This is a genomic window from Sphingobacteriaceae bacterium GW460-11-11-14-LB5 (genome assembly GCA_002151545.1).
Classification (GTDB): Bacteria; Bacteroidota; Bacteroidia; order Sphingobacteriales; family Sphingobacteriaceae; genus Pedobacter.
Genome location: CP021237.1, coordinates 1,095,758 through 1,153,428 on the forward strand (window position 1 = coordinate 1,095,758; position 57,671 = coordinate 1,153,428).

52 protein-coding genes (1 of these 52 cut by a window edge) are annotated in these 57,671 nt (G+C 40.0%); 26 read left to right on the forward strand and 26 right to left on the reverse strand.

Going from position 1 to position 57,671, the window contains the following annotated elements; all coding sequences use genetic code 11:
• Positions 1 to 88 precede the first annotated feature (88 nt).
• A complete protein-coding gene (locus CA265_04580; GenBank protein ARS38989.1) occupies positions 89 to 991 on the reverse strand; it encodes an EamA family transporter in 903 nt (300 codons plus the stop codon).
• The gene (locus CA265_04585; protein ARS38990.1) at positions 991 to 1,536 is read right to left on the reverse strand and encodes a GNAT family N-acetyltransferase; all 546 of its coding nucleotides are present in this window, start codon (positions 1,534 to 1,536) and stop codon (positions 991 to 993) included. The genes CA265_04580 and CA265_04585 overlap by 1 nt, the downstream gene beginning before the upstream one ends.
• A gap of 72 nt (positions 1,537 to 1,608) precedes the next feature.
• On the opposite strand from CA265_04585, the gene CA265_04590 reads away from it, so the two are divergent.
• The 8 genes from CA265_04590 (at position 1,609) to CA265_04625 (ending at position 9,677) form a co-directional block, all read left to right on the forward strand.
• Positions 1,609 to 2,475 (forward strand): LysR family transcriptional regulator, encoded by an 867-nt coding sequence (locus CA265_04590; GenBank protein ARS38991.1) that lies wholly within the window; start codon positions 1,609 to 1,611, stop codon positions 2,473 to 2,475.
• A gap of 282 nt (positions 2,476 to 2,757) precedes the next feature.
• On the forward strand, positions 2,758 to 3,138 hold the full coding sequence (locus CA265_04595; protein ID ARS38992.1) for a hypothetical protein: 381 nt from the start codon (positions 2,758 to 2,760) through the stop codon (positions 3,136 to 3,138).
• A 19-nt stretch (positions 3,139 to 3,157) separates the two neighbouring features.
• Entirely contained in the window at positions 3,158 to 4,015 is an 858-nt protein-coding gene (locus CA265_04600) for a hypothetical protein (GenBank protein ID ARS38993.1), read from the forward strand.
• Between the two features lie 26 nt (positions 4,016 to 4,041).
• Positions 4,042 to 5,028 carry a hydrolase TatD gene (locus CA265_04605; protein ID ARS38994.1) on the forward strand — a complete coding sequence of 329 codons (987 nt, stop codon included), beginning with the start codon at positions 4,042 to 4,044 and terminating at the stop codon, positions 5,026 to 5,028.
• Between the two features lie 34 nt (positions 5,029 to 5,062).
• Positions 5,063 to 5,917, forward strand: coding sequence for a polyprenyltransferase (locus CA265_04610; protein ID ARS38995.1), 855 nt, complete (start codon positions 5,063 to 5,065; stop codon positions 5,915 to 5,917).
• Positions 5,918 to 5,944: 27 nt separating this feature from the next.
• On the forward strand, positions 5,945 to 7,108 hold the full coding sequence (gene aroB, locus CA265_04615) for a 3-dehydroquinate synthase (protein ARS38996.1): 1,164 nt from the start codon (positions 5,945 to 5,947) through the stop codon (positions 7,106 to 7,108).
• 3 nt (positions 7,109 to 7,111) lie between these two features.
• Positions 7,112 to 8,317, forward strand: a complete 1,206-nt coding sequence (locus CA265_04620) for a xylose isomerase (protein ARS38997.1) — start codon at positions 7,112 to 7,114, stop codon at positions 8,315 to 8,317.
• A 10-nt stretch (positions 8,318 to 8,327) separates the two neighbouring features.
• Positions 8,328 to 9,677, forward strand: a complete 1,350-nt coding sequence (locus CA265_04625) for an alkaline phosphatase family protein (protein ARS38998.1) — start codon at positions 8,328 to 8,330, stop codon at positions 9,675 to 9,677.
• 121 nt (positions 9,678 to 9,798) lie between these two features.
• Here the strand turns inward: CA265_04625 and CA265_04630 are convergent, their stop codons facing one another.
• The 6 genes from CA265_04630 to CA265_04655 all read right to left on the reverse strand — a co-directional run bounded on the left by CA265_04630 (position 9,799) and on the right by CA265_04655 (position 18,059).
• A complete protein-coding gene (locus CA265_04630) occupies positions 9,799 to 10,197 on the reverse strand; it encodes a hypothetical protein (GenBank protein ARS38999.1) in 399 nt (132 codons plus the stop codon).
• 129 nt (positions 10,198 to 10,326) lie between these two features.
• Positions 10,327 to 13,458: a CusA/CzcA family heavy metal efflux RND transporter gene (locus CA265_04635; GenBank protein ID ARS39000.1), complete on the reverse strand. Its 3,132-nt coding sequence runs from the start codon at positions 13,456 to 13,458 to the stop codon at positions 10,327 to 10,329.
• Between the two features lie 26 nt (positions 13,459 to 13,484).
• Positions 13,485 to 14,573, reverse strand: a complete 1,089-nt coding sequence (locus CA265_04640; GenBank protein ARS39001.1) for an efflux transporter periplasmic adaptor subunit — start codon at positions 14,571 to 14,573, stop codon at positions 13,485 to 13,487.
• 5 nt (positions 14,574 to 14,578) lie between these two features.
• Positions 14,579 to 15,850, reverse strand: coding sequence for a cation transporter (locus CA265_04645; GenBank protein ID ARS39002.1), 1,272 nt, complete (start codon positions 15,848 to 15,850; stop codon positions 14,579 to 14,581).
• Positions 15,851 to 16,029: 179 nt separating this feature from the next.
• A complete protein-coding gene (locus CA265_04650) occupies positions 16,030 to 17,382 on the reverse strand; it encodes a two-component sensor histidine kinase (protein ID ARS39003.1) in 1,353 nt (450 codons plus the stop codon).
• A complete protein-coding gene (locus CA265_04655; protein ID ARS39004.1) occupies positions 17,382 to 18,059 on the reverse strand; it encodes a DNA-binding response regulator in 678 nt (225 codons plus the stop codon). The genes CA265_04650 and CA265_04655 overlap by 1 nt, the downstream gene beginning before the upstream one ends.
• A gap of 218 nt (positions 18,060 to 18,277) precedes the next feature.
• On the opposite strand from CA265_04655, the gene CA265_04660 reads away from it, so the two are divergent.
• Positions 18,278 to 18,907, forward strand: coding sequence for a 3-methyladenine DNA glycosylase (locus CA265_04660; protein ID ARS39005.1), 630 nt, complete (start codon positions 18,278 to 18,280; stop codon positions 18,905 to 18,907).
• A 158-nt stretch (positions 18,908 to 19,065) separates the two neighbouring features.
• Here the strand turns inward: CA265_04660 and CA265_04665 are convergent, their stop codons facing one another.
• From CA265_04665 to CA265_04675, 3 genes are all read right to left on the reverse strand, one after another.
• Positions 19,066 to 19,848, reverse strand: a complete 783-nt coding sequence (locus tag CA265_04665; GenBank protein ID ARS39006.1) for a short-chain dehydrogenase — start codon at positions 19,846 to 19,848, stop codon at positions 19,066 to 19,068.
• 262 nt (positions 19,849 to 20,110) lie between these two features.
• Positions 20,111 to 21,748 (reverse strand): altronate hydrolase, encoded by a 1,638-nt coding sequence (locus tag CA265_04670; GenBank protein ID ARS39007.1) that lies wholly within the window; start codon positions 21,746 to 21,748, stop codon positions 20,111 to 20,113.
• Positions 21,749 to 21,830: 82 nt separating this feature from the next.
• Positions 21,831 to 23,141 (reverse strand): L-fucose:H+ symporter permease, encoded by a 1,311-nt coding sequence (locus CA265_04675; GenBank protein ID ARS39008.1) that lies wholly within the window; start codon positions 23,139 to 23,141, stop codon positions 21,831 to 21,833.
• 327 nt (positions 23,142 to 23,468) lie between these two features.
• On the opposite strand from CA265_04675, the gene CA265_04680 reads away from it, so the two are divergent.
• On the forward strand, positions 23,469 to 24,338 hold the full coding sequence (locus CA265_04680; protein ID ARS39009.1) for an AraC family transcriptional regulator: 870 nt from the start codon (positions 23,469 to 23,471) through the stop codon (positions 24,336 to 24,338).
• Between the two features lie 371 nt (positions 24,339 to 24,709).
• Here CA265_04680 and CA265_04685 read toward each other — a convergent pair whose 3' ends face one another.
• Together CA265_04685 and CA265_04690 are read right to left on the reverse strand one after the other, a co-directional pair.
• Entirely contained in the window at positions 24,710 to 24,901 is a 192-nt protein-coding gene (locus CA265_04685; protein ID ARS39010.1) for a hypothetical protein, read from the reverse strand.
• A gap of 190 nt (positions 24,902 to 25,091) precedes the next feature.
• Positions 25,092 to 26,051, reverse strand: coding sequence for an AraC family transcriptional regulator (locus tag CA265_04690; protein ID ARS42888.1), 960 nt, complete (start codon positions 26,049 to 26,051; stop codon positions 25,092 to 25,094).
• Positions 26,052 to 26,185: 134 nt separating this feature from the next.
• Between CA265_04690 and CA265_04695 the strand changes: the two genes are divergently transcribed.
• The 9 genes from CA265_04695 (at position 26,186) to CA265_04735 (ending at position 31,610) form a co-directional block, all read left to right on the forward strand.
• Positions 26,186 to 26,680 carry a hypothetical protein gene (locus CA265_04695; protein ID ARS39011.1) on the forward strand — a complete coding sequence of 165 codons (495 nt, stop codon included), beginning with the start codon at positions 26,186 to 26,188 and terminating at the stop codon, positions 26,678 to 26,680.
• 3 nt (positions 26,681 to 26,683) lie between these two features.
• Positions 26,684 to 27,190: a hypothetical protein gene (locus CA265_04700; protein ARS39012.1), complete on the forward strand. Its 507-nt coding sequence runs from the start codon at positions 26,684 to 26,686 to the stop codon at positions 27,188 to 27,190.
• A gap of 15 nt (positions 27,191 to 27,205) precedes the next feature.
• Positions 27,206 to 27,625, forward strand: a complete 420-nt coding sequence (locus tag CA265_04705) for a hypothetical protein (protein ID ARS39013.1) — start codon at positions 27,206 to 27,208, stop codon at positions 27,623 to 27,625.
• A gap of 7 nt (positions 27,626 to 27,632) precedes the next feature.
• Positions 27,633 to 28,004: a hypothetical protein gene (locus CA265_04710; protein ID ARS42889.1), complete on the forward strand. Its 372-nt coding sequence runs from the start codon at positions 27,633 to 27,635 to the stop codon at positions 28,002 to 28,004.
• 26 nt (positions 28,005 to 28,030) lie between these two features.
• Complete coding sequence (locus CA265_04715; GenBank protein ID ARS39014.1) at positions 28,031 to 28,450, forward strand: VOC family protein; 420 nt, start codon at positions 28,031 to 28,033, stop codon at positions 28,448 to 28,450.
• Between the two features lie 259 nt (positions 28,451 to 28,709).
• Positions 28,710 to 29,087 (forward strand): DoxX family protein, encoded by a 378-nt coding sequence (locus tag CA265_04720; GenBank protein ID ARS39015.1) that lies wholly within the window; start codon positions 28,710 to 28,712, stop codon positions 29,085 to 29,087.
• Positions 29,088 to 29,186: 99 nt separating this feature from the next.
• On the forward strand, positions 29,187 to 29,618 hold the full coding sequence (locus CA265_04725; protein ARS39016.1) for an SIGNAL peptide protein: 432 nt from the start codon (positions 29,187 to 29,189) through the stop codon (positions 29,616 to 29,618).
• Between the two features lie 7 nt (positions 29,619 to 29,625).
• Positions 29,626 to 30,645 (forward strand): oxidoreductase, encoded by a 1,020-nt coding sequence (locus CA265_04730; GenBank protein ARS39017.1) that lies wholly within the window; start codon positions 29,626 to 29,628, stop codon positions 30,643 to 30,645.
• Between the two features lie 149 nt (positions 30,646 to 30,794).
• A complete protein-coding gene (locus CA265_04735) occupies positions 30,795 to 31,610 on the forward strand; it encodes a hypothetical protein (GenBank protein ARS39018.1) in 816 nt (271 codons plus the stop codon).
• A gap of 1,253 nt (positions 31,611 to 32,863) precedes the next feature.
• Here the strand turns inward: CA265_04735 and CA265_04740 are convergent.
• The 3 genes from CA265_04740 to CA265_04750 all read right to left on the reverse strand — a co-directional run bounded on the left by CA265_04740 (position 32,864) and on the right by CA265_04750 (position 35,543).
• Positions 32,864 to 33,727, reverse strand: a complete 864-nt coding sequence (locus CA265_04740; protein ID ARS39019.1) for a carboxymethylenebutenolidase — start codon at positions 33,725 to 33,727, stop codon at positions 32,864 to 32,866.
• A gap of 62 nt (positions 33,728 to 33,789) precedes the next feature.
• Positions 33,790 to 34,791 carry a hypothetical protein gene (locus tag CA265_04745; GenBank protein ARS39020.1) on the reverse strand — a complete coding sequence of 334 codons (1,002 nt, stop codon included), beginning with the start codon at positions 34,789 to 34,791 and terminating at the stop codon, positions 33,790 to 33,792.
• Complete coding sequence (locus CA265_04750) at positions 34,791 to 35,543, reverse strand: hypothetical protein (protein ARS39021.1); 753 nt, start codon at positions 35,541 to 35,543, stop codon at positions 34,791 to 34,793. The genes CA265_04745 and CA265_04750 overlap by 1 nt, the downstream gene beginning before the upstream one ends.
• A 106-nt stretch (positions 35,544 to 35,649) precedes the next feature.
• On the opposite strand from CA265_04750, the gene CA265_04755 reads away from it, so the two are divergent.
• Positions 35,650 to 36,243, forward strand: coding sequence for a proline hydroxylase (locus CA265_04755; GenBank protein ID ARS39022.1), 594 nt, complete (start codon positions 35,650 to 35,652; stop codon positions 36,241 to 36,243).
• 337 nt (positions 36,244 to 36,580) lie between these two features.
• On the opposite strand, the gene CA265_04760 is transcribed toward CA265_04755, so the two are convergent.
• From CA265_04760 to CA265_04785, 6 genes are all read right to left on the reverse strand, one after another.
• Complete coding sequence (locus CA265_04760) at positions 36,581 to 37,522, reverse strand: AraC family transcriptional regulator (GenBank protein ARS39023.1); 942 nt, start codon at positions 37,520 to 37,522, stop codon at positions 36,581 to 36,583.
• Positions 37,523 to 37,548: 26 nt separating this feature from the next.
• Positions 37,549 to 38,649, reverse strand: coding sequence for an efflux transporter periplasmic adaptor subunit (locus CA265_04765; protein ID ARS39024.1), 1,101 nt, complete (start codon positions 38,647 to 38,649; stop codon positions 37,549 to 37,551).
• A 13-nt stretch (positions 38,650 to 38,662) separates the two neighbouring features.
• On the reverse strand, positions 38,663 to 41,947 hold the full coding sequence (locus tag CA265_04770) for an acriflavin resistance protein (GenBank protein ID ARS39025.1): 3,285 nt from the start codon (positions 41,945 to 41,947) through the stop codon (positions 38,663 to 38,665).
• A gap of 13 nt (positions 41,948 to 41,960) precedes the next feature.
• A complete protein-coding gene (locus tag CA265_04775) occupies positions 41,961 to 43,352 on the reverse strand; it encodes a transporter (protein ARS39026.1) in 1,392 nt (463 codons plus the stop codon).
• A gap of 323 nt (positions 43,353 to 43,675) precedes the next feature.
• Entirely contained in the window at positions 43,676 to 44,095 is a 420-nt protein-coding gene (locus CA265_04780) for a polyketide cyclase (GenBank protein ID ARS39027.1), read from the reverse strand.
• Between the two features lie 236 nt (positions 44,096 to 44,331).
• The gene (locus tag CA265_04785; GenBank protein ID ARS39028.1) at positions 44,332 to 44,853 is read right to left on the reverse strand and encodes a hypothetical protein; all 522 of its coding nucleotides are present in this window, start codon (positions 44,851 to 44,853) and stop codon (positions 44,332 to 44,334) included.
• Between the two features lie 187 nt (positions 44,854 to 45,040).
• On the opposite strand from CA265_04785, the gene CA265_04790 reads away from it, so the two are divergent.
• A complete protein-coding gene (locus tag CA265_04790) occupies positions 45,041 to 45,268 on the forward strand; it encodes a hypothetical protein (protein ID ARS39029.1) in 228 nt (75 codons plus the stop codon).
• Between the two features lie 105 nt (positions 45,269 to 45,373).
• Here CA265_04790 and CA265_04795 read toward each other — a convergent pair whose 3' ends face one another.
• A complete protein-coding gene (locus CA265_04795; GenBank protein ID ARS39030.1) occupies positions 45,374 to 46,627 on the reverse strand; it encodes a hypothetical protein in 1,254 nt (417 codons plus the stop codon).
• Positions 46,628 to 47,696: 1,069 nt separating this feature from the next.
• The gene (locus CA265_04800; protein ID ARS39031.1) at positions 47,697 to 48,791 is read right to left on the reverse strand and encodes an AI-2E family transporter; all 1,095 of its coding nucleotides are present in this window, start codon (positions 48,789 to 48,791) and stop codon (positions 47,697 to 47,699) included.
• Between the two features lie 182 nt (positions 48,792 to 48,973).
• Here CA265_04800 and CA265_04805 point away from each other — a divergent pair, with 182 nt between their 5' ends.
• On the forward strand, positions 48,974 to 49,792 hold the full coding sequence (locus CA265_04805) for a XynC protein (protein ARS39032.1): 819 nt from the start codon (positions 48,974 to 48,976) through the stop codon (positions 49,790 to 49,792).
• Between the two features lie 7 nt (positions 49,793 to 49,799).
• Here CA265_04805 and CA265_04810 read toward each other — a convergent pair whose 3' ends face one another.
• Positions 49,800 to 50,162, reverse strand: a complete 363-nt coding sequence (locus CA265_04810) for a response regulator (protein ARS39033.1) — start codon at positions 50,160 to 50,162, stop codon at positions 49,800 to 49,802.
• 318 nt (positions 50,163 to 50,480) lie between these two features.
• Between CA265_04810 and CA265_04815 the strand changes: the two genes are divergently transcribed.
• The gene (locus CA265_04815; protein ARS39034.1) at positions 50,481 to 50,735 is read left to right on the forward strand and encodes a hypothetical protein; all 255 of its coding nucleotides are present in this window, start codon (positions 50,481 to 50,483) and stop codon (positions 50,733 to 50,735) included.
• A gap of 402 nt (positions 50,736 to 51,137) precedes the next feature.
• On the opposite strand, the gene CA265_04820 is transcribed toward CA265_04815, so the two are convergent.
• Positions 51,138 to 51,842: a GntR family transcriptional regulator gene (locus tag CA265_04820; protein ARS39035.1), complete on the reverse strand. Its 705-nt coding sequence runs from the start codon at positions 51,840 to 51,842 to the stop codon at positions 51,138 to 51,140.
• A gap of 177 nt (positions 51,843 to 52,019) precedes the next feature.
• Between CA265_04820 and CA265_04825 the strand changes: the two genes are divergently transcribed.
• From CA265_04825 to CA265_04835, 3 genes are all read left to right on the forward strand, one after another.
• Positions 52,020 to 55,355 (forward strand): hypothetical protein, encoded by a 3,336-nt coding sequence (locus tag CA265_04825; GenBank protein ID ARS39036.1) that lies wholly within the window; start codon positions 52,020 to 52,022, stop codon positions 55,353 to 55,355.
• A gap of 10 nt (positions 55,356 to 55,365) precedes the next feature.
• Positions 55,366 to 56,937 (forward strand): hypothetical protein, encoded by a 1,572-nt coding sequence (locus tag CA265_04830; protein ID ARS39037.1) that lies wholly within the window; start codon positions 55,366 to 55,368, stop codon positions 56,935 to 56,937.
• A gap of 83 nt (positions 56,938 to 57,020) precedes the next feature.
• A protein-coding gene (locus tag CA265_04835) for a dihydrodipicolinate synthetase (GenBank protein ID ARS39038.1) crosses the window boundary here: on the forward strand, positions 57,021 to 57,671 show its 5' portion. 297 nt of this gene lie beyond the right edge of the window; only the first 651 of its 948 coding nucleotides appear in the window; its start codon is at positions 57,021 to 57,023; its stop codon lies off the right edge, out of view.

Below are 57,671 nucleotides of genomic sequence, written 5' to 3' on the forward strand. Positions count from 1 at the left end.
ATTTCAACAAGCTATCAATGGAACATTTCTAAAATCGGGTATCATTCCCGCGCATAGGGAATGATACGTATTAGGCTTTAAACTAAGCCTAATACTTTTTTTCCTTCAATACCCTGAGCATTGCCATTTGATTTGGCATTTTCCATTTCAGTTCAGAGATCAGTGTTGCCAAAAATATCATGCCGCCACCAATTAATAGCCTCGATGTAATTTCTTCTCCCAAAATAAAATGTGCAGCGAAGGCTCCGAAAATAGGTTCGAAAAGATAGATGATGGATACCCTTTCTGCACTAATGTACTTTTGAGAAATATTCGATATGGTGTACATATAAGCCGTTGAGAATAGTGCGCAAAAAATAATACCCATCCAAAATGTTTCCTGCTGCGGAATCCAGGTGGTGTTTCCCTGAATAAAGGTTAATAGAAAAGTGAGTATGGCGCAAGTGGCAAACATGGGCACAATGGTCGGAATAATATCACCCGCCATCGATTCTTTTTCAATCTGGATGAGATAAATGGCAAAGCAAAAAGCACCAACAATGGTATACAAATCGCCAGTTCCGATACTGAATTGATCCGTAACCGATATGACAAACAGGCCAATGAGTGCGGTACATGCGGCAATCCATATTTTTAACGCTGCAGCTTTTCGGTAAATAAAAAGTTTAATCACCGGAATCATCACCACTGTTATTCCAGCTACAAATGAACATTGTGAAGCTGAAGTGTGTGTAATGCCCAATGTTTGCAAATAAATGCCCAATACCAGTGGAATAGCCAGGCTGGCGCCTGTTTTAATGGTTGTTAAATCTAATTTCTTTACATGTTTCCAGAAAATAACCGATAATACCATTGTGGCCAGAAAAAAACGATAGCATAAAAATAGGACTGGCTGGTGCTGGCCAATAGCCAGCTTGGTAACTGAAAAGGAAATGCCCCAGAATGCGGTGCCTAATATCAATAAAATTAAAAAGAGGTTTCTTTTTTCCATCAGGATACTTTTAATTCGTTTTCGTTAACCAATATTTTTTTCATCATCAAATCTGTTTGCTCATCATCGCCTAGCCAGAACTTATGTTTATCGAAAGCAATAAAGCCATTTTTTTCGTAGAACTTTAAAGCCCTGTAGTTTTCTTCCCATACACCCAGCCATACATAACTGGCCTGTATTTCGTGGGCAATATCAATGGCTTTCTGGTAAAGCAGCTGGCCAACTTTTTGACCATAAAATGCTTTCAGAAGGTAAATCCGTTCTATTTCAAGTGCATCAAGATCCAGCTTTTCGGTTTGTGCCTGCCCAAGGTTGATTTTTAAATAGCCAATCACTTTTCCATCAAGCAGGGCAAAATAAAATTGAGAATCCGTATTACTCAGTTCCCCTGTCAGTTTTTCTTGCGAAAAGCTGTTTTCGAGATAAAATTCCATGTTTTCGGCACTATTTACCGCTGCAAAAGCCTCATAAAACGTTGTTCTACTGATCTCCTGTAATTTTTCGATATCAGCTATTGTTGCCCTTTCGATTGTGATATGCTCCATGCCACTAAAGTAGGAACTCTTTAAATGTTATAAAATGCTATTTTCTCATTTATTAATGCGTATTTTGCATTAATGGATCTTCAGCGAATCAAGTATTTTTTGGCCTTGTCAGAACAGCTTCATTATTGGAAAACGGCAGAAAAGGTAAATATCACACAGTCAGCCCTTAGCCGCCAAATTCAGTCGCTTGAAAATGAATTGGGTTTACAGCTTTTTGAACGTAATAAACGTAATGTGAAGCTCACTCCGGCGGGTAAATTCTTAAAAGAAAAGTGGGAAGTCGAATTAAATGAAATCGAATATATCCATCAGTTTGCCAAACAGATCCATTTAGGCGAACGCGGAACGATTACCATTGCACATCCTGATTCGATATCGGCTTCCATCATGCCCGATATTTTAGCGAAGATTACAGAGGCCTTTCCACAGCTCCAAATTAAATTGGTACAGGTTTTATATGAAAATCAACTCGATTTTCTGAAAAATTATAAGATCGACCTCGCCATTACCCGCGATATAACCAGCGAGCAGGGTATTAAATCGAAAAAAATATATTCCGATCACCTGGCTTTAGTGGTTCCCTTAGAACATGCTTTTAAAAGATTCGAAGATTTATCTAAGGAGAGCCTTAGGGCGCAAAAATTTATCCTGCCCACTAAAGATGAGGGCAGTAGTTACAGCGAGATTATTCAGGCACTTTTCAAATCTTACGATTTTGTGCCGGATGTATTTCTGCATTCCGAATTTGGATCAACCATTATTGCACTGGTGCGCAAAGGACTGGGAATAGCGATTTTGCCCGATTCTTATATGCACCACCAAAGTCCGGGGCTGCGCTTTATCCCGCTGCCCTTTAAAACCGATATATTGATCAATTGGCGGGCCGATGACCATAATCCTGTGCTGGCGAATATTCTAAAACTTGTTTTTGGAGATTAGAATGATGGTTTGACGCATTTAAATGCCGGTAAAATATGTGATGGCAGATACCGTTGAGCATTATCATTTTGGGATGATGATGCAGACTACCTTTCTTTTTATCCAATATTAAAAGAAGAGAAAAGGAATGAGGCAAACACCGTTTTTAATCAAAAAAAACTTTTATAGCAGTATATAATTTACATTTTTTAGGCAAAAAAAGCATTCAGTTTAAATAACTTTGTTTTTGAATGAAAAGAATCGGGAAATCGATTTACCTTGTTTTAAACCAAATAATTTAAAATGCTTTTAATTATTCTCAACATTATTTTTTGCATCTCGTTTATAGGATTTGCCTATGTAAATTTAAATGATAACGATGCTTTTCTTTGGGTATCTATCTATTTAAGCGCCGCAATATGCTGTGGATTGGCTGCTGCAGGTAAATTTTACCCTTTTGCTTATCTGTTTTTAACTGCTTTCTATTTAATTTATGCTGCTATCCTTTTTTTTGCAAAAGATGGTGTACGAGATTGGATGATGAAATATAAGCGGCCAAGTCTGGTTGAAAGTATGCAGGCCACTAAACCTTATATCGAGCAAACGAGAGAATTTTTTGGGCTGTTGATTATTGCAGGTGCCTTGTTAATCAATTATTTTGTTTCGGCGGGTATCACCAGCTAAGCGATTATTCAGATACTTTATGAAACGTGATGATACGATGGCTATCCAAGAAGCTTTATCAGCGATTGTAAAAAGCAATGTGAGTGCAGATAGCCAAAACTGGTTAGAAAGTGTAATACAATCGGCTGATCAAAGCAATAAGATCAGTCAGGCATTTGTGATGGTGCCACGCAAAACAGGGAAATCGGTTATTCAGCTTAACGAGGCTCAAAAGGTTTCAATAGCAGCGGCTGGGATCAGCTATATCAGTAACTGGACTATTGACAGGCTTTGCCGCGTTTGGCTGTTAAGCAATTTAAATGCCGCAGATCAGGAGAAATTATATGCAACTGTCGATCGGTTGTTCCTTTCGGCAGAAATGAGTGAGGCCGTGGCTTTATATTCGGCATTGCCATTTTTGGCTCATCCTGAAATTTGGGTTAAACGTTGTGCTGAAGGGATCAGGAGTAATATCGGATCGGTTTTGGAAGCGATTATGGAAAACAACCCATACCCTTCAGAAAATCTGGACGATGCCGCCTGGAACCAATTGGTGCTGAAAGCTTTTTTTACAGAAAAAGATATCAGGCACATTGTTGGTTTAGATGAACGCGCCAACCTGGAACTTGCATTAACTTTGATAGATTATGCAAATGAACGCTGGGCTGCCGGACGAAAGGTGCACCCACAACTTTGGCGTTTGGTTGGTAAATTTATCAATGCAGAAATTTTTGAGCACCTTAAAGTTGGTTTGATGCATTACGACCAGATTGAACAACGGGCCATTGCACTTGCCGTTGCTCAGTCTGATTATCAACCGGCAAAAGATTATATTCATACTTTTCCTGAACTTAAGCTGGCCCTTTCAGAAGGGAACTTAAACTGGGATTCATTTTAACCATTAGACATTCAAAACAGAAATATATGTGTTGCAGTAGTTCAATTGAAAGAGATAAAGCATTGATGGGGGAGCCTGAAGCGTTCGATATCAGTGCGGTAAAGGGGATGAAATTCTTCGACCCACATGTTCACATGACTTCGAGGACAACAGACGATTATCAGGCGATGGCCGATGCAGGTGTTGTTGCCTTGATAGAGCCTGCATTTTGGCTGGGGCAGCCACGTACCGGATTGGATAGCTTTAGAGATTATTATAGCAGCCTGATCGGTTGGGAGCGTTTCCGTTCCTCACAGTTTGGTATCAAACATTATTGTACCATTGGACTAAACTCGAGAGAGGCCAATAACGAAAGCCTGGCAGAACAGGTAATGGAAATATTGCCTTTGTTTGTCTATAAAGAAGGCGTAGTGGGAATAGGAGAAATCGGTTTCGACGATCAGACTGCTGCCGAAGAAAAATATTACAGGCTACAGCTCGAACTGGCTAAAGAAGCAGGTTTACCTATACAGGTGCACACACCACACCGCGATAAGAAAAAAGGCACGCAGCGGAGCATGGATATTGCCTTGGAACATGGCCTCGATCCGTATAGTGTAATTATCGATCACAACAATGAAGAGACCGTAAAAGAGGTATTAGATAGAGGCTTCTGGGCTGCTTTTACCATATATCCGTTTACCAAAATGGGTAATGAGCGTATGGTGGAGATTGTTAAACAGTACGGCCCGGAGCGTATTATGGTGAATTCTGCTGCCGATTGGGGCATCAGCGATCCTTTGGCTGTACCTAAAACTGCGGCTTTAATGAAAATGCGGGGTTTAAGCGATCAGGATATTGAACTGGTTACTTACCGCAATGCCATTACTGCATTTGCACAGAGCGGACAGCTGGATGAAGCCGATTTCAATGCGCAAAAAAATGTAGACCTCACTGAAAAATTCGAAGGTAACACCATTTTGCGCGGCGGACAACAGCCAAGAACAGATAAATCGTCTATCATCATCAGCTAAAGTATTGAAAAAAATAATTGTCTATCTGCGCATGATGCGCCCTGCCAATATTGTTACTTCAGTTGCAGATATTTTAGCGGGAATTGCCATTTCTGGTGTTTTAAGCAGTGGGTTTTCCATTCCATGGTTATCTATTGTGCTTTTAGCCGCATCAACAGCCTGTTTGTATGGAGGAGGAATCGTTTTCAACGATGTTTTTGATGCCGATCTGGATAAAATAGAACGCCCGGAAAGGGCCATCCCGAGTGGTTTGATCAGTTTGCAAAATGCAACCATTTTAGGAAGTCTGTTGCTTTTTGCTGGAATAACCCTGGCTGCGTTAAATAGTTTAACATCGGGATTATTGGCACTTTTAGTAGCCGTTTTCGCTTTGCTTTATAATAAATTTGGCAAACACCATTCTTTTTTCGGACCATTGAATATGGGCCTATGCCGTGGTTTTAACCTGCTGTTGGGTTTGAGTATTGTGCCAGAAATGCTTTGTAGTCATTATTACCTGGCAGTTATTCCGGTTATTTATATTTTTTCCATTACGATGACCAGCCGGGGTGAAGTTCACGGAGGCCATGCTAAAAACTTGTATTTGGCGGCCTTTCTATATGCAATCGTGATCTGCGCTATTGCTTATTTTGCTTTTGTAAACGATAGGTTGTTGTGGTCGCTACTGTTTCTGGTTCCTTTTACCTTTATGATTTTCAGGCCACTTTTAAAAGCAATAAAAGAACCTATCGGTAAAAATATCGGCGGAGCAGTAAAAGCTGGCGTAATTTCACTTATTTTGATGGATGCCGCCTGGGCCGTAACTTTCGATGCCCAGATTTTGGCTTTTATTATTGCAGCTTTATTGCCATTATCCATGTGGCTCTCTAAATTATTCGCCGTTACTTAACCATCAAACACACATTACCAAATTGATATGGAACATTTACATCAATCCTTTACGGTACAATATAATTATAATGTTTTCTTTACTTCATCGCTCTTTTTGCCAGAAAATGAACTGTTGAACAGTTTTTTAGTTAATCTAAATCCGGCAGTTGCAGTAAAAAAGATTTTATTTGTAATAGATGAAGGTGTGGCAAATGCACACCAGGACCTTAATAACCAGATTAAAGCATATTTTTCAAAATACCCTCAAACGCAATTGGTTCAGGATATCTTAGTTATCCCTGGGGGAGAACAGGTGAAAAACGACACGCAATATTTTGATCGGGTATTGGAAGCCATTAATGTTCATGGAATTGACCGGCATTCGTTTGTTGCTGCCATTGGCGGCGGGGCGGTGCTCGATATGGTGGGTTATGCGGCTACGGTTGCACACCGCGGGATTAAACACATCAGGATTCCAAGTACTGTGCTTTCGCAGAACGATTCGGGCGTCGGGGTAAAAAATGGAATTAATTATTTCAATAAAAAGAACTTTTTAGGCACTTTTTCGCCGCCAGTTGCTGTTTTTAACGATGAAGTATTTTTAAGCACTTTATCCGATCGCGATTGGCGTTCAGGTATTGCCGAAGCGATTAAAGTGGCACTGATTAAAGACCGCGAATTTTTTGAATGGCTGGAGGCGAATGCCACTGCACTTGCACAACGCGATATCACCGCCATGAACTACCAGATCTGGAAATGCGCAAAACTCCACCTGGAGCATATCCGCAGTGCCGATCCTTTCGAAAACGGTTCGGCCCGACCATTGGATTTTGGCCATTGGAGTGCGCATAAACTAGAGTATCTGACTAATTTTGAAGTGAGGCATGGCGAGGCTGTTGCCATGGGTATTGCCTTAGATGCCGTATATTCCAATTTATCGGGCAGGATCAGTACGGAAGACGCGCAAAGGGTAATTAGCCTGATCCATCAACTTGGTTTCGAATTAACTCATCCTTTGTTACAGGTTACTGAAGGCAATAGTCCAATTTTACAGGGGCTGGAAGAATTTAGGGAACACCTTGGTGGCGAATTAACCATCACTTTGCTTACAGGCCTGGGTAGTGGAGAGGAAGTGCATGAAATTGATGCCGATATTTTAAAACAAGCTGCCGAAATTTTAAATAACCAAACGGCTATTATTCAACATTAAACGATGAAATTAACTTCCGGACATTTAACCTTCTGTACCAATATTTATGCAGGCGAAAACTGGATGGCACATTTTGCGGTGTTAAAAGATAGTTTTCCGGTATTAAAAGCCCAGTTATCACCAGATGCACCTATGGGCATCGGTTTACGCCTTTCCAATCTCGCCAGTATCGAATTGCTGGAAGAAAATCACCTGGAAACATTTAAACAATGGCTTAAGCAGGAAGGTGGGTATGTATTTACCATGAACGGATTTCCCTATGGTGGTTTTCACCATACCAGGGTTAAAGATAAGGTACATGCGCCCGATTGGACGACCAGAGACCGCGTTGCATATACACTTCGTTTAGCTGAAATCCTTTCCGAATTACTCCCGGAAGACTTAGATGGTGGGATTTCGACTTCACCATTAAGCTATAAACCCTGGTTTAAGGATACTTTAGAGAAGGAAAAAGCTACTACCACCGCAAGCACACATGTTTTAGCAGTTGCACAAGGTTTAGCAAAAATCCATCAGCAAACAGATAAAATGATCCACCTCGATATCGAACCAGAACCAGATGGTTTTTTGGAATCTGGCGAGGAATTTATCAACTGGTTTGAAAACGAGCTTTTACCAATTGGAAAAACATATTTTGCGGAGCGATCGGGCTTAAACGCCAATGAAGCAGAAAATTTAATCAAAATGCATATCCGTTTGTGTTATGATGTTTGTCATTTTGCAATCGGATATGAACCACATACGGCCATCATCAAAGAACTGCAGGAGAAAGGGATTAAGATTGGGAAAATTCAGATTAGTGCGGCATTAAAAGCAAAATTACCTGCCTCTCTTTCAGCAAGAACAGCTGTATTAGATCAGTTAGGCCGTTTTGATGAACCTACTTACCTCCACCAGGTAATTGCACGAAAAAATGACGGTACGCTATTGCGTTATCCTGACCTGTCGGATGCACTGGCAGCGGGTGAAAATCCTGAAGTAGAGGAGTGGAGGGCACATTTCCATGTTCCCATTTTTGTTGAAGATATGGGTTTGATCCAATCTACACAGTCAGACATTACCGAGGTGCTAAACTTGCAAAAAAACAGTCCTTTTACCACGCATTTAGAAGTCGAAACCTACACCTGGGAGGTTTTACCAACAGCTTTAAAAGCACCTTTGAACGATTCAATCATTAGGGAGCTCGCCTGGGTTAAAAATTTATTATAATTTAAGAAATATGCACAAAACCGTTGTTATCGATATCGTAGCCTTATCTACTTCCGTAATTGGAACGCATACACCTTTTCTTCAGCGATATATTTCCGAAAACCATTTAACTACCGTCGAGCCTTTGTTGCCGGCAGTTACCACAGCTGTACAGTCGAGCTATTTAACGGGTAAATATCCTTCAGAAAATGGCATTGTGGGTAATGGATGGTACGATGATACGGATAGTGAAATTAAATTCTGGAAACAGTCTAATAAACTGGTGAATGCCGAAAAAATATGGGATCAGGCTAAAAAAGAAGATCCGGATTTTACCTGTGCCAATATGTTCTGGTGGTACAACATGTATTCGACAGCCGATTTTTCGGTAACACCACGTCCCAATTACCTGGCCGATGGCCGTAAACTACCCGACTGTTATTCTCATCCGGCAGAACTACGCGACCATTTACAAAATAAACTGGGGCAGTTCCCCTTGTTTCAGTTCTGGGGCCCTGGTGCAAATATTAAATCAACCAGATGGATTGCAGATGCGTCGATGGAAACTGAAAAACTCCACAATCCTACGCTTACCTTAATTTATCTGCCCCATTTAGACTATTGCCTGCAAAAGTTTGGCCCCGAGCTCGATAAAATCAGTACTGAACTGAAAGAAATCGACCAGGTAGTAGAAGAATTGGTTCGTTTTTATGAAAGCAGGGGTGCACGCATCATTTTGCTTTCTGAATATGGTATTGCCCCTGTAAATAAGCCAATCCACCTTAACCGTTTGTTCAGGGAAAACGGTTTGATTCAGATCCGTGAAGAAAGAGGGTTGGAGTTACTCGATCTGGGTGCTTCTAAAGCATTCGTAGTGGCCGATCACCAGGTTGCACATGTTTACATTAATGATAAAAGTGTAACGGAGCAGGTGAAGGCTTTATTGAAAAGTGTACCAGAAATTGAATTGATACTGGATCAGGCAGGACAAGAGAAACACCACATTAACCATGAACGTTCAGGTGATCTGGTGCTTACGGCAAAAGAAAACAGCTGGTTTACCTATTATTTTTGGCTTGACGATGCTAAAGCGCCGGATTATGCGCGGGTAGTTGACATTCATAAAAAACCTGGCTACGATCCTGTAGAAATGTTCATGACTTCTAAATTGAGGGCAGGATACAAACTTTTAAGGAAAAAAGCCGGTTTCCGTTATGTGATGGATGTCATTCCGCTCGATGCTACACTGGTTAAAGGGTCGCATGGCAGCATTAATGTAGCTGATCGATTTAAACCTGTTCTGGTTACCCCAAAGGCAATCGATAAAACCTTACATGCACCGGATGTTTATCAGGTGATCTGGGATAGTTTGACTGTTTGAAAAAGAATGATGTTCTGCTGATCTGATCGTTATCGAATCAGCAGGACAATCATATTTAAGAAGCATCTTGTTGAATCCAGGTTCAAATAAATTAATCTTTTTAAGGACCTTACCTAAAAGATTATTCCCTTACAAACCTGTACCCGCAACCTTCGAAACAAGGAGGGTTAAGCTGTAGCGATTTTGCCGAAACCTTGTACTGATAAATCATCGGCATTTTATAGGTGTTGCTGTAAACCTCCATTTTTACACTATCCAAAATCCGGAACGAAAATAAATCCGGAAGTGCATCGCCTTCAAATTTACCGGCATTATCTGCTGATTTGTTTAGAATAAGATATTTGATCTGGCCGCTTACCTTTTTATACCTGCCACTTCCATCCCCGGGATCCTGCATCGTTTCGGTGAGTTTCCACTTACCATAAACTTCACCAGGCCCATCGTTATCTTTATCGTTTTTTTTGCATGATACATACAAAAGGCCTGTTACAGCCAGGAGGAGTAATAATACCTTTTTCATAAAGCTTTAATTTATAGCTTATACGGTACAGCAACCAAAAACGCTACTAAAAACTTTTTTTTCGTTAATTAAGCATTGAAATTCCATCATCCATTTACATCTACTGTCTTACATTTTCGATAGTCAATCTTACATTTTTACATCACTCATCGCTTTATGTACCTTTCTCCCGTACGACCAATAAAATACAATCGGATACACAAAAAGGTTAAACAAGGTATTGGTAATTAACCCACCAATAACTACAATGGCCAGTGGTTTACTGGCTTCGGAACCGATTCCGGTAGAGAGTGCTGCTGGCATTAAACCAATAGCGGCCATTAAGGCCGTCATTAATACCGGCCTAAATCTGCTGGCAATCCCATCACGCATGGCATCGGTAAAAGTCCACGTGGCGTGGTGTTTCAGCTCGGTGATGTTGGTTTTGAAGCGGGTAATCAGGATCACACCGTTCTGCACACAGATACCGAATAATGCTATAAAACCAATGCCTGCTGAAATGTTAAAGTTTACACCTGCGGCCAACAGCGCCAATATGCCACCGATCATGGCAAAAGGAACGTTATTGAGTACCAATAGCGCATCCCTAAAATTGCCGAAAAGCACAAACAGGATAAAAAATATCAGCAACAAACTTACCGGAACAGCCTGCGATAAACGTGCAATGGCTCTTTGCTGGTTTTCAAAATCACCGGCCCACTCGAGCTGATAGCCCTGTGGCAATTTGATTTTTGCATTTACTTTTTGTTGTGCTTCGGCAATTACGCTGCCCATATCACGGCCTCTGATGGAGAATTTGATCGCCCCATAACGCTTGTGCTTATCGCGGTAAATCATACTTGGTCCGGTAATTTTACGGATACTCGAGATTTCGCCCAATTGAACATTTGAACCCGATAGCGTTGGTATACGTAATTTACTGATCGAACTTTCGTCATTCCTAAAATCTTCGGGATAACGGATGATGAGATCAAATTTGCGTTCACCTTCATAAATCTGCGTAGCGGTTTTACCACCGATCGCCATTTCGATCACTGCATTAGCATCTGCTGTGCTTACGCCATATAAGGCCATTTTTTTCTGATCGAGATTAATCTGTAATTCTGGCTGCCCCAGATTCCTGAGTATACCTAAATCTTCAATACCCTCTACCGTTTTTAAAATATCTTCTATTTTTTCCTCTTCCTTTTCGATGTACTCGAAATTTTCGCCAAACAGCTTCACTACAATTGATCCTTTTACACCTGAAACAGCTTCTTCTACATTATCAGAAATTGGCTGAGAAAAGTTAAGGCTGATACCAGGAAAGCGCTTTAATTTCTCCTGCATCCGCTCAATCAGCTGTTCTTTAGTCTGTTTCTGTCTCCATTCTTTTCGGGGGTAAATATCCACGTGGAATTCCATGTTGTAAAAGCCCGTTGCATCCGTTCCATCGTTTGGCCGGCCAGTCTGAGACATCACTTGTTTTACCTCTTCGAAACTTAAAAAGATCTTTCTCATCTCGTTCGAAAGTTTTTTGGTTTCGTCCAACGAAATACTCAACGGGCCAGTAGCACGCACATAAATGGAGCCCTCATCTAAACTGGGCAAAAATTCTGTCCCCAGAAATTTAAAACTAAAAGCACCTAAAAACAGCACTACAATAGAAATTCCAAAAACCAGTTTCTTTTTTTTGAAACAGAGATCGTAAAATTTAAGGGTTGCTTTGGTAATCCATTCTAAAAAGATATTGTGTTTCTCTTTTACATCCTTTTTTAGAAGTACGCTGGCCATGGCCGGTACAAGTGTAAAGGTTAAGATTAAAGCGCCCAATAAGGCAAAACTTAAAGTCCAGGCTAGGGGAGAGAACATTTTACCTTCCACTTTTTCAAAGGTGAAAATGGGGAGCAAACCAGTAATGATGATCAGTTTGGCAAATAAAATGCCTTTTCCGTTTTCTAAACAGGCTTTTTTAATAAAACCGAGTTTGCTCATTTTATTAAACTTTTCCATGCCTACTTTTTTGGCTTTTGCATCCAGCACGACGAAAATTCCTTCAACCATTACTACGGCGCCGTCTATAATGATCCCGAAATCAATTGCACCCATAGAAAGCAGGTTGGCTGGCATGCCTTTTAATTTGAGGCAGATAAACGCAAAAAGAAGTGCTAAAGGAATGATAATAGAAACGATTAAGGTGGTGCGCCAATCAGCCATGAAGAGGAATACGATTAGGGTAACAAATAAAATCCCTTCAAGCATATTGCCCATCACGGTGTGTACGGAGTAATTAACCAGATCTTCGCGGTCGTAGAAAGGTTTGATTTTTACATCATCAGGCAAAATACTGGAATTGATCGTATTTATTTTTTCTTTCAGCCTGGCAATTACATCACTTGGATTACCGCCCTTCCTCATTACAATAATGCCTTCAACCACATCGGGATCTTTATCGCGGCCAACTTGCCCTAGCCTTGGCAAAGCCGATTCTGCCACATCGGCAATGGTTTTAACATAAACAGGAGTGCCATTAATATTATCAACCACCACATTTCTGATTTCGTCGATATTGTTGAGCACGCCGATACCGCGCACCACATAAGCCTGACCACTTTGTACAATTACATCGCCGCCCACATTGATGTTGCTTTTAGATACCGCTTCGAAGAGTTCCTTCGCACTTACACCATATTGGATGGCTTTTTGTGGATCAACAGTAATCTGGTAGGTTTTTACCTCGCCTCCAAAACTTACTACATCAGCAATGCCCGAAACAGATAAAAGTTCTCTTTGTATCACCCAATCCTGTAAGGTTTTTAACTCACTTACAGATTTTGTGTCGCTAGATAAGGTATAACGGAATATTTCACCAGTAGGCCCGTAAGGTGGCTGTACTTCGGGTTGGATTCCTTCGGGCAGGTCTGCTTCATCGAGGTGGTTGTTTACCTGTACGCGTGCTTCAGCATAATCTATATCATCTTCGAAACTTACTTTTACAATGGATAAACCAAATAGGGAAGAAGAACGGATGCTGGTCCGTTTTTCGGTAGGATTCATGGCAATTTCCAAAGGTCTGCTTACAAACTTTTCTACCTCTTCGGCACTTCGGCCTGGCCATTGGGTAATGATGGTGATATTGGTATTGGTAACATCAGGAAACGCATCAATGGTGGTGTGTTTGAAGCTTAAATAACCTGCCAGAATTAAGAGAAAAGTGGCAAAAAAGATGAAATATTTATTCTTCAGTGCAAAGCCTATAATGCTTTTTATGAATTTATTCATTTTTGAAATCTAGGAATGAAAAGAAATTATTGAGTTTTTAGACTTTCGAACAAGAAAACCTGTTTAGACGCGATGATGCGATCGCCGGCCTGTACACCTTTGCTGATGTAGGTTTTGTCGGCTGTTTTCCGCCCGATTTCGATCTCCTGGACCCTCACTTTGTGGTCCTGACCTAAGACTAGCACATAATTTTTGTTTTCATCGAAAATAACTGCCCTTGAGTTTAATACCGGAAGATCGATGGCCGAATTTGCTGAAACTTTTACCGTTCCGAGCATACCTGGTTTTAATAAAAATTCATGATTTGGGATCACAACCCTTGCATTCATTACCTTGCTATCCTGATCTACCTGATTATATAATTTCTCTATTTTTCCTTTAAAAACCTTGTCGGGATAGGAGAGGGTAAATAAACTCACTTCATCACCGGCTTTAACACGCGAAATATCCGATTCGTAAATGTTGATCATAGCCCAAACATTGGAGAGATCGGCAATAGTAAAGAGGCTTTTGTTGTTGTCGCTGCGTAACTGCATATTTTGGGTTACGTTTTTTTCAATCACAAAACCATTAATGGGCGATTTAATAGCATATAATCCGGTACTGCTTCCACCATTGAGTTTTAATACGGAGTTAGCCCTTTTGGCTTCTGCTTTTTTAATCTGGTAATCGTTTTTGGCTTCATCGAGCTCTTTTGCCGAGGATAAACCACTTTGAAAAAGCTGCTCGGCCTGTTTTAACGATCGCTCAGTATTTTTAAGTTCGGCGTTTGCGGTAATTACCTCTTTGTCAAATCCGGCCATTTCAGAACTATTTACCGTGGCCAGCGTTTGTCCGTTCACAACCTGATCGCCCAACCTTACACCAACGCGATTTACGATGCCGCTTACCATCGGAAAAAGTTCTGAGCGACGTTCTTCATCTGCTGCAATTTTGGCTGAAAACATCAGTTCTGTTTTGCTGTTGGCCTGTTGCACGGTATCAATCAGCAAGCGGTTAATCAGGGAATCGGTAATGGCAAATTTATCGTTTGGCACGGTCGTTTTATGTTCGTTGCAGGAAAATATTAAACTGCTTGCAGCAATGAGTACAGTGTTTTTATAAAGATTTTGCATGAGATTTATTTAAAAATATTAGAACCGGTTACATAATTGAGCTCAGCACGGGTGCTCATTCTTTCGAATTGGAGTTTATTCAATTGTAGCGTATTTTCTTTGTAGGCATCATAGAGGTCTAAAAATTCGATCAGGCTGATGTTCCTTGCTTTGAAATTTTTAATGAGGGCAGAAATGAGTATATTAAAATCGGTACTAAAGGCAGGATCGATCTCTTGGTACAATTTTTCGTTGCGTAAAGCGGTTTTGTAGCTGTTAAATACTTCATTCTCGAGTAGGGCTTCCTGTTTTTTGATGTTCAAATCGGCTGCAGCTATACCAACTTGGGCTTTTTTAATTTCACCCTGGTTTCTGGAGAAAAGTGGAATGGGAATTTTGATGCCCAAACCTGTATATTTTTCAGGATAATTACCTTTTAAATCATAACTAAGGCCGATTTCTATATCGGGAATGGCCATAGCCTTTTGCAGTTTTAAATTCCGCATGTTGTAAAGGAGCTCGGTTTTGGCTAATTTAAGGTCGGCGCGGTTGGCTCTTGCAGAATCTAATAAGGAACTGTAAGGGATTTTATCGAGCAATCCGCTCTTAAAATCTGCTTGATCTACAATTAAAGAAAGTGAAATATTGGCATCCAAACCACAGAGTAGCTTAAGGTCTTTGTAATGATCTTCCAGGTCGTTCAGTAAGCCCGCCTGTTCGGCTTTAAGATTGATTAACAGTGATTTAATTCTGATGACATCTTTTGCGGCAATATTGCCCATTTTTAACTGGATATTATAAGCTTTTAATAATTGATCGGTAGAGCTGATCTGTTCCTGATACAGTTTAACTGATTGTGCGGAGAAATAGGTTTTATAAAACGTGTTGACCAGTTCGAATTTTAATGTTCGCATCAGATCGAAATATTCATATTCGGCTAGCTTAACCCCGGTTTGAGCCAGTTTGATGTTTTTATTGCGTTTGCCAGCAAGTTTGAATAGCTGCGAAATAGAAGCCGCGTATTGTCCGTAAGCATAAGAGGTTTGCAGGAATTTCTTTGTTTCGTGGTTGTAAAACAGATTTTCGTATTCAAGGGTAGGATTATCAAAGAGTTTGGCGGTAATAATTTCGGCCTTTGCCTGATCGATCTCGTAATTACCGGCCAGGAGATCATAATTGTGTTTTAAAAAAAGGCTTTCTGTTTTACTAAGGGTTAAGCTTAGCGTATCTTTTTGTGCAAAAGTTGCTCCAGGCCTGATCGCCAAAAAGAAAATGAGCAACGTACATATTATTCTCATATGGCAAAGCTATCCTTGCCGAATTAAAGGGAGATTAAACGGAAATTAAAAGGGAATTAAAGTTGGGACGCTAATTGTCCTGCTGAATTTATTTTAGCATCTATTCTGTCGCTAAGACCCTGAAATGAATTCAGGGTGACGATCGAGTTGTAAAATTAGAATGAAGTAATAAATAGCTACTAAAGCTTTGTCAATCTCACCGTAAAAGTGCAACCTCCTTTTTCAAGATTTGTGGTAGTTATTTCACCTTTTAGCAGATCGATAATTTTTTGAGCCATATAAAGTCCCATTCCTTCGCCATGACGACCAAAATCTTTTGCCCGCGTATAAAAGGGTTTGAAAATATTTTCCTGTTCCTCAGTAGCGATACCTGTTCCATTGTCCGTAATGTGAATGAGAAAGTCATTTTCAGCTGCTTCAACAACAACGCTTACCTGTTGATTGTCAGAAAATTTAAAAGCATTTGAAATGATATTATCCAAGACAATTTGTAATAGTACAGCATTGGCCAATATTTCAGGTTTTGGATCAATGGGATTTTGATAGGTAATTTTAAGGTCAAGGTTTTTCTGCGCTTTCCACTCAGATTGTATTTTGAGAAGCAGGTGGTCTAACCTGATTGGAATAAGTTGAGAATTGATCAGTTCCAGATCCATTTTTGCAAGAGCGAGCAATCCGGTAATGATGTGTTCCATTTTCTCGGCATCTTCGAGCATAGAAGCAATTACCTTTTCATAAGCTGTATGGTCTCTTTCTTTGGATAAAGCTAATTCAGCATTCATCATGATCCGCGTTACGGGTGTGCGAAGTTCGTGAGAGGCATTGGCCACAAAGGTTTTCTGTAAAATAAAAGCCTGTTCCAGTTCTTCCATTAAATGATTGAAGCTTTTGGCAATCAGGTTGATTTCATCTTTATTGTGCTTTTCTTCTACCCTGAACTCCATGTTCTGCGAGCCCGCCTGTTTTACTTCCTGCATAAACTTTTGTAGGGGTTTTAGCATATTTTGTGCAATCCACCGGCTCAACAATAGCACGATGAGGAAAATTAGAATGAAGATGAAAATCATGATCTTCAATAACTTATCGAGCCTGTTGTGCGAGCCTTGATCATCTGCTGAAGCCAGGATTACAAAGTCGCCCTGATTATCTTTGTAATAAATGCCAACTACCTGCCGCTGGCCATCAGTATATTTTAAACGGCCTTTTTTGCGAACTTCATCGATAGTAGAATTAGTCCAGTATTGAGCAGAATCGCCAATAAAGGTGGCCCTGTTTTTATTGTCGTAAATGCGAGTAACTTCGCCGTTTAACTTTTGCAGGTATTTATGGCGCACATTGTTCAACGCATCCCGACTAATTTCGTCGGCTTCGAGGTAAAGTTTGGCCGTAACCATGGTACGGTCGGTGAGGCGCTCGAAAAAATCTGCTTCCAAAAATTTCATGAAAGTAAAATACACAGTACAAAGTACAGCAAACAGCAATGAGGTGCTGATCAATGTAAAATATAATGCTATGCGATCCTTTATTTTCATTATTTCAGGATATAACCCATATTGATTTTGGTGTGGATGAGTTTCCGTTCAAAACCCTTTTCGATCTTTTTTCGTAAGAAATTGATATACACATCAATTACATTGGTTCCGGTTTCGAAACTGATGTCCCAAACTTGCTCTGCTATAAATTGCCGCGAGAGTAAACGGTTGGGATTGTGCATAAACAGTTCGAGCAGCACAAATTCTTTGGCGCTAAGTTCAATGGTTTTTCCTCCACGGCTTACTTCTTTGCTGTAAGTATTGAGCACTAGGTCTTCGAAATATAATTTATGATCAGTTTGAGCGGTAACAATAGGTTGTCTGCGTAAAAGTGCAGCAACTCTTGCCAGGAGTTCTTTCAGGTGGAAAGGTTTTACCAGATAATCATCAGCCCCAGCTCCCAGGCCTGTAACCTTATCATCAATAGCACCCAAAGCGGTAAGCATCAAAATCGGTGTTTGCACGGCATTTCCACGGATGTGTTTACAAAGCTGAATGCCGTTAAGCCGCGGCATCATTACATCGATAATGAACAGGTTAAAGCTTTCGCCCAAGAAAAGCTCCAGTGCATCAATACCGTTGGCTACAGTAAACACCTGGTAATCGTTTTCTTCGAGTGCCGATTTTAAGAGTTCAGCAATTTTAGGGTCGTCTTCAGCTATTCCAATCTTTAGCATCCGACAAAAGTAACCATCTCATCTTAAAATGGGATTAAAATGGTTAATTTGTTGATTGTATTATATTTGAATATACAAAATTGATCCGTTCCAATCAACATCCATAAAAATGTTCGAAACTTTTGATCAGACCAACTTCCACCAGCTTTGTAATTTAGTAGGCAGCAGCGATGCATTGAATATACAAAATTGATCCGTTCCAATCAACATCCATAAAAATGTTCGAAACTTTTGATCAGACCAACTTCCACCAGCTTTGTAATTTAGTAGGCAGCAGCGATGCAGATTTACAACCCATCTTGGATAAATATGGATACCCACCTTTCTGGTCGAGACCGAATACTTTCGAATCACTTATACATATTATCCTGGAACAACAGGTTTCTTTGGCATCAGCATTGGCTGCCTTAAATAAGCTGAAAGAAAAGATAGGAGAAGTTGTGCCTGAACGCTTATTTTTGCTTACCGATCAGGAATTAAGAGATTGTTATTTCAGTCGGCAAAAAACGATTTATGTTCGTCATTTGGCCGAAAGCCTGATCAGTGGAACATTGTCTTTAAGCAAAATGGAAACAATGGACGATGTAACTATTAGAAACCAGCTTAAAAGCATTAAAGGTATCGGCGATTGGACGGTAGATATTTACCTGATTTTTACTTTGCACCATACCGATGTTTTTCCGATCGGTGATTTGGCTGCGGTTAACTCATTAAAGAAAGTAAAAGGCTTGGAAGCAGGGCTTAGTAAAGAAGAAATATTGGCAGTAGCTGATCAATTTAAACCTCACCGAACCATTGCTACAATGTTGTTATGGCATGCTTATCTGGAAGAAAGGAAAAAGAAATAGCTTAGTTAAGCGCGTTACGTCATTCCCAACCCGATAGCTATCGGGTTGATTGGGAACCACAGTGTGCTCATGAAGATAATCTTAATGCCAAATACTAGTGCTTTAAGATTACCCGCCTGCGCGGGAATGACGCGTCTTGATGAATTGAGTATAAATATTTACAACAAAGCCCTATCCAGGTGTACGTAACCGCCATCCACATGGATCAGCTGGCCTGTAGTATGACTGGATTTATCTGATAATAAGAATACCGCCATGCTGGCAATCTCATCCACACTGGTCATTCTGTTTTCAAAAGGGATTTTATCGGTAATGTTCTTTAGTTTTTCATCACGGTCTTCAAAAGAGTTAATCCATTTCTCGTATAACGGAGTCCAGGCTTCGGCCACAATAATGGCATTAACACGAATGCTAAATGGCAACAATTCTACTGCCCACTCGCGGGTTAAGGCATTTCTGGCACCGTTAGATGCGGCATAACCAGATGTTCCACCTTGTCCGGTTTCTGCAGTTTTGCTACCGATATTTAAAATCGAACCCTTGCTTTGTTTAAGTGCAGGCAGGGCATGTTTGGCTAAAAGGTAATAATGCACCACATTTTTATGTAGCGATTCCATAAAACCTTCATAAGTGCCATTTTCAAGGCCAACACCATCGTTAACTCCAGCATTGTTCACTAAGCCATCTATTCTGCCATATTTTGCCAATATTGCATCAACAATGGTTTTGCAGCTTTCAGGTGCGGTAAGCTCTGCCGTAAAATAATCTGCTTTTAAGCCTAGATCTGTTATTTCCTGAAGCATTTTCAGGTTATCATTTTCGTTACGGCCAATAATGATGGGGAAAGCATTTTCAATAGCTAAAGCTTTCACAATTGCTGCGCCAATGCCTTTTGCGCCACCGCTCACCAGGATTATTTTGCCGTCTAAATTTAAATTCATATTTGGTTAATGTTTTGTTGTTATAACTGCTGAGCGCAAAGCGTTTAAGTTGAAAGCATTACGAGGTTGTATCATAAATGTAGATTTGTCATCCTGAGCTTGTCGAAGGACCTATTTAAACTCTCTTAAGGTGTTTCGACTACTTGTCCCGATTCTTCGGGAAACTCAACATGACAGCATCTGACCTGAATTGCCTGTATCATGCTAACTCAAATTTAGCTCAGGACATACATCTTTCCTCTTCCCTCGTCCATCTTCCATGTTAAAGGCTTACGCCTCTTTTCCAGGGGATAAAATCATCCTGATTAAGTTGTACCGCTTTAGGGATCTCCTCGCCGCTGGCCACTTTAATACAGTATTCCAATATATCTTCGCCCATTTCGTTAATGGTTTTTTCGCCATTGATTACAGCGCCTGTGTCGATATCGATAATATCACTCATGCGTTTCGCCAGGATCGAATTGGTTGCTACTTTAATGGTGGGGCAAACCGGATTTCCGGTTGGAGTACCCAAACCGGTGGTGAATAAAATTAAGGTTGCGCCGGCAGCCGCTTTACCTGTAGTTGCTTCCACATCATTCCCTGGTGTACAAACCAAACTTAAGCCTGGTTTAGTGGCAGGTTCAGTATAATCTAAAACATCGACAATAGGCGCGGAGCCTGCTTTTCGTGCAGCACCTGCCGACTTAATCGCATCGGTAATTAAACCGTCTTTAATGTTGCCTGGAGAAGGATTCATGTAAAAACCAGAACCCACTTTATGCGCCAGATCATCATATTCCGTCATTAAACGGATAAACTTTTCGGCGGTCGGCTGATCCACAGATCTATCAATCATTTCTTGTTCTACACCACAAAGTTCAGGAAACTCGGCCAATAAGACCTTGGCGCCTAAGGCCACCAATAAATCGGCACAATATCCAACAGATGGATTGGCTGAAATGCCGCTAAAACCATCGCTACCGCCACATTTTACACCCACACACATTTTGCTTAATGGTGCTGCTGCGCGCGCTTGTTTATTAATGAACATCAATCCTTCAAAAGTACTGCGGATAGAATTTTGGATTAATTCTTCTTCGCTTTGTGCTTTTTGCTGCTCGAAAATTAAAAGGGGTTTATCAAAATCAGGATCAAGTGCAAACAAGTCGCGTTTAAAATCTTCTACCTGCAAATGCTGACAACCTAAACTTAAAACCGTAATACCGGCTACATTGGGGTGATGGGCATAAGCCGCCAATAATTTGCTCAGCGTATCCGAATCCTGACGTGTTCCGCCACAGCCACCATTATGTGTGAGGAATTTAATCCCATCTACATTTTTAAAGGTTCGGCTGGCTTTATCTACTTTAGGCTCGAAACTAATGTTATGGATATCTTCTCCATTCTCGTAGGCCTGAACCAGTTTGTGGGTGTAAGATTTATATTTATCATCTACTGCATAACCCAGCTCACTATACAGCGATTCTTTAATGATATCGAGATTTCTGTTTTCGCAAAATACAGTCGGAATAAACAACCAATAGTTTGCGGTACCCACTTCGCCATTTTTACGGTGATAACCATTAAAACTGCGGTTGGCATATTTACTAACATCAGGTGCTTCCCATTTATAATTAACATTGCGATAGGCAAATGGCTCTGCTGCATGTTTGGTATTCTCCACATTCATTCGCATACCCGCTTTTACATCAAACTGTACCTTTCCAACCAAAACGCCATACATCATTACCTCATCGCCTGCTTTCATATCCTGCATAAAAAATTTATGCTTGGCAGGGATTTCATCAACAGTAACGTAGGTATTTCCTTCATGCACTATTTCGGTGTTTTTAGGTAAATCTTGTAACGCAACCAAAACGTTATCTGCATGGTTAATCTTGATGACTAATTTTTTCATCTATTTATAATCTGTTTTTATCGGTTATGAAGCCGTGATGATTTTATATTCGTTTTGAAAAATCATGATGGCTCATTGTATATTATACTTCTAAACTAATTTCTTTTTCAATGTGATTGGGTTTCCATCCTTTCCAGCCGAAGTAGAAAACCACTAAAAAACATACAAAAGGCACTAAATACCCATATTGTATATTGTGTGTTGCATCTGATATTAAACCCAATACCGGCGGTAAAAAAGCACCGCCAACAATTGACATTACAATTAACGACGAACCCAGTTTTGTATCCTTGCCCAGACCTGCTATACCCAATGAGAATATGGTTGGGAACATGATCGACATAAAGAAAGAGACGCCGATTAAAGCATAAACGGTAATCATGCCGCTTGCAAAAATAGATACGAGGGTAAGTACAGCACTGATTAATGCGTAAAGCATTAACAATTTATGGGCAGCTACGTATCTCATGAAGAACGTTCCAGCGAATCTGCCAACCATAAAAGCCAGGCCTGCTGCACCGGCATACCATTTTGCTGCATCCTGACTGATACCAGCCGATGAGGTGACGAAACTGATAAATAAACTCAATACACAAACCTGTGCGCCTACATAAAAGAATTGCCCAATAATGGCCCAGCGTAAATGGCTATGGCCTAATACATGACTAAAACTGCTTTTTTCCTGGGCATTTTCTTCTTCCTTAATATCAGGCAGCTTGGTGAAAATAAACAGGATGGCTACCACAATAATCAGAATGCCTAAAATTAAATAAGGTGCTTTTACCGTCGAGGCCTCTTCAAGCATATAAGCCTGTTTTTCTAAAGGCAACATTTTCGCCAACTGGGCATCGGTATATTTTACTTCTGTAAAAATAAATTTACCACCGAGTACGGGGGCTAAGAATGCCGCTAATCCATTAAATGACTGAGAGAAGTTTAATCGTTGGGTAGCGGTTTCCGGTGGCCCTAACACGGTAACATAAGGATTTGCCGCGGTTTCTAAAAAGGTTAAACCACAGGCGATAATAAAAAGTGCGCCTAAGAAAAATATATACTGTGCGGTATTTGCTGCGGGTATAAATAATAAACAGCCGATGGCGAACAAAACAAGGCCCAGTATAATACCGCTTTTATAGCCGTACTTGCGCATAATATAGCCTGCAGGCAGTGCCAGTAAAAAATAAGCGATAAAAACAGATGAATCGACCAGGGTAGATTCGAAAACGTTTAACTGGAAAGCTTTGCGCAAATGCGGAATTAATACCGGATCGAGGTTATGGACAAAGCCCCAGAAGAAAAACAGGCTGGTGACCAAAATTAATGGGAATAAGTATCCCTTGCCGTTTTTTGGCGTATCGGATACCTGAAAGTTTGTTGATGGTGTGTGGCTCATATGATGTTTGGTTATAAATGGTTAAGCAGGTTCTGCCAAGATAAAAATAGTTAAACTTCTGGCTCCGTGGGCACAATGATCAATTTAAACCAGGTTTTTCCAGCAATGCTAAGCTTGCAAAGGCAACTTTAGGATACAACTGGTCTATATTATAAGGAATAAATAATCCAACTTTCATAAAATGTTTTTAGTGAGTTGTTGCTTTACAAATTAAGCCGTTAAGCGTTAATAAAAATTTAACTTTATTACCTAATTATTAAATGATATTGGCTCAATTTTTTACATTGCAAAATAATTTTGCATATTAGATTGATTTTTTAAGATTTTATGAAACCGCATTTACTTAATGTATCTACTAATTCGGTAGATTCTTTTAGCGCTCGAAGAGATGTTATGCCCGATATAAACAACCGCTGGCATTACCACTCTGCTTTAGAATTGATTTACGTTAAAAAAGGCAGAGGAACGCAGTTTATTGGCGATAGCATTAAAAATTTTAAGGATGGTGATGTTGTTTTATTGGGGAGCAATTTGCCCCATTATTGGCGCTTTGACTCCGAATTTTTTGACGAAAAAGCGGGTGAACCGGTAGATGTTTATGCGATTCATTTTAAAGAGGATTTTTTAGGCAAGGATTTTCTCGAGCTTCCAGAAAATCAGGAAATCAAAAAAGTTTTGCTGCAATCGCGACAAGGCATTCAGCTGCAAGGAATTTCGAAAGAGCGGATTGCCAGTTTAATGCCGCAGATTATTGAGGCTACAGGTACGATGAGGATTATAAAAATACTCGAAGTATTAACTGAAATAGCCAATTGCGAAGAAAAAAATATATTGGTTTCATTAGGATTTAAACCAAACTTTTTGGAGAACGAAAAAGACAGGATCCAGTCTATTTATAACTATACCATCAGCAATTACAAAAATAAAATAGAACTAAAGGAAATTGCTGCGGTAGCTAAAATTAGCCCCAATTCGTTCTGTAAATTCTTTAAAACTAAAAGCAGAAAAACGTATACGCAGTTTCTGAACGAGATCAGGGTAGGGCAGGCCTGTAAATTATTGATCGAAAATGATCTTACGGTAAAAGAAATCTGCTACGACTGTGGGTTTTATAATTTTACCAGTTTTCATAAATATTTTAGAGAAATAACTGGCAAAACGCCATTAAAATACCAGCAGGCTTTTTCTAAGCAATAGTGTTTTTTGATGTTTGGTACAGATTAAAGCATTTATAGCCCCGATTGCATCCATCGTGTGGACACAACTTTGTTAGCCTGTATTGTTTGCACATAGTCCAAAGGCGTTTGTTATACTGTCCCGAAGCTTCGGGATCAGCATTTTTCCTTGCTATTAAGCCCCCTTGTTCTTAAATAAACTATCTTGTTGGTTTTTTTTCCGCTCTCTGCCGCGGGGGCATGGTAGTTTTTCGCAGATTATGTTGTTTTTATTTGTGCTCAAGAATGCTGGCGCATTTTGGAGCGCCAAAGTACCCAAAGCGCTTTGTCAATCCGGCAATGTGGCTTTTCACTACCCCATGCTCATCAAAAAAACAGCGGCACTTCGTTTAATCAGGAATTGTTTTTCTTTTCTTTGGTCTGATTGAGCCCTTCGGGGTTTGTGTTCATACCTTTTAAAAACTGGGAATCATGATTATTGAACACAAAACCACTGCGTTTAAGGTTTGGTAGTGCTATTTGTTCTATTCTGCAACTGTTTTTTTGATTTTTCTGCCACTTGGGATTGACGACGTTCTTCGGCAAACTTGAAGTTTATTAACGTTGGTTGGCAAAATGCATAAAAAATCCAAATCAAAAGATGTGTTCATACAATAGGATAAGCGGGACAGCCATTTACCAAGAACCACAAGCTTTGCGCTTCAAAAAAATAAACAGCCAGTCTGAAATATGGTATCTAATTAAACAACGGGCTGGAAAGTCTCAATTCTTAAATCTACCTGGCCTGAAATTTATCTCTATACTGCGTTGGCGTCATGCCGACTGATTTTCTGAACACTTTTCTAAATGCTTTTGGATCGTTATAGCCGGAATTGTAAATCACCTCTGTCATTTGCTGCGCCGTTTGCTCTAATAACTTTTTAGCGGCTTCGATACGGGTTTGCTGAAGATACTCGATAGGGGTAATGCCGATGACCTGTTTAAAGCGACGCACAATATTTCTTCTACTGGAAGGAATATCTTTAATCATCTCTTCAATAGTGGCCACATCCTGGTAATTATTTTCAATTTTTTCTTGCGCAGAGGCAACGATATCGTCATTGTGGTGACGGATAGGCTGGAAGGTGCTAAAATAAGATTGGTTTACGCGGTCCATATCGATCGCAAAAATCTTGGCCACTTTAACGGCCATGTCTTTTCCGCAATGAAGCTGTAAAAGATGCAGTAATAAATGAAAAGTAGAGGTGGCGCCACCACTAGTAAATAATTTGCCATCTTGTGTTACCGTTTTATCAGCCTTTAAATGAACCAAAGGGAATGCAAGAGAAAAAGCAGAGCAGGCATCAACATGTGTGGTGGCCGCTTTGCCATCCAACAGTCCCGATGCGGCAAGTAAAAATGCCCCGGTACAAAAGGTCGCAATTTCGGCCCCTGCTGCATGTTGTTTATTTAACCATGGGATATAACCCCTGTTGGCCCCAATGCAGTCTTTAATATCATTGGTTGCAAATGATGGCACTAAAATCAATTCAAACTGCCCGGTTTTTTGCAAAGGCACGCAAGGATGTGTACTAAAATTATAATTTTTATCGTCGAGGGTAATTAAACTAATGTTAAATGGCGTTTCAAGGGCATCTTTTCTGTAAAAACCATTAACTGTATCAAATACGTCTAAAATAGCCGCTATGCTTAATAATCTGAAATTTTGGGGCAGTAAAACACCTACTTGTATCATTTGGTTAAAAATTAAGGTATCGTAAATATATAAAAATTGTCTGAAATGCCCCTTAAGATTGACTTTTACGGCAAGGGTGTTCATCTGAATTAAGCCCTAACTTTATTCAAGTTAATTACCTAACCAATAACGATATGAAAACCACACCAACGAGTAGCAGAATGTACGGCTTTATTGTGCTTTACGAAATGCAGACAGATTTTTTATTGAGGGCTTTGGATGGCATAGACCAAAAGGATGCCCAAAAAAGATTAGATACTAAAGCAAACCATATTGCATGGATTACAGGGAGTGTGGTACATGGGCGCTATTTTTTAGCTAAATCATTTGGAATCGATCTCCCCTCTATAACCGACGAACTTTTTGAAAACAATAAAGGCATTATTGATGATGCCACTTATCCATCGTTAGCAGATTTGATAAAAGACTGGACAGCAATTTCGCCAAAGCTGCAGGAAGCTTTAACCCAGGCTACCGATGAGAAACTGGAAGAGAAACTCAGTATCCCCGGAATGGAAATAACATTGTTTGAAATGATCAGTTTTAGCAGCTACCGCGAAGCGAACTGTATCGGACAGATTGCCTTATGGCGGAGGTTATTGGGATACCCTGGAATGAATTACATGTAAGTTATGGAAAAGATAATAAAAGAAGCTAACGAAACTTTGTCGGCATTAGAAAATACGTTATCAAAATTTGATACCGCGCAAATTAATGTGGTACCTTTTGAAGGAAGCTGGACGGCAGGCCAATTGGCCGAACATATGATTTTGTCGAATTCGGGTTTTCTGGAAGTGATAAATGGTCCGGTAACCGAAACAGATAAGCCAGCCGATTTGATGGTAGCGCAGATTAGAAATGATTTTTTGAATTTCAATGTTAAGTTCAATTCACCTGAAGAGATTTATCCTGAAGATAAAACCTATCATCAGTATGCATTATTAGAAAGTTTGAAACAGATCAGGGATGGGATTTCAACTGCTATAGCAGGACTGGATTTAACTAAAACCTGCAGCGCCTTTGAGTTGCCCGGTTATGGTTTTCTAACCCGTTTAGAGGCGGTTTATTTTGTAATTTATCATACACAACGACACGTACACCAATTAAAAAATATTTACAACGAGCTGGATAGCAATTGATTTTTAACTAAATTTATGAGAAACAACAGGCTTAATCTGCTAAATCCCTATATCGGTAAATGGAAAACAGAAGGTTTAACAAAATCGGGTGATGTCATTACCGGAACAGATACCTATGAGTGGGTTGACGGCGGTTTTTTCTTAACACACCAGGTAGATGTGATGTTCGGTGATAAAAAGATCCGCTCATTAGAAATTACACATTATGATGATATGGAAGATGTTTTTAGGTCGCAATCGTTCGATAGTGAAGGTAATATTGCCATATCAACCCTTAAAATTTACGATGATATCATTTTAATATTTGCCGATACGGAAAGATTTAAAGGAAATTTCAAAGCCAATACCATTGAAGGAACATGGGAACAGTTTGATGGTAAAAACTGGGTGCCATGGATGGACATTAAATTAACGAAACTTGCACATGAGGAGTAAGGAGCAGATGCCGAAAGCAGATCAGGTTAATGATTACATGGAAAAACTTGAGCATCCTTTTAAGCAGGAAATCGAGCGGTTACGGCATATCATCCTGAATGCAAATCCTAAACTGCAGGAAAGGATTAAATGGAATTCACCAAGCTTTTATTATATAAAAGATCTGGCTGCTTTTAACCTTCGGGCAAATGGATATGTACAGATCATTTTTATTTTTTACGATGGAAAAATGATCGAAGATTCATCGCTATTGCAGGGCAATTGGAAAGATAGGCGAGAGGCAAGGTTTTACAGCATGATTGATATTGAAGAGAAACAGGTTGCGCTGGAGCAGTTTGTAAATAACTGGATTAAACTAATCGAAACAAATAATAATTAACCATCCCGGGAAAAAACAACAAAACAATGGCTACACTTAACACCTATTTAAATTTTAACGGTAACACCGAAGAAGCATTTAACTTTTATAAATCTGTTTTCGGAGGCGATTTTCTTGTACTGCAACGCTTTAAAGATTCGCCGGGATGCGAAGGCATGGAGGTAGGCGATCAGAACAAAATTATGCATGTCGCTTTGCCGATTGGCGGCAACATACTGATGGGGACCGATATTACCGACCCAATGCCTGCATCTACTTTCGGTACCGGAATCTCACTATCAGTTGATGCGGGAAGCGAAGAAGAGGCACACACCCTTTTTAACAGCCTATCAGCAGGTGGAACAGTAACAATGGCTTTAGAAAAAATGTTCTGGGGCGCGCTTTTTGGTATGGCTACCGATAAATTTGGTATTCAATGGATGGTGAATTACGATTATAATAAATAGTCGGAAGTGAGGGAACGGGGGGGGAGTCCTGAGTCCGGAGTCATGAGTCCTGAGTCATGAGTCTGTAGTTTTGGATTGGTGGCTAATGGTTAATGGCTCATGGTTGATAAACTTTGGCTATTGACCAATGAACTAATGACCAATGAACTAATAACCAATGAACTATTGACTAATGAACTAATAACCAATGCCCAATGACTATTGAACTATAAGTAACTTTTATTATTTTTAAATATAGAAACCCAAAATTAAAACCACTATGAAAATTGCAGTTATTATTGTACGCGTGCTTTTAGCCGCCATGTATCTTTTTGCTTCTGTGAGCTATTTTCTTAATATAATGCCGAAAGCTCCGGAAATGACCGCGGCACAAACGAGTTTTATGACTGGCTTGATGGCCTCCGTGTATCTTTTTCCATTGATTAAAATAACCGAACTGGTGGGAGGTATACTATTGCTTATTGGCCGTACAGCACCTTTAGCTGCGCTGGTAATTTTCCCGGTTACCTTAAATATTTTTCTTTACCATGCATTTTTAGGTCCGAAAGATTTGCCGATGGTTGCAGTGATGCTCCTGTTTAATTTATTCTTGTTTTATGCTTACCGGGCTAAGTATTTACCAATCGTTTCGAAGTAAATTTTATAGTTTTTAACATTCTCATACTTTTTCTCTTTATTTAGTGTTTTGATATAAGGTGTAATTATTATCTTTAAAAACTAACTAGAAATAAAAAATATGAGGAAGTTACCATTTTTAATGTTGCTTTTTGTTGCGGTATCGTTTTCTGCATTTGCGCAGAACAAAGATGCTATTGTGGGCAAATGGCTTAATCCTTCAGGAGAAGGGCAAATAGAAATCTATAAAAAAGGCGATAAGTATTATGGAAAATTAGCCTGGATGAAGGAGCCGAATTTAAATGGTAAACCTAAATTAGATGCGAAAAACCCTGACGAAAAGTTACAGAAGCGCGCTTTATTGAATCTGGAAATACTGAAAGATTTTGTTTACGATGATGGTAAGTGGACGGATGGAACGATTTACGATCCGAAAAGCGGTAAAACCTACAGCTGTAACCTGTCTTTAAAAAGTAACGATGTGTTAAACGTTCGTGGTTATGTTGGTATTTCTCTTTTAGGCCGGTCAGAGACTTTTAGACGAGTAAAATAATTTATAAATGAAGAGAATTTTATGGTGCCTTTTAGTGGCACCTTTTTTTTGCGCTGCGCAATCGTATTCCATTAAACCATTGAATGAAAATACCAAAACCAGTTTACGTGGGTTAAGTGTGGTATCAGACCAGGTTACCTGGGTAAGTGGTAGTAATGGATCGGTAGGAAAAACTACTGATGGTGGTATAACCTGGAAATGGTTAAAACCAAAAGGGTACGAGAAAATCGATTTCAGGGATATCGAAGCTTTCGACGATAAGCAGGCCATTATTGTGGGTATTGCCTCTCCTGCATATGTTTTGAAAACCACAGATGGTGGCGAAACCTGGACAGAAAGCTATAAAAATGTAGATTCGGCCATATTTTTGGATGGGCTAAGTTTCTGGGATAAAAATAAAGGACTCATTTTTGGCGATCCCATAAATGATAAAATGCAGTTGCTTAAAACTGTAGATGCCGGTAAAAGCTGGCAGGATATTTCTGCAAACCTCAAAACTAACTTAAGCAAAGGCGAAGCCAGTTTTGCGGCCAGTGGTACAACCATTAAAACATTACCTGGTGGCAAAACCTGGATTGCATCAGGCGGAACCGTATCTAACATTTACTTTTCGCCCGATTATGGCCAAACCTGGCAAGTATTTAAATGCCCGATTTTACAGGGCGAGGGGAGTACCGGTCCTTTTTCAATAGATTTTTTTAATGAAAAAACAGGTGTAACAGTTGGGGGTAACTACGTAAAAGATAAAGAAAATTCGAATAATATTCTTTTAACAAGCGATGGGGGGAAAACATGGCAAAAGCCAGCTACGCCGGTTTTAGGCTTCCGATCAGGCGTAACCTATATTAATGCTAAAACTTTAATCGCTACGGGTACCTCAGGAACAGATATTTCTACAGATGGTGGTCAGAACTGGAAACACATTTCCGATAAAAGCTTTAATGCGATTCAAAAAGCGAAGAAAGGAAAACAGATTGTGCTGGCTGGAGAAAAAGGTAATATTTACCAACTGGAGATCAGCAAATAAAATTTCAGACCTGTAAGGTAAAGGTTTTATTGATAAAGTAGCTAATCTGAAAGACGATTTAACTAATAAAAAAGATTGAAGCATTTTGGACTGATAAATTTTGTTTCTTTGCTGCCCAACTAATACTTTAATTAACACACACGCCGTCAATGGATTTTTTGCACACGATTTTAGGTGATGATATACAGGCCGGATTACTCATTATTTTAAATTTAATTGTGATCGAAAGTTTGCTTTCGGTTGATAATGCTGCTGTTTTGGCTACTATGGTAATGGATTTGCCAAAATCGCAAAGAGAAAAAGCTTTAAAATATGGTATTATTGGCGCATATGTTTTTAGAGGGATCTGTTTGTTCCTGGCTGCATGGCTAGTTAAAATCTGGTGGTTGAAACCACTTGGCGGTTTATACCTGTTGTACCTGGCTTTCGATTATTGTAGAAAAAAGAACAATAAAGGCAAGGAAGAAGAAGAGGAAGTAGACAAAAGCAAAAGCTGGATTTATAAATCTACTGTTGGCTTAATGGGGAATTTTTGGGCAACTGTTGCTTTAGTAGAGGTAATGGATCTGGCTTTTTCTATCGATAATGTTTTTGCTGCTGTGGCTTTTACCGATCATATCTGGTTAATCTATATTGGTGTTTTTATCGGGATTTTGGCTATGCGTTTTGTAGCACAGGCATTTGTTAAACTGATGGAGAAATTTACCTTTTTAGAAACGATAGCATTCATCGTAATTGCTGTTTTAGGAATTAAACTTACTTCATCCTTAGTAACACATTTCTATAAAGATTCGCCTGTTGCCCGTGTTATTGAAAGTGAAAGAACCGATCTTTTTGTGTCTGTTTTTACAGTGGCAATTTTCATTATACCCGTATTAACATCCTTATTGTTTAACTATCCTAAAAAACATAAAAGCGATATCATCATTTCGGGCGATGCTGAAAAAGTATTGGATAAATTTTAATCGGATATGTTGAAGGGGGATTTATTTTGGCACTTTTTTACCACCTGAGACACCTAAGGGCAGCTAAGAAATATCATGCCGAAATAGAGCAATTGTTATTGCATATCGGACGATGACTTGCCTCGGCTTTTCCAGGAAGCAATTTTGTAGCGCAAGGTTAGTTGTTTTTTTTTTGGAAAGCAGTTACAGCACTTTTCGGTGTTGGCAGTCCCGCTTTTTATTTCAAGTCCTCGCTCGTGCCTCGCTGTGGGCTTTACATTGCAATCGGGTTTAAAGGGCCGCGTTAGTGGTACGATTAGGGTATTATTCTACCTGCCACTGTTAAATAAACCCGACAGAGCGGATAGCCCGCAACGCAGTGAGGACTATAAGCGATGGCGGGGCTACAGCACCTATGAAACACCGAACGTACGTTTCCAAAATAGAGCAATTGTTATTGCATATCGGACGATGACTTGCCTCGGCTTTTTGGAAGCAATCTTATTAAGTCTTTATGCAAGGTTAGTTTTTTTGGTGAAAGCAGTTACAGCACTTTTCGGTGTTGGCAGTCCCGCTTTTTATTCCAAGTCCTCGCTCGTGCCTCGCTGTGGGCTTTACATTGCAATCGGGTTTAAGGGGCGGCATTAGTGGTACGATTAGGGTATTATTCTACCTGCCTCTGTTAATAAACCCGACAGAGCGGAATAGCCCGCAACGCAGTGAGGACTATAAGCGATGGCGGGGCTACAGCATCTATGAAACACTGAACGTACGTTTCCAAAATAGAGCAATTGTTATTGCATATCGGACGATGACTTGCCTCGGCTTTTTGGAAGCAATCTTATTAAGTCTTTATGCAAGGTTAGTTTTTTTGGTGAAAGCAGTTACAGCACTTTTCGGTGTTGGCAGTCCCGCTTTTTATTCCAAGTCCTCGCTCGTGCCTCGCTGTGGGCTTTACATTGCAATCGGGTTTAAGGGGCGGCATTAGTGGTACGATTAGGGTATTATTCTACCTGCCTCTGTTAATAAACCCGACAGAGCGGAATAGCCCGCAACGCAGTGAGGACTATAAGCGATGGCGGGGCTACAGCATCTATGAAACACTGAACGTACGTTTCCAAAATAGAGCAATTGTTATTGCATAGCGGAAGATGACTTGCCTCCACGCTTTTTGGCGAAGCCTTTTAAATTTGGTTTAATTGCATCTTTAACAGATTTCTCCATTCCGCTGCACTCCACTCGAAATGACGGACGGACATGGCGAATTTAATTTATTACCTCGTTAACACGGCCAGTTTTTGTTTAAACAGATCAATTGTTCTGCTCCAGGCCAGTTTTGCAGCTGCTTCATTGTATCTGGTGGGTGAGGTATTGTTGTTAAAAGCATGGTTTACCCCATCGTAGATGTAAACTTTATAATCAATTTTATTCTCTTTTAAAGCCTGCTCATAAGCTGGAATTCCGGCATTGATGCGTTCATCCAAACCTCCGTAATGTAACATTAAACTGGCTTTAATCTTCGGAACATCTGCTACATTGGCCTGTGCGCCATAATAAGCAACAGCGGCCTGCAGTTTAGGGTCGTTAACCGCTAATTTATTGGCCATTCCACCGCCCCAGCAAAAGCCAACACAGCCAACTTTACCGTTTCCGTCTTTTCTTTTGCGTAAATAATCCAGGCCTTTTAAATAATTCTGTAAGTTCTTTTCAGGATCTAATTTCCCGATCAGTTCGCGCCCCTTATCTTCGTCTGCAGGGGTTCCGCCAAGCGGCGAGAGCGCATCAACACCAAGGGCTAGGAAACCTTCGGCGGCTACACGTTTAGTAACATCAATAATATGTGGATTCAGACCTCTGTTTTCATGAATAACCAGTACGCAACCCAAATTCTTTTTGCCTTTTGGTTTAGCCAGTACAGCTTTCATTTCACCATCAACACCTGTATAGGTAATGTTTTCAACTTCGATATCATCGCTGGTAAAATCTGCCGCGGCCGCATAATTATTCTCCAGCATCGGCAAAATAGTCATGGCCAGTGCAGTGCTGCCCGCCAGGATAGCCAGCTTTCTCATAAAATCTTTTCTGCTTACCTGACTGTGGGTATACTCATCATACAGGTTAATTATTTTCTGATCCATCTTATTGATTTTGAATTACCATACAAGATAAACAAGGATGTCGAGATTTAAGGTAGCATTGCCTAAAAGTTACAATACATTTCTTCCCATTTTTTAATCAGCGTTACACGGTGTTTTGTATATCGGGGGCTTAAAAAAGCATTCGACCAATCATCGTAATTATCATAAAAGAATTTCAAAAAGAAAATATGAAAGGTAATGCCCAGGTAAGGGATGGCTTTTAATTCATCATCAGTTAAGGGGCGCACCTGTTGGTAAGCATTTAAAAAGGTATTAAAATCCTTTTCTGCCTGTTCTTTTGTAATCAGGTTATTGAGCTGATGAAAGAAATAGTGGTTAAGGAACGACATTAAATCGTTAATCAGATAACCTTCGCCTGCAAAATCGAAGTCGAAGAAGGTAATTTTTCCCTGCTCATCAAAATGGAAATTTTTAGGAAAGAAATCATAGTGACAATAACCATAACTGAATTTTGAAGTATCGAATGCTTCGAACTTTTTAACTACTTTTTCTGAAATGTTGCGCAAATATTCATATTCTTCCTTCATTTCTGAAAGATGAGGTTCGAGATCTTTTAAGGGTTCAAATAAAGTGGTTTCGAAACTGAATACAGGTCGTGGGTTCCCGAGTTTTAACGAAGCAGTAGTTTGATGCAGTTTGGCCATGTCTTGCCCCAATTGGATGAGCTGTGTATCTTCCAGGTCTAAAATCACTTTTCCTTCAGCAAAAGAAAACAACACGCCGTTTCTAACACCCTCTATGGCATTAAGCTGTTGGATCTGTTTTCCTTCCACATCTGTAACTGGCCAGGAAACCGAATTTCCATTTGCTTTTAAAATGTTGAGCAATTCTACTTCAGCTTCGATTTCGTTGCGTTTCCGGTGTGCATCGCGGTAAATTTTGAAGATATATTTCTGTTGCGGATTTTCCAGAATATAAGTATCACTTACATTTCGGATGAGTAACCGGCATGTTGTAGACGGATTTAACTGATATGCTGTAATTAAATAATCCTTTAAAGCCGCGGCTGATAAAGTGGAATATTGGGCTGGGAAAATGTTCATTATTGTTGTAAAACAGCTTTTATAGCATTTTTTAATCCGGGAATGGTAATTTGAGAACTACCGGCAATGGCATACCTTATAACATGGTTTTTATCGGTGACAATATACGATGGATAACTTTTTATTTGATAGGCATCGGCAATGGCGCGCCCCGAACTAATTAATTCTGCATATAACAAAGGTTTTTCTTTTAGTTTAGCTGCAGCAATTTTCTGCTCATCAGTGGTAATTGCCAGCACTAATAAATCCTTTGTGTTATCTACTTGCTTCATAAAGGTACCAATATCTGCAAAGTCTTCTGTACATGGAGGGCAGTTTGCGTACCAGAATACCAAAACAATGGCTTTATTTTCGAGCCTTTCTTTTTCATAAAATGCAGTTAAGGGAGAAACATCCAGTGTTTTGCCCTCAGCGATAGCAGAATTATTGATTTTCATGAATTCTTTTATCATTTCATACCTTTTGAATTGTTCTTCCTGAGAGATTTTCTTTAAAAAGGCTTTAGTGGTTGGCAGAGATGGATTTCCGTCATAGTTAATCGAATATTCTCCCGTATTCATCACCTTGCTATATTGATAATAGCGGAGTGCTTTCCCCGTTTCATCGTATACAACTCTGTTGGTATCGAGTTTGCTATGTGCTATTGAGGTAGATACTTTAATTACTTTTTTTTGAACGGATTTTGACGTGTCCTGGGCAAAAATCAAGGCACAGGAACAAATTGATAGTAAGAGCGTAAATAGATATTTCATAAGATTTGACTTTTGTAGGCAATTTAACAATTAGTTTTAAGATTAGCCATTAATTAAGACTACCTTACCGCCCTTAGGCGAGCTGTTTTAAGATTAATTTAATCTGTTGGAGAAAATATTTGATTGCCTTATTGATAGTTTTATCGAGGATAAAGTAGGGATAGCCGAGAACTTTTTAAGTGTTTCACTGGCGGCACACCTTAAAGATAACCTGATCGGGTTATTCGAAAACAAAAAACTTTTAAATGCTGGTGTGGGTAACGATGTGGTAGTGAATCAGGATAAGTTAATCAGGAGCGATGTGATTTACTGGCTGGATCGAAAACACGAAAACCAGTACGAAAATGATTTCTTCGACCTGATGGACGAATTTGTTGCCTACTTAAACCGAACCTGTTATACGGGAATTACCGGCTATGAGTTTCATTACACACTTTACGAATCGGGTACATTTTATAAAAAACATATCGATCAGTTTCAGCACAACGGAAGCCGGCAATATTCGATGATTATGTATTTAAATGCCGGTTGGAAAATGGAAGATGGGGGAGAATTGCGCATTTATCATGTTGATGAGGAACAGGATATACCACCCAATAACGGCAAAAGTGTTTTCTTTAAAAGTTCTGATTTGGCACACGAAGTGTTGCTTACCCATAAACAACGAATGAGTATTACAGGCTGGTTAAAGATTGGATAAATCTCTGTTGGATAGGTATTGAATGCTGATAAAAGCGATCATGTTGCGGTGGTAGATTAAAAAGGAATTGCAAATACAAGGGATTCTTATTCAAAGGTGCGTCCTGCTGAACTTGTTTCAGCATCTATTTCTGAAAATCATTAGTGATAAGACCCTGAAACAAGTTCAGGGTGACGACCCTCTCCATAGATTTCAGGTTTCATTACACTCCCCTCGAAATGACGAAACGATCGGAGATGATGGGCCATTTAGCTATCTGACAATAAAAAAGCGCCATTTCCTCGGTTCAGGATTGGCGCTTCGACTATTTAAACGACTAGGTTTAATAAGATTATCATCAATTTGCACGAAAACCCTTTGGGGTACAATGCATCTGACGTTTAAAAAATATGTTGAAATTTGCCGGATATTCGAAACCCAGGCAATAAGCGATCTGTGCGATATTCCATTCGGTATGTTTCAGTAGGGCCACCGCTTCGGTTGCTATTCTTCTAGAAATATGCTCAGATGTGGTTTTGCCGGTTACTTCTTTTACGGCATGGTTTAAATGATTTACATGCACCAACAAGCGGAAGGCAAAATCGTGCGCCGTTTTTAACTCTAAAATATGCTCGGTAGAACCAATAGGGAACTGCCTTTCCAATAATTCGATAAACAATGCAGTTAAGCGTGCCGATGCATTATTCTGTTTAAAAACAACATCCTGAGGTTTAACCTTTAGTGCTTCGTGAACGATCAACTGCACATAATTTCTCAGCAGATCATATTTATGGATGTAATCCCCATCCATCTCTTTCATCATCTTGATGAAGATATCCCTTAAGGTTACTTCCTGCTCTTCGCTAATGTGGATTACCGGATTATCGTTAATTCGCCACAATAAAGAATCGCGAAGGGTTTCGTTCCGGTTATGGATAAAATTTTCGGTAAATAAACAGAAGAAACCAGCAGGTTTTGGCGAAGTACTTTCCCAGGAATATGGAATGTTTGGGTTGGTAAACAGTAATGCCCGTCCTTTAATTTCAATCTGTGCATCAGGATAATGCAAAATGCCATTGCCAATGATCAAGGAAATTTTATAAAAATCTCTGCGGCTAAAAACAGATGGTACATTGCTGCACACGGTAGTTCTGTTAAAAACATTAAAGTGCCCGATATCATTAATCATCCCCAGGCTAGGCGTAGGGATTTCTGGCCGCGTGATTTTTAATTTATTATAAAAATCCTCTAATGTTTCCTTTTTTTGAAGGGTAGAAAGCTCTTGATTTTTTGATAACATATTTTAAGTGCTTAATACAAGTAAAGTTAGGGTTTAATCGTCATTCCTTCGTGCATTTCTTCGGTTGGTTCTGCCACTAATTTGTCACCTTCTGTTAAATCGCCAAAAATTTCGACCTGGTCATCGGTTTCCCTACCTTTTTTTACCCCTACTTTAACCGCTTTGTTGTCGGCTACTTTTAACACGAATAATCCTTCGCTGGTATCCAGTAAAGCTTTTTTAGATATGATAAAAGTGCTGGCATTGGCCGGAAGCGGGATGTTCACTTCCGCAACCATACCCGGTAACAAAATCTTGTCAACATTCGGCACATCCATTTCAATGCGTTCGGAGCGTAAGCGAAGATCTAAAGCACCCGATAAACGTTTCACTTTTGCTTTAAAAGTTTGGCTTGGTAATGATTTAACCGTGAAACTAATTTCATCGCCAGCTTTCAAATAACCGGTATAAACCTCAGGAATGGAAACCGCCAAACGCAAATTTTTCTGATCCTGTAAAGTAAACAAAGGCAAATCAGATCCTTTACCAGTTGGACCTACATAAGCGCCTAAATTCACATTTCTGGCCGAGATAATTCCGCTAAATGGCGCCCTGATGGTTAAATAATCCTGAACGGAACCCACTTCTTTGTAAGCCGCTTTCGCCGCTTCGAGCTGTGCCAGGTCTGCGTTTTTTTTGGCCATTGCCTGATCCAGATCATTGGTAGAAATGGTTCCAGGAGTTTTACTGGTCTCGTACAAACGGTTATAATTGGCTTTGCTGGCCGTATAAATGGCTTCCTGTGCTTTTATCCTCGATTGTGTGGCCGCCAGCTGCGAAGTCATTTCTGGTGCTTCCAAAGTCATTAACAACTGGCCTTTGCTTACTTCAGAGCCGATGTCGACTTTTAAGGTTTTTACGAAGCTGCTTACTTTGGCGTAGAGATCTACTTGTTGCAAAGCAATTAATTCGCCCGGTAAACTTAGTTTGGTAGATAGCTTTTCTTTTTTGAGGTCGAAGGTAGCTATCGCTGCTTCTTTTTCTTTCCTGGGCGTTACTTTCGATTCAGAGTGCCCACAGCCATATATGGCCGTTAGCACTAAAAACCCTGTACTTAATAATCCTGTTGAAAATATCTTCGTATTCATTTGTGATGATGATTTATTCGTTTTCTTGTAAACCTTTAATGTAATGGATGCTTTCTTCGTCTTCCGGATCAAGCGATATCGAATCGGTAGTCTGTTTTCCCTGCACCCATGCAAATACCAGTGGCAATATAATGAGTACGGCAAATGTTGAGGCCAATAAACCACCAATAACGGCTCTACCCAGTGGTGAAACGGCCCCACCACCCTCGCCATGACCAATGGCCATGGGTAACATACCCGCAATCATCGCGATACTGGTCATGATGATTGGGCGTAAACGTAATGCAGCGGCTTCACGTGCCGATTCGAGCGCATTGCCGTTGTGTTTTCTTAATTGCTCTGCATTGGTGATGAGCAATACCGCATTGGCGATAGACACCCCAACCGACATGATAATGCCCATATACGATTGCAGGTTTAAGGTTGATCCGGTAATCGTTAATAACAACAGCGAGCCTAAAATAACCGCGGGTACAGTGGCTAAAATAACCAATGGTACTTTAAAAGACTGGAAATTGGCTGCCAGCATTAAGAAAATGACCACAATGGCTACAAATAAACCTGATTGTAAACTATCTAAAGTATCAGTCAGCACTTTGCTTAAGCCTATAGCGGTAACATTTAATCCACGTGGCAGTTCGCCAACGTCCTTAATGGCTTTTTCTACATCTTTTGATGCTGAGCCCAGATCGGTATGGTAAAGATTGGCCGTTACCGACAGGAAAGGCATAGCACCAATGTTATCATTTTCACCTGCAGTGGTATCAGGCGTGATTTTTGCCACATCGCTCAAAACCGGTCGTGCCGAATTTTTTAATAAAGGAATTTCTCCGATATCATCTTTACTCGTCATTTGATTAAGTGGTACCTGAACCTGAACACTGTAAGGCAAAGCGGCTTTTTCATCCAGCCAGATATTTTTATCTGTATAACGGGATGACGAAGTTGAGGCAATTAATGATCTCGAAATATCAGCCATATCTACCCCGATCTGTGCCGCACGTGTTCTGTCGATATCGATATTTAACGATGGATATTTAATGGGCTGCGCGAGCTGAACATCCCTCATGTATGGGATTTCCTTCAATTCCGCCAGGATTTTATTGGCATACTTTTCATTCAGTTTTTTGTTTTTCCCTGCAATACGCACTTCAACAGGTGTAGGAGAGCCCTGGCTCAATACCTTATCGGTTAGCTCAATCGGCTCGAAGGAAAGTTTAACATCAGGCAGTACTTTTTTGATTTTTTCCCTGAACTGATCCTTAAAATCGTCCATATCTTCTTCAAAGTCTTTTAAACTTACCTGGAAAACGGCCTCATGCGGACCCGCCATAAACTGATAGATTGGATTTACTGAAAACTGGGCAGGGTGCTGACCAACATACACGGATGATATACCCATATGCTCTTCGCCAACCATTTTTTTCAATTCAGCTAAAACCACATTCGCTTTTTCTTCGGTACGTTCTAAACGTGTTCCATCGGGTGCACGTAAGCGCAACTGAAACTGACTCGAATTTACTCTTGGCAAAACATCGCGACCTATATTAACCAATAGTAACGCTGCCAAACCGATAATAACCACCAAATAAACCAAAACAACAGATTTTCGGTAAGGTAATATCCGGTCGAGGAAACGCATAAAACGGTTCCTGAACTTATCGAAGAAACCAATTTTGCCATTGCCACTAAAATCTTCACGCTCGACTAAAACCCTTTTCTGGTTCAAAGTATCTTTTTCCGACTCCAATGTAATTCCGGTTGCAGCAAAATCAGCCTCATCCTGTGTAATACCCGGGTGATGTTCACTGCCTTTTTTCGGGTGTGCCACCATCAGCCAGTTGGCCATAATGGGTACAAAAGTTTGCGATAAGAGAAATGAAACCACCATCGAAAAACCGATTGCCAATGCCAGCGGTAAGAATAGTGCTCCTGGTATCCCTGTCATGGTAAAGGCAGGTGCAAATACAGCGAGGATACAGAACAGGATCAATAGTTTCGGGAAAGCGATTTCCTTACAGGCATCCCAAATGGCCAGTGCCTTCGGTTTGCCCATATCAAAATGCTGGTGGATGTTTTCTATAGTTACGGTCGATTCATCTACCAGAATACCAATGGCTAAAGCCAATCCGCTCAGGGTCATAATATTGATCGTTTGTCCGAATAATTTCAGGAACAAAACACCAGCAATAATAGAGGTAGGAATGGTGAGGATAACGATCAATGCTGCACGTTTATCACCCAGGAAAAGTAAAACCATTAGTCCGGTTAATATGGCACCAATTGCCCCCTCACTAATCAGACTCTTTACCGCGTTGATTACATAAACAGATTGGTCGAACTCGTAAGAAAGTTTAACATCTTCGGGTAGGGTATTTTGGATGTTCGGTAGGTTTTTCTTTAAGTTTTTAACTACATCCCAGGTAGAGGCATCTCCAGATTTAGCGATACTTAAATACACGGAGCGTTTACCATTAATTAGGGCATAACCCGCTACTAAATCGGCACCATCTTTTATAGTAGCCACATCGCGGAGTTGTAAGTTTTGCACGCTGCCTTTAAATAAGGGAATATTTTCAAAATCTTTAACCTTTTTAATGGTATAATTGGTGGGGGTGATGTAGTTTTTATCGCCAATCCGCACATTTCCTGAAGGCGCAGTCTGGTTATTCAGTCTGATGGCCTCAACCACCTGGTCTACCGTTAGGTTATGCGAACGCAAAAGTGAAGGATTCACATTAATTTCGATTGTTCTTGGGCTACCACCAAAAGGGGCGGGAGAAAGCAAACCCGGTATAGCGGAAAAACTAGGACGTACATAGGTGTTGGCCAGATCCTGCAATTCGTTGTTGGTGCGGATAGGGCTGCTTAATACCAATTGCCCAACCGGAAGCGACGAAGCATCAAAACGGATCACGAAGGGCGGTTGCGAACCTGGCGGGAAAATGGCTTGCGCCCTGGTAGAAAGCGCACTTAGCTCTGCCGCGGCCTGCGCCATGTTGGTGCCTTCGTAATAAGTTAGTTTCATTAACATTAAACCCTGCGTATTTTTGGTTTCGATACTTTTAATACCGTTTGCAAAAAGCAGGATGTTAACATATTGTTTACCAAAATAAGCCTCCATTTGATCAGGGGTATATCCGCCAAAAGGGTGGGCAATATAAATTACCGGAAGGTTCATCTGCGGAAGGATATCAACCTTGATCTGATTGATGGCCCCAATACCGAAAAAGAACAATCCAGCCACTAAAACTAAGATGGATATGGGTTTGCGGAGTGCGAAACGTATTAAATTCATTGATATAGCCAGATTAAAATTCGTTGATAAATATGTCGTAATTGCCAAGCGCTGCCGATTTTAGCAGCAAGGCCTGCCAAACATTGGTAAAGGCAATATCCCGATCGGTTTCGGCTCGGTTCAAGGTAAAAAGCGCTTGTGTAAGATCAACCAATGTGGTGAGCCCGTTTTTGTAAAGCGTATTTTTTTGCAAATAGGCATCTGATGCAGCTTTTACCTGAATGGGCGCTTCTCTATAGTTAGCCAAAGCATTGCTTAATTTAGTCTCGGCAAGGGCCAATTGAGCTTTCAACTGTTGATCGACAAGGTTATATTCTTCCTTTAATCCCTGACTAATGTATTCCTGTGCACGTACCTGCGGGCGGTTTTTGAGTAAGGTTGACAGGTTCCAGGTCATTCCTATGCCAATCAAATAGTTTCCGCGGGTAGGATTTATACCATCTGCATAACTGGTAGAATAAGCCGTTTGGTCTAAGGCATAACCCGGACTGAAACCCGAACCGCGGCCTTGCATTACACCGAATAAAGTAAACGTAGGATAGTATAGTTTTTTGAAGTAATTAACCTGTTGCTGGCTAACCTCTACACGGTTTTGGTAAAACTTTAAAAGTGGATGTGAACTTTTGATCACTGTATCTTCGAGCAGATTGCCGGGGATGCGCGTAATCGATGCAGTATCCAGCTCGTAGGATATTGCAGTTAATCCCATTAAAACGCCCAGTCGGTTGGCCTGTTCCTGTTCCAGGTCTTTCGCTTTTGTTAAAGCAATTTTAGCGTTAGAAACTTCGGCTTTTGCGAAAGAAGAATCTACCCCAGCAATTAATCCATTTTTAGCCCTGATTACGGCAGTGTTTTTAAAGGTGATGGCACGATCGAGATTTTTCTGTTGCGATTTGCTTAACCTTTGTGCAGCCAGTAAATTTAAATATGCGGCAGAAACACGGATTTCCTGCTGGAATTTTTCCTGCTCCAGGTCATTCTTGTCTCTTTGGTAAGCGGCATCGGCAATTTTAATACGTTCTCTGATTTTTCCGAAAGTGAAGAAATCCCAGTTTACGTTGGCCAGATAGAGCCCGCCAAATGCGGCATTCCAGTTTTGTTTGTCTAGAGATGGACCAGAAGAAGCTGTTCCTAAACCACCCAAACCATACTGTGGCCCGTTTTGGCCGTTAATGGTTCCGTAATCTTGCTGGGCACTTAGGCTAAAGTTTGGGAGATACTCTCTTTTGGCCTGTTGGATAGATGTTTTTGATGCATTTGCATAATTATCCTTGGCTTTAATCGTACCATAATTGTTTAATGCGGTATTAACTGCCTGCTTTAAGCTGAGTGTTTGTGCATTTACACCGATGGATAGACTGATAAATAATAATAGCGAAAAATAAAATAAAGATGTACGAGACATAGTGTATAATTTACACGGCAAATGTAAATTATGATCACAATATCAAAGTATTCGGTTCAAATCAAAAATTATGCGAATCAAATAATAATCGAATTGTTACTTAAGGCTTAGCATGGGGCCGATTTAATCGAAAACTGAGTTTAGAAAATCAAATCAGTATTGCGGGAAGGCTTTTTCAGCCGACGAAGCAATCTTACAACTATCGCTAGCAGCGAGCGCTTTAAGATTGCTTCGTACCTCGCAATGACGACTTTTTTATTGGAACTATCTGTGATAACCTGTTTATAGACTTGTTATCTCGCAAGATGTTATTAAAAATGTGTTTATGATTCTTCAGTGTAACTTTTAAAATTATCCAGAATGGCCTGCCATCCGCCGCGTTGCATTTCGATAGGGTTGGTTGATTCGGCATCGAAAGTTTCGGTTACCCTGGTTTTTTCGCCTAGTGCATCAAAAATAATGCTTACTGTTCTGCCATCTTCCATGGTGTATTCAATTTTATTATGTTGATCAACGGTGGTATAGGTTCCTCCGAAATCAAAACTCATGCTGCCATCTTTTGCAGCCATGGTGCTTTTAAATTTGCCACCAACTTTTAAATCGTTTTCTGAGTAGGGCGTATGCCAATCGGGCGAAGCAAATGCCCATTTAGTAATGTGATCCGGATTATTCCAAAATTCCCAGACTTTTTCTACCGGCGCATTTACTGTAGTTTCAACAGTGATTGATGTTTTATTTTCCATGTTTTAAAGTGTTTAATTTTTTAATAAAGTTAGGGGAACTTTAACAACTCAGAAAGTGTAAATGCGACAAAATAGGGGGTGGAAATGCCACAATCGGTAGGTTTAAATTAACCACAGCCTGTTTAGGTTCTCGGAAGGTAAAAACGATGACTCAGCCATAAAATGGTCAGATCTGTGTTTATCCGTGTAAAGCTGTGGCTAAAAAACTAGATGATATGATGTAGATATGCTTTTTGTTAGTGCAATTCGGTATAAACAAAGGTGATAGTATCTCTGGATACCAGTCCGCTCATATTCCCGCCAGTGTAAACTACTTTATAACTCGATCCTTCTTTCAGGTCATAAGCTTTTAACAGATCGGCGTTAGCAACCAGGCTATCACCAGGTTTTACAGTAGAATAGCTGGAAGCGGGTGGAGGCATCATCCTTTTGGCCATTGCACCTTTGTATTGCGCTTCTTCTCCTTTTTCATTTGTTATGCTTAAATAACTACTCATTAAGGGTTCAAATGGTGTATGCCAGATGCAAAAACTTTTAGTGGTATCAGAATTATTGTATACCACAAACCTTAACATTAATGGATCGCCCAGGGCTACATTACCATTTACCTTAATGGAGGCTTCGAGCGAATCAGTTCTGCTGGTCATGCCTGTTTGTGTTATGCTATCGCTTTTGCTATTAGCTGTATTTCTGGTGGCTTCGCTACAGGCCGAAAATAATAATAATACTGCCGGGATAATTAATTTGATGTTTTTCATGAGTTATTTTCTTTATAAGCAATCGTCAATCAATATTGTTTGAATGAATTAAACTAAATCGATTAAGTATAGCAAATATAGAATACTTATTTACAGATTAGAAACCTGTTTCGAATGATCACAAAGATTTAACACAAACTAATATTTAGACACAAATTTTGATTTTTCCGCTCTCTGCCGCGGTGGCATGGTACTTTGTCGCGCCAAAGTACCCAAAGCGCTTTGTCAATCCAACAATGGGCCTTTTACACAATCCCACACACATCAAAAAACAGTGGCACTTCGTTTTGTGTTCAATGTTCCTAAAAACTTTAAATTAGCATTTATGAACACAAAACCACTGCGTTTAAGGTTTGTTAATGCAATGTTTACTATTGAGCACCTGTTTTTTGATTTTTCAGGCCCTTGGGATTGACGGCGTTCTTCGGTAGAACCTGCGTTTTATTAAAGTTAGTTAGCAAAACGCTCAAAACATCTATCCAAACAATAGGTTACAAACGACCACGATATTGGTCTAATTTTAATTTGCCAAAAAGTAAGCAATGCGACAAGCATAACCTGTTGATTTTGAGTTGTGGTGATCGCTGATGCGTACACTTAATTTATGAGTGCCGTTAGTCAATTGATCGCCGAGTAACAAGTACCAGGGTAAATGTAAGCTAGAACTCCATTGTGTATACAGATCGACCATTTTTTCTGCTCCATCATCTATACGGTAATGAAGCGCTCCGGCATCCGGACCCGATAAAATCGCAATTCCCACAGCATTGCCTTTAAAAATCAAATCGAAGGTACTGTTCCTGGTATCACTTTCAAGCACCGGGATATGAACAAAACCAGGCCTGCCTTCCAATCCGTCGTTTGGTTTCCAGTCTTTATTGATGCTAAAAGTATTTAAGTTTTCGGCAGCATTAATACTGATGTACTGTCCTTTGGTATAAGCAAATTTATCAATGATTTTAGGAAGACTCGCAGAAGCTTTTTTGCCGGCATTTTTCTGATTTTCTTCCAGATAAGTTTTGATCGTATTAAAATAAAGTTGCTGTCCGAAAGGTGCAGGGTGCAGGTCTTTAAAATCACCTTTCCAGGTAAATTCGCCATTGGCAATGCGCTTCTCAATTTCTAAAGCGAGGTTAATAAATGGCAAATGGTAATATTCGGCTAAATCGCTGTGCACCTTTACTTCAGTTGGGATTTTACCTTTATCAAAATCATCATTTTTATCTTCATCGGCAAAAGCCATCATGACGATATCGGTTTTCGGATTTTTACTTAAGGTGTGTCTGATGATGCCCTCTAAAGCCCTTCGCTGTGTTTGTTCTGCTGTTTTGTTGACATGGTCATTAACCGCAGACTCTATAAATAAGAGGTCTGTTTTTCCACTATCAAGTACATCGCGCTGAAGGCGGAAGGCGTGCGGTAAACTGCCCAATGATGGAATACCAGCGTTAATGAACCTAAATTTTGTTTGCGGATACGTTTTGGCTAAATAGTTACATACCAATCCACGCCAGCCTTCCATATTGGTAATCGATCCGCCTAAAAAGGCAACGGTTACGGGTTCGCTTTTCCCAAATTTTTCAGCAATGGTATGGCTATAGCCATTAAAAGTGATGAAGGATGAAGATTGTAACTTGTTTTGGGCAAAAGTTTTAGAAATTAATGCCGTTAGCAGTAGCGTTAAGTAAAGAAAAGCGGTTGGTTTCATGTTGATTAGAATAAACCAAAAGTAATAAAATTTACAATTGATCGGAAGATCATATGTGATTTCCATTCGATTGTCACCCTAAGCGGAGGCGAAAGATATTTCCCGCTGATCACAGGGATTAACGCAGATAAAATTATAAATCAGCGCTTTCTGCGAAATTTGCGGGAGATGATATGCGCCCTTTCATGCTGAACATGGCAAAATTAAATATTGGGGGTACAGTTTGGTGCGATTAAAATATCAATGCCTGGAAGTTTATCCATTCGGCTGTCACCTGAGCGGAGTCGAAAGATATTTCCCGCTGATCACACGGATGAATGCAGATAAAATTATAAATCAGCGCTTTCTGCGAAATTAGCGGGAGATGATATGCGCCCTTTCATGCTGAACATGGCAAAATTAAATATTGGGGGTACAGTTTGGTGCGATTAAAATATCAATGCCTGGCAATTTATCCATTCGATTGTCACCCTAAGCGGAGTCGAAAGATATTTCCCGCTGATCACACGGATGAACGCAGATAAAATTATAAATCAGCGCTTTCTGCGAAATTAGCGGGAGATGATATGCGCCCTTTCATGCTGAACATGACAAATTAAATATTGGGATTACAGTTTGGTGCGATTAAAATATCAATGCCTGGCAATTTATCCATTCGATTGTCACCCTAAGCGGAGTCGAAAGATATTTCCCGCTAATCACACGGATGAACGCAGATAAAATTATAAATCAGCGCTTTCTGCGAAATTTGCGGGAGATGATATGCGCCCTTTCATGGTGAACATGACAAAATTAAATATTGGGGGTACAGTTTGGTGCGATAAAAATATCAATGCCTGGCAATTTATCCATTCGGCTGTCACCCTAAGCGGAGTCGAAAGATATTTCCCGCTGATCACACGGATGAACGCAGATTAAAATTATAAATCAGCGCTTTCTGCGAAATTTGCGGCAAATGATATGTGCCCTTTCATGCTGAACATGACCAGGTTGAAAATGAGGTGCGCAATTTGGTGCGACTATTAAGGTTTGTTCCCGCTTTCCGTTTTATCCCGATGATTATCGGGATGCCCACTCCAATCGGGTCTAGGTGGCCAATTATTGAATGCCTGTTTTCAAATAAATAAAAGGAATGTTATTTACCAGTAGCCACGGTTTTCTTCCTCCTAAATCTTTTCACTTGCCCCATGTGTTCAGTCGGGATGTTATCACCCAGCAATTTCCCCCAGGGTTTAAGGCCATCAATCCGGTCAAAGATGATTTTCAGCACCGCAATAAAAGGAATGGAAAGGAACATACCGGGTATGCCCCAAAGCGCAGCGCCCATCAATACAATTACGATAGAGATCAGCGCATTAATTTGCACCTTACTCGAAACAATGCGTGGTACTAATATATTGTTATCGATAAACTGGATCAGCGCATAAGCACCTATAATTAAAAGTTGAGTAGTAAAACCATCCATGGTTAAAGTAGCCATTAATACGGGTAAGGCAATGGCAATAATCCCTCCGATGTAGGGTAGCAGGTTTAATATTGCCCCGATAACGCCAATCAGAATGGCATTTTGTACACCAAGAATAAGCAGGGCGGCCGAGTTCATGACCGCAACAATTGAAGTCTCGATCAGTAAACCGATAATATAACTTTGAATCGCCGCTTTCGTTTCGCCTAAAATCTCGGCAACTTTTTGTTTGTTTTCTTCTGAAAAAACTTCGTAAATAAAGTTTAAGATCAGTGTTTTGTATAACAGGATTAAAAAAGTATATACAGGTATTAGAAAAACCACACTTAATACACCCATTAAGCCACTTAAGGTCTGGCCGATTAATGCCTTGCTGCCATTTGCGGCATCGTTAACCATTTGCATTTGTTTTTGTGAAGAAATGCCAAAGGTAGTTTGTAGCCAGGCTCTGATTTCTTCTAACAATTGTGATAACTTGTGTTTAATGCTGTCCAGGTCATCAAAAAAGTGCGCGACCTGCGAGGATAGAAAATAAAGGATGGCAACGACCACCACAATACCGATAATCATAGCGAGCATAATGCTTACTATTTTGGGCATTTTCCTTTCGAAACGATTGGTAAGCGGATTAAGTAATATCGCAATTAAAGCTGCGAAAGCAAGTGGCACAAGAATATCTCTCAGCACACTCATCATAAATACTGTAATTACGATTCCTAAAAGAATTACAGGAGCTTTGATGTAAAATGGGTAGGTTTTAAGCATTTTTAGATGGGTTCACCGTTCAACAACCATAAGGTAACAAAATTGTTTTAAAGTTTTTTAGCTGTTTAAGGAATAGATGCCCCAAACCCAATTATTTTTTGATTTTCATGAGTAGAAAAGGCAAACAATAGCTGGTTTTTTATAAATTTAGCACCGTATCGTATTAATAGTTAAAATTACCCATGAGAAATAGCTTTTTAATAGCCATCTGTTTGTTTTTGTTTAGCCATATCTTAAATGCTGCTGAAGTAGACACTGCTTTGACCTATAGCCAATCAATGAAAAAAAATATTAAGGCGGTGGTTATTAAGCCCGATAGTTATAAAACCGGAAAAACTTTCCCAGTGGTTTACCTGCTCCACGGTGCTGGTGGCAGCTATGCCGAATGGGCCAAAAAAGTACCGGGCATTAAAAACCTGGCCGATCAATATCAGTTTATTATTGTTTGCCCGGATGGTAATGTAACCAGCTGGTATTTCGATAGTCCGGTAGATGCTGAATGGAAATATGAGACTTACGTGGCTAAAGAGCTGGTAAGCTATATCGATGAACATTATAAAACCATTGCCGAAAAAAGGGGCAGGGCCATTACGGGTTTAAGTATGGGCGGACATGGTGCATTATACCTGGCGATTAAACATCAGGATGTTTATGGTGCGGTGGGCAGCATGAGTGGGGGCGTAGACATTAAACCTTTTCCAAATGGGTGGAATATTTCGAAAAGGTTAGGTACGCAGGATGAATTTCCGGAACGGTGGAAACAGAACAGTGTGATTGACATGATTTATCGCATTAAACCTGGTGCACTTGCCATTGCCATCGATTGTGGTACCGAAGATTTTTTCTATAAAATGAATGTACGTTTGCATGACGAGCTTTTGTATAACAATATTCCGCACGATTTTACCACCCGACCTGGTGTACACAACTGGGACTATTGGGCCAATGCCATTAAGTTTCAGAGCGTTTTTATGAGTAATTATTTTAACGCAAAACCTTAAATATCTTTTAGGCTGCTAGCTGTGCGCTTACTTTATTAATCAGGTTGCTGATGTCGAATGGTTTGGCAATGAAATCGTTAGGGTGACAAATACTGCCTTTCATATCGCTTAAGTTATGACTGGCAGAAATCATAATCACCGGAATATGTAAGGTTAACTGGTCTGCTTTGAGCAGATTACAAAGATCACGCCCATCCAGGGCACCTAACATCACATCCAGCAAAATTAAATCAGGTTTAAAATCGGTAATCCGCTGGTTAAAATGACTTGCATCCATTAATCCACTTACCTGATAACCTTCCAGATTTAAAATTAATTCTATAAGCTCCAGTATTTCCTGATTATCGTCAACCACTAATATTCTTTTCATTTTTCTCGTTCTCCATCAGGTTATTGTGACTGATTAACCTATTGTAAATAAATTACTTGTGTTTGCTTAACAATGGCCAGGCTAAAAGGTTTCAATCTGTTTTTATGGAAAGCACAACGATTGGTTTTGAATAGGAGAACCTTAGTTACACTCCAATGGTTTTATGTAGCTATTGTAATGCATGCTGCATAAAAGTTAATACATCATTTTAAGTAAAAAATTAACTTTTAGATTACATACAAAATAAAGACTTACCATATTTTTGACCGTTCTCGAAATCTTATTTATAAAACAGGAAACGAAGATTTAAAACCAAAAATGAAATACTTAGTCAAAGAAATCAGTGAAGGAAACTGCGATATTACTTTATTGCCAGAAAACCTGAATGACAGAAATCTTTTAGCCGAAACAACGAAAAACCTTCAGCACGATTATCAAGAAACTATCCAATCGCATTATGAACATGCATTGAAAAATGAAGTTCATGATAATGCTGCGTTTGTTTCCTTAAATAATGAGGAAAGCAATTATCCGAAAAGAGTAAATGTAAATTACCAGATTATCCTAAGTTAGACGGATCATTTCCGGGCAAAGGCTTTCTTTATCATAAAGAAAGCCTTTTTTTGTTTTAGGATTCTTTTACGCATAGCTCAAGCGATGTAGATCAAATCAGGCCATTGTTGAGGGAATGAATGTTAACAAATCTTAAAACATTAAGAGGTTAAGAACATTAAGGGGTTGCGCTGTAGATAGGATTACTGGTGAAAATCGGCTTACAACGAGGATGGAGCTTAAATTCGATCGTTAGTTAAAGAATTACCATCATAATGAACTAACTACCATTGAACGAATGAATCAATTAACCAATTATCCATACTAATTAGCTAATGACCATTGAACGAATGAACTAATGACTAGTGAACTAATGACCAGTGAACTAATGACTAGTGAACCAATGAACTAATGACCAATGAACTACTCTTCAGCAAATAAGCGGTTAAAATGATTTTCGAGATGATTTCTCATCGCGTTGCGGAAAAGTTCAGGCGATCCGTTTTCTAAAATGTCGACTAAACCCTTATGTGATACAAACTTATGCAGTTGCCCTTGCTTTTTTAGTAAGCCGCTATTGTGTACAAAATCGAATATTGGTAATAACATGCTCTGAAATTTTCTCAGGGTTTCGTTTCCGGTGATATCATAAAGCTTTCCGTGGAAAGCAATCTCGTGCTCGATATTAAATAAATGATCTTGCGAAGCCTCGGGCTCATTATCCACAATGGTTCTCAGTTCTTTCAGGTCTTCGGCGGTAATGCGCTGAAAAAGAAAATCAGCCATTCCAATTTCGAGCACCAGCCTGATTTCGAATATTTGTTTTAGCGTTCCCTGATCCAAAATATGTGGATTCATACTTTTGGAAAGGATGCCAAATAAATCCGGACTGGTGATCACCGCGCCTTTTTTCTTTTTCGATTCAATTAATCCCATCATTCGTAATCTCAACATGGCCTCGCGAACTACTGTTCTGCTTACACCCAGCGCGGCACAAAGTTCGAGCTCTGTAGGGATGCTATCTCCAACTTTAAGTTTGCGTTCCTGCAATAGTTGAACAAGCTTATCTTCTACACGATCTACCAACGAACTGGTATCCACTTGTTTAAAATTACTGATGCTCTCCATTATTATGTATAATTTATTTTCTTTTAAAATCGGTCTTTAAATAGCTTTCTGGGCAAATATAAAGTTAAGCAACTAAATATTCGCTCAAAGTTTATCGAAACTATTTGCAAATATCTAAAATAAGTCGGTACTTAGTATTATTATGTATAACATAATACAAAATAAGATAACCAAATTATGAAAGAAATTTACCAAACATTTGCTAGGCAGTTTCTGCTTAGTTTGGCTGTTTGCTTAACTGCGCTAACAGCCGTGGCACAAACCGGTACGGTATCGGGTAGAATTACTGACGTATCTGGAATGGGGATTCCAAGTGCAACCGTTCTTGTTAAAGGCACGAAAACAGGCACAGCCTCCGATAATGACGGTCGTTACCGCATTGCCGCTAAACAGGGAGATATTCTGGTATTTTCCTTTACAGGCTACACCGCCAAAGAAATTACAGTTGGTAATAACACCAGTATCAATGTAGCGCTGGCAGAGGATAACAAGAATTTAGATGAAGTTGTTGTTTTGGGCTATGGTACTATCCAAAAATCGAAACTTACAGGTTCGGTATCAAAACTGGATGCTAAAGTTTTGGAAACGGGTATACGTTCTAACCCGGCATCTGCTTTGGCTGGTACAATCCCTGGTTTAAGGGTTCAGCAAACTTCTGGCCGTCCGGGTTCGGTACCTAATATTGTTTTACGTGGTGGTACCAGTTACACAGGGGGCGGCTCGCCATTGGTAATGGTGGATGGTTTGCTGAGATCGGGTTTTAGCGACATTAACCAGGATGATATTGAATCGATTGAGGTGTTAAAAGATGCTTCTGCTACGGCCATTTATGGCGCCAGGGCCAGTAATGGTGTGGTATTGATCACCACTAAAAAAGGTAAAGAGGGCGCTTCCAATATCTCTATAAAATCTAAAGTAGGTATTAATAAATTAAACATCCCGTTCGAATTTTTAAATGCAGAGCAATACATTTATTGGTCGAGAAAAGCAATTGAAACTTCAGGAATGTACGAACCTAGCCGTTTAACGCAATTAAATACAACAGGTCCGTTTGGTACAGGTAACTTATATAAAGATGCTGCGGGGAATATTCTGGATGGAAACCTGAATGCTTCGGCAGTGTGGAGTCCAATGTTTAGAAGTGCTGCCAATGAAGAATTACTGGCAAAAGGATGGCAGGTGATGACTGACCCTTTAAAAACCAATGCTGCGGGAGCCTATGATCCGAATGGGATAAACAGAGAGATCATCTATAAGGATTTTAACTACTCAGACTATGCACTTAGAGATTATAGTTTGACACAGGATTATAATGTATCGATGACAGGTGGGAATGAGAAAGGTAAATATTATGCAGGCTTGGGCAGTTATGATGAAAAAGGAATGCCCATTAATACCTTTTATAAACGATTAACCTTCGTATTAAATGGCGATTATAAGATAAAACCCTGGTTAACTTCTATTTCCAGTTTAAATTTTGCCAATGCCAAATGGCGAGATGCGATTAACTCGGAAGGAAATTATCTTACCCGTGCTTTAGGTGCGCCACCAACCATGAGGGGAATGAATGAGAATGGTGATTTATTGGTCGGCAGAGATTATCTTGATGGCAACCCGGCGGTAAACGACGATAAGTTTATCCGGAATAACAATACAGATAAATTTACATTAAGCCAGGCTTTAAAAGTAGATTTCTTGAAGAACCTGTCATTAAGGGTGAGTGGAAACTACTTCTTTAACAACGGGAATTATGAATCTTTCAACAGGGATTTTTTATCTAGCCCCGGAAATTATAACAGAACCCGTACTTCGTCGGCATCTTTTGATAAAACGCTAAGCCAAACCTATAATGGCGTAATCAATTATAACACCACGATAGCAACCAAACATCATATCGATGCCATGGTGGGTACTGAATATTATGATACGTATGCCCAGGGTTTATCTGCTTCAGGAAGCGGCGCACCTACTGACGACTTTTCTGATCTGGCACTTACCAATTCAGAAAAAGATAGACGTGCTACAGATACCTATCATACCCGTCAGCGCATTTTATCATTCTTTGGTCGTATGAATTACGATTATGATGGAAAATACCTGCTAACCGCAACCTTACGCCGCGATGGATATTCCAGGTTATTAAACAATCGCTGGGGTAATTTTCCAGGCGTTTCGGTAGGTTGGAACTTACATAAAGAAGATTTCTTTAAATCACTTACCGGCGTGGTGAATACTTTAAAATTAAGGGCCAGTTATGGTGCAAACGGTAATGTGAGTGACGATTTTATTGGCGCTTATACTTTACAGGGATCGTATGGCTCTAATAAATACAACAGCAGCATTGGTTATTTGCTGGGCAATATTCCAAATCCCAATTTGCGCTGGGAAAGTTTAATTACAAAAGAGGTTGGTTTAGAAACCCGTTTGTTAAACAAGATTGATCTTTCTGTGGCTTACTATCACCGAACCACCAGTGATAAAATTGCATCCTTAACATTTCCGCTCAGTGCAGGGATAACCTCCATTACGACCAATAACGGCGATATGCAAAACCAGGGGGTAGAGGTTGATTTGAATTACAGCGTATGGAGAAGCAAAGACTGGACGGTAAACTTTAATTTCAATATGGCTTATAATGCTAATAAAATTTTAAAACTTCCTGCCAACGGGTTAGAAAACAACAGGCAAGGGGGTACGCAGGTTTACGATCCCAATACCAAAGAGTTGATCTGGGTTGGAGGCTTGCAGGAAGGTCAGGATCCAAACGTGGCTTATGCCTATCAGGCTAAAGGCATCATCAGGACCCAGGCCGATTTAGATGCTTATGCTTCATCATCTTTTGTTGATTTAATTGGAGCGAGAAGACTTGTGCACCCTAATGTGTATAATGCAATGAGCGCTGCTGATAAAAACCTGCACTTTCCGATTGCTTTAGGAGATGTAATGTGGACCGATGTAAACGGAGATAATGTGATTAATAGCTTCGATCGTGTTTACATGGGACGTACCGTTCCGCGTTTTACCGGAGGTTTTGGTGCAAACGCAAGCTGGAAAGGTTTCACCCTAAGTACCCGTTTTGATTATGCTTTAGGTTTTATGGCTTATGATGGACCACGATCGTGGTTTGCAAGTAATGCACAGGGCACATTTAACACCATTACGGATGTTTTGGACACCTGGTCGCCAAGTAATCCGGATGCAAAATTCCCAACTTATTACTGGGCAGATCAACTTTATAAAAACAATACTTTCCGCGAATCAAGCATGTATTATCATAAAGGAGATTATCTGGCACTGAGAGAAGTTAACTTAACCTATAAGTTACCAGCTAAATTGGCCAGTAAGTTAAAAAGTGAAGGAATTAACCTGTCGGTAAGTGGACAGAACCTGGCTTATTTTAGCGAGTCGACCCTCTATTCTCCAGAAAGCAGCAGCATAGGAATTGGTGGTGCCGGAAGTGGTGGTTACCCTTTACCTAGAACGATAATTTTTGGTCTTCAATTTACTTTCTAATTAAACTGCAATGAAAAAGATACTAATAGGCTTTGCCTTAATCATATTAAGCACCGCTTTCAGTGCGTGTAAAAAATTACAACTCACCCCTGAGGATTATTTTGCCAGCGAAAGTTTCTGGAAAAGTCCGGCCCAGGTAGAGGGGGGGATGGTTGGTCTTCATAGTCAATTGAGAGGTTTTCAATTTACCATATTCACACTGGGCGAAATGCGTGGCGGAACTTTAAGAACCGGAACCAGTTTTACAGGTACAGCATCGCTGAATTCTGCAAATGTAATCAATCAGGATATCCGCGAATCGAGCACTGGCATAACCGGCTGGTCGGGCTTTTACCGTCCAATTTTTGATGTGAATAATTTCATTTATCAGGTAGAACAGGCGAATTACCTTTCCTCTGCTGATAAGGCTTATTATTTAGGTCAGGCTTACGGAATAAGGGCATTTTATTATTTTCATTTGTTCCGTACTTTTGGCCGGGTACCTTTAGCCATGGAGCCAACCTTATTGATTAAAAATCCAAAATCGGCTCAGGAAATGTACTTGCCGAGGGCAAAAACAGAAAAAGAAACGCTTGATTTTATTAAAGCTGATATCGATAAATCGGCATCGAGCTTTGGAACCAATTACACTACAAAATTTCAAAAAGCACAATGGTCGCTTGGCGCCACACAGATGTTGAAAGCGGAGGTGTACCTATGGTCGGCCAAGGTTAAAATTGATAATGCGGTGCCTGCAACAACTGTAGCAGATTTAGCTACGGCCAGAACAGCTTTGGAAGATGTAATTTCGAAATATAGTTTATTGCCCGATTTTGGTAACGTTTTTAAATCGGCAAGTATTGCTGCGAGTAAAGGTAATAACGAAATGATATTTGCCATGAGAAATCAGTTTGGTGAAGCAACTAATAGTTATTCCCAGTTCATTTACGCCATCACCGATCCTTTAAGCGGTTATGTAGATGATAAGGGTGTGGCTATTCCTGCCGACCCGTTACAGGTAAATGGCGGTGGAACAATTATTCGGTACGAATACAAAATAGAATTGTACAATTTGTTTGATGTTGACGATAAACGTGCAAATGCTACATTTTTGAATTTCAACAAAGGTACCATTCATGCCACTAATTTGCGAAAATTCCCTGGTGTGGTAGTAGAGGGCGCGCGTAACTACTCTGATGATTTTCCGGTATATCGCCTGGCAGAAGCCTATTTAATGCTGGCTGAAGTGAAAAACAAACAAGGCCAAAGCCCTGCGGCAGAAATAATGATCGTCCGCAATCGCGCATATGCACCAGGCGTTGCGCCAGTATTTGTTAACGGTACCTTTGAGCAAAATGAATTGGCCATATTTACCGAAAGAACCAAAGAATTTGTGGCTGAGGGTAAACGTTGGTACGATTTACGCAGAATGCAGGATGCTTCGGGTAATCCACTGGTTTTTCGTAAAGATTTGCCATTGGTTGGGGTTTTAGATAACATTGCCGGGCAAAACCACAAAATTTTGTGGCCGATTGATTTATCGACTTTGAACCAGGATGAAACTTTAAAAGGCGATCAAAACCCTGGATATAAAGGGACATAATAACACCAGATAACTATCGGGATAAGTGCCTTCCGATAGTTATCTGCTATCAAATTACATCATAGCCATTATCAACAATACAAATGAAACACGAACATTTACAAGGATTAATCGCTGCGCCATTCACGCCGTTTGATCCATCAGGAAAATTAAATTTATCAATCATACCAGCATATTACCAGTTTCTTAAGTCAAACGGTGTTACAGGAGCCTTTATCTGTGGTTCAACAGGAGAAGGGGTTTCACTTAGCCGTGAAGAAAAAATGGAAGTTGCCGAAGCCTGGGCAACAGCCACCAAAAATGATCAGGATTTTAAGGTAATGACTTTGCTTGGTGGTACCTGTCTGGCCGATTGTAAAGTATTGGCAAAACATGCAGCCGAAATCGGTTTATATGGTGTTTCCTTTACCGCACCTTCTTATTTCAAGCCTTCAAATGTTGGGGTTTTAGCCGAAATGTGTGCCGAAATTGCTGCAGAAGTGCCCGAAATGCCTTTTTATTATTATCACATTCCGGTATTAACCGGGGCAAACCTCAATATGATCGATTTATTGGAAGCGGTCGACGGTAAAATTGCAAATTTCGCAGGCGTAAAATATACCCACGAGGATTTTATGGACTTTCTTTCCTGCATGAGTTTCAAAAATAATAAATACGATATGCTTTGGGGACGTGATGAAAATATGCTTTCTGCGCTGGTTTTAGGTTCGAAAGGCGCTGTAGGCAGTACATTT

Bases quoted from the DNA above. Each gene is read 5' to 3' on its own strand.
- CA265_04585 (ARS38990.1), bottom strand. From the start codon at position 1,536: ATGGAGCATATCACAATCGAAAGGGCAACAATAGCTGATATCGAAAAA.
- CA265_04580 (ARS38989.1), bottom strand. From the start codon at position 991: ATGGAAAAAAGAAACCTCTTTTTAATTTTATTGATATTAGGCACCGCA.
- CA265_04780 (ARS39027.1), bottom strand. From the start codon at position 44,095: ATGGAAAATAAAACATCAATCACTGTTGAAACTACAGTAAATGCGCCG.
- CA265_04750 (ARS39021.1), bottom strand. From the start codon at position 35,543: ATGAAATATCTATTTACGCTCTTACTATCAATTTGTTCCTGTGCCTTG.
- CA265_04635 (ARS39000.1), bottom strand. From the start codon at position 13,458: ATGAATAAATTCATAAAAAGCATTATAGGCTTTGCACTGAAGAATAAA.
- CA265_04805 (ARS39032.1), top strand. From the start codon at position 48,974: ATGAGAAATAGCTTTTTAATAGCCATCTGTTTGTTTTTGTTTAGCCAT.
- CA265_04745 (ARS39020.1), bottom strand. From the start codon at position 34,791: ATGAACATTTTCCCAGCCCAATATTCCACTTTATCAGCCGCGGCTTTA.
- CA265_04705 (ARS39013.1), top strand. From the start codon at position 27,206: ATGAGAAACAACAGGCTTAATCTGCTAAATCCCTATATCGGTAAATGG.
- CA265_04680 (ARS39009.1), top strand. From the start codon at position 23,469: ATGAAACCGCATTTACTTAATGTATCTACTAATTCGGTAGATTCTTTT.
- CA265_04790 (ARS39029.1), top strand. From the start codon at position 45,041: ATGGTACTTTGTCGCGCCAAAGTACCCAAAGCGCTTTGTCAATCCAAC.
- CA265_04700 (ARS39012.1), top strand. From the start codon at position 26,684: ATGGAAAAGATAATAAAAGAAGCTAACGAAACTTTGTCGGCATTAGAA.
- CA265_04830 (ARS39037.1), top strand. From the start codon at position 55,366: ATGAAAAAGATACTAATAGGCTTTGCCTTAATCATATTAAGCACCGCT.
- CA265_04765 (ARS39024.1), bottom strand. From the start codon at position 38,649: ATGAATACGAAGATATTTTCAACAGGATTATTAAGTACAGGGTTTTTA.
- CA265_04620 (ARS38997.1), top strand. From the start codon at position 7,112: ATGAAATTAACTTCCGGACATTTAACCTTCTGTACCAATATTTATGCA.
- CA265_04820 (ARS39035.1), bottom strand. From the start codon at position 51,842: ATGGAGAGCATCAGTAATTTTAAACAAGTGGATACCAGTTCGTTGGTA.
- CA265_04630 (ARS38999.1), bottom strand. From the start codon at position 10,197: ATGAAAAAGGTATTATTACTCCTCCTGGCTGTAACAGGCCTTTTGTAT.
- CA265_04605 (ARS38994.1), top strand. From the start codon at position 4,042: ATGTGTTGCAGTAGTTCAATTGAAAGAGATAAAGCATTGATGGGGGAG.
- CA265_04730 (ARS39017.1), top strand. From the start codon at position 29,626: ATGAAGAGAATTTTATGGTGCCTTTTAGTGGCACCTTTTTTTTGCGCT.
- CA265_04715 (ARS39014.1), top strand. From the start codon at position 28,031: ATGGCTACACTTAACACCTATTTAAATTTTAACGGTAACACCGAAGAA.
- CA265_04665 (ARS39006.1), bottom strand. From the start codon at position 19,848: ATGAATTTAAATTTAGACGGCAAAATAATCCTGGTGAGCGGTGGCGCA.
- CA265_04760 (ARS39023.1), bottom strand. From the start codon at position 37,522: ATGTTATCAAAAAATCAAGAGCTTTCTACCCTTCAAAAAAAGGAAACA.
- CA265_04695 (ARS39011.1), top strand. From the start codon at position 26,186: ATGAAAACCACACCAACGAGTAGCAGAATGTACGGCTTTATTGTGCTT.
- CA265_04650 (ARS39003.1), bottom strand. From the start codon at position 17,382: ATGAAAATAAAGGATCGCATAGCATTATATTTTACATTGATCAGCACC.
- CA265_04800 (ARS39031.1), bottom strand. From the start codon at position 48,791: ATGCTTAAAACCTACCCATTTTACATCAAAGCTCCTGTAATTCTTTTA.
- CA265_04640 (ARS39001.1), bottom strand. From the start codon at position 14,573: ATGCAAAATCTTTATAAAAACACTGTACTCATTGCTGCAAGCAGTTTA.
- CA265_04815 (ARS39034.1), top strand. From the start codon at position 50,481: ATGAAATACTTAGTCAAAGAAATCAGTGAAGGAAACTGCGATATTACT.
- CA265_04725 (ARS39016.1), top strand. From the start codon at position 29,187: ATGAGGAAGTTACCATTTTTAATGTTGCTTTTTGTTGCGGTATCGTTT.
- CA265_04720 (ARS39015.1), top strand. From the start codon at position 28,710: ATGAAAATTGCAGTTATTATTGTACGCGTGCTTTTAGCCGCCATGTAT.
- CA265_04740 (ARS39019.1), bottom strand. From the start codon at position 33,727: ATGGATCAGAAAATAATTAACCTGTATGATGAGTATACCCACAGTCAG.
- CA265_04675 (ARS39008.1), bottom strand. From the start codon at position 23,141: ATGAGCCACACACCATCAACAAACTTTCAGGTATCCGATACGCCAAAA.
- CA265_04625 (ARS38998.1), top strand. From the start codon at position 8,328: ATGCACAAAACCGTTGTTATCGATATCGTAGCCTTATCTACTTCCGTA.
- CA265_04775 (ARS39026.1), bottom strand. From the start codon at position 43,352: ATGTCTCGTACATCTTTATTTTATTTTTCGCTATTATTATTTATCAGT.
- CA265_04670 (ARS39007.1), bottom strand. From the start codon at position 21,748: ATGAAAAAATTAGTCATCAAGATTAACCATGCAGATAACGTTTTGGTT.
- CA265_04600 (ARS38993.1), top strand. From the start codon at position 3,158: ATGAAACGTGATGATACGATGGCTATCCAAGAAGCTTTATCAGCGATT.
- CA265_04610 (ARS38995.1), top strand. From the start codon at position 5,063: ATGCGCCCTGCCAATATTGTTACTTCAGTTGCAGATATTTTAGCGGGA.
- CA265_04595 (ARS38992.1), top strand. From the start codon at position 2,758: ATGCTTTTAATTATTCTCAACATTATTTTTTGCATCTCGTTTATAGGA.
- CA265_04645 (ARS39002.1), bottom strand. From the start codon at position 15,850: ATGAGAATAATATGTACGTTGCTCATTTTCTTTTTGGCGATCAGGCCT.
- CA265_04810 (ARS39033.1), bottom strand. From the start codon at position 50,162: ATGAAAAGAATATTAGTGGTTGACGATAATCAGGAAATACTGGAGCTT.
- CA265_04690 (ARS42888.1), bottom strand. From the start codon at position 26,051: ATGATACAAGTAGGTGTTTTACTGCCCCAAAATTTCAGATTATTAAGC.
- aroB (ARS38996.1), top strand. From the start codon at position 5,945: ATGGAACATTTACATCAATCCTTTACGGTACAATATAATTATAATGTT.
- CA265_04795 (ARS39030.1), bottom strand. From the start codon at position 46,627: ATGGAAATCACATATGATCTTCCGATCAATTGTAAATTTTATTACTTT.
- CA265_04770 (ARS39025.1), bottom strand. From the start codon at position 41,947: ATGAATTTAATACGTTTCGCACTCCGCAAACCCATATCCATCTTAGTT.
- CA265_04735 (ARS39018.1), top strand. From the start codon at position 30,795: ATGGATTTTTTGCACACGATTTTAGGTGATGATATACAGGCCGGATTA.
- CA265_04660 (ARS39005.1), top strand. From the start codon at position 18,278: ATGTTCGAAACTTTTGATCAGACCAACTTCCACCAGCTTTGTAATTTA.
- CA265_04825 (ARS39036.1), top strand. From the start codon at position 52,020: ATGAAAGAAATTTACCAAACATTTGCTAGGCAGTTTCTGCTTAGTTTG.
- CA265_04785 (ARS39028.1), bottom strand. From the start codon at position 44,853: ATGAAAAACATCAAATTAATTATCCCGGCAGTATTATTATTATTTTCG.
- CA265_04655 (ARS39004.1), bottom strand. From the start codon at position 18,059: ATGCTAAAGATTGGAATAGCTGAAGACGACCCTAAAATTGCTGAACTC.
- CA265_04590 (ARS38991.1), top strand. From the start codon at position 1,609: ATGGATCTTCAGCGAATCAAGTATTTTTTGGCCTTGTCAGAACAGCTT.
- CA265_04710 (ARS42889.1), top strand. From the start codon at position 27,633: ATGCCGAAAGCAGATCAGGTTAATGATTACATGGAAAAACTTGAGCAT.